Genomic DNA, 57,671 nt, shown 5'->3' with positions numbered 1-57,671 from the left:
ATTCGTAAGTAATTTGTACAAGCCTCTTGCCTAAAATTGATCCTGAGTTAACAATAAACATTCGACTTGTATCGCCAAAGTAACCGTCTTTTATGACTGTAATATCGATGTTTAGCGTGTCGTTATTTTTCAATTTTTTATCGCCAGGGATGCCGTGGCAAATTACATCATTAACAGAGATGCAGGTTGATTTTGGATATGGTGGATAGCCAAACGGTTGGTAGTTAAGCGGCGCAGGAACTGTATTCTGCTCATTAATCATGTACTCATGACAGAGTGTATCTAACTCACCAGTAGTGATGCCGGGTTTAATAAAAGGCGTAATGTAATCAAGCACCTCGCTTGCAAGACGGCATACAATACGCATTTTTGAGATATCGTGTTCGTTCTTAATTATAACAGTCATAAGTATATGCTAGGAAAAAGCACGCAGTAATTCCGCATTATCGCATCTATACTGTTCGGAAATAAATGCTTCTATATGTAATAATTATGCCGTGATCTAAAAATAATTTCAGATGTTAAGCAATTCCGCGACGCAAATATCATCCAATGAGATATCAAAGAGCAGTACAATAGATATATTAGATATAAGTAATAGTTTTTAGAAAAAATATTACTGCGGGTTACTAATTCCCCCATATTTTCTCATCTCCGTCCTCATATATACATAACCTCATAAGCTTTCTAGAAAATATTTATTTATATTTTAATCGCTGTCTTTAGTTTTGGTGATAGTGCATTTTTTATATATAGCGTAACTTAATAAGAGGTAAAAAGTTAATTTAGCAAGCTACTCGAATATATAATGTGAGCGTGATCTAGTACCTGGGATAATTATAATATTCGATCGCATACTATTTAGTAATAGTGCTATTGTAAATATACAACTAATACTCCCTGTTTTGAGAAAGAAAAGCAAGTGAGCTTTGTTAAAGGCGAACTAATTATGCTCATGACATGAAGGGACTAACGTCAGGATAATAAAATCTTAATAAATCTACATGCCCCCGACGTTCTGGAGTTAGTGAAGCAGATTGCCACACTCACTCTTAATATTCTAATAACCTCTTTCAAAAATGGGTATTATTTGCATAATTTTTAGAGGCTTCGGGCTGAATGCTCTATAAAAATTTTAAATAAACAATAATCTGTATCTAAAATGATTGGATATAGTTGAGAGTAAAAAACTTGTATTAACTAATATTATATAGTTTCCTATATATTTGCCAACTAAGCGCGTTTAATATGATAAAAATATTAAGTTCTCTAGGGTTACCTGTCTGCATGAGATGCGGTTGAATAAGCGGATTTGCTTAAAGATAGCTTGTTTATATATCAGATACGGCATGAAGTAACTGCAATATGCATACATATTGCAGTTACTTCACTATAAATAGATCCTCATTCTAATAATGATATAAAGTACGTCCTGCTAGGATAGAACTTTTAACCATTCCGGTTGTTTATTTGTGCTTAGCCCTCTTCTCAAGAAATTGGTAATAAGATAAAAGCTACTTCCCCATTTATTCGTCTATATTCTAATAGAAGAGAAAAAATATGAGTGATAGATATCTATTCTGCTATTTAAAATTTATTGCTAAATTAAATAAAATATATTACAAGCGCTACTTCCCTTAGATATAGGCAGTAGCACAGTTAATCACAGCGCTAAAAATAGAAAATCTATTGATTTAACTTTTTTATTTAGTAAAAATTAAAAATTAAGTGTTATTTGTTAAGTAATAATACTTGCGCTGTATTACTAAAATAGATACATAGTATCAGCAGGCGGAGCTGGCTGCTCAAACTCTAAATATACTAAATTATTATTCTTGTGAAACACCAATAGACTTGACTTAAAGCTTTAACACGTGTTAAAATCTCTGGAAATCGTTTTTAGTTGTACTAATTACAAACCGGAAAATATAAGGGTGTTTACGCAATACAAGCGTAGATGCGGAAACCGGTTTAAGACTTAACCCTTTCGGAGAATTTTATGGCAATAAAAATGTCTCAAATGTTAGAAGCGGGTGTTCACTTTGGTCACCAGACCCGTTTTTGGCATCCAAAGATGGCGCCATTCATTTTCGGTCATCGCAATAAAATTCATATTATTAATCTTGAAAAAACGTTGGTCATGTACAACGATGCGCTAAGGTACGCGCGTCAAGTCGCGGCTAATCGGGGAACGATTTTATTTGTCTGCACGAAGCGTCAAGCTCGTGACACGATCGAAAAAGAGGCGACACGTGCTGGCATGCCATATGTGAACAACCGGTGGCTCGGTGGAATGTTGACAAACTTTAAAACACTAAAAATATCAATTAAAAAGCTTAAAGATATGGAATCGGTGATTGAATCCGGTGAAATTGAAAAGATGAGTAAGAAGGAAGCGCTAATGTTTGAGCGCGAAATAGCAAAGTTGCAAAAATCAATTGACGGTGTTAAAGACATGGTAGGCATCCCAGATGCCATTTTTGTTGTTGATGTTGGTTATCATAAAATTGCTATTACAGAAGCCAAAAAGCTCGGTGTGCCAATTATTGCGGTTGTGGACACGAATCATGCGCCGGATAGCATCGATTATGTAATCCCAGGAAACGACGATTCAAGTAAAGCTGTTGCTTTATATGCGCAAGGTATTACTGATGCTATTCTCGAAGGTCGCTTAAACGCACTAAACGATGTTATGCAGGCAACCCGAAGCAGTGATGAATTCATCGAGCTTAACGAACAAGTATGATCCTGGGTAGGTAAAGAAGGCTAGTCAGGTAATGGGGCTTCATTAAGAGCCCCCTTTTTTTAGGGGCATGGTGCTTATACCCGGGTTTTTCGACAGCGCGAAACAGTACGGTGAAATAATATCTACATATTATATAAATAATTAGATAGTTGAATAGACTTATAAGGATAAACAATGGCGATAGTTACACCAACTATGGTTGCAAAACTTCGTGCAAAAACCGATGCGCCAATAATGGAATGCAAGAAGGCGTTGATTGAAGCTAATAGCGATATGACTCGCGCTGAGGAAGTTCTGCGCGTAAAACTTGGAAATAAGGCAAGTAGGACAGCAGAGCGTGTGACGGCGGAAGGTGTAATCGCATCATTTATCGGTGATAGCGGTGCCTTAGTTGAGTTGAACTGCGAAACAGATTTCGTTGCAAAGAACCAAGATTTCATCGCTTTTGCAAAAAAGGTTGCACAGCTAATTGCCACTCAGAATCCATCTAATATTTCCGAGCTGTCCTCGTTATCACTAAACGGTTCATCGGTAGATGAGTGTCGCACTGCGCTAGTTGGAAAAATTGGTGAAAACATAACGATTCGCCGATTTTCCTGCTTCAAGACTGTGTATAAACTTGCCTCATACTTACACGGAACGCGCATCGGTGTGCTAGTTGAATATGAGGGCACTAATGAGCAAGTTGGAAAGGATATTGCAATGCATATCGCAGCGATGCAGCCGGTATCTATCTCATCGGCCGATGTGCCAACTCAGTTAATTATGAAAGAACGTAGTATAGCTGAGCAGAAAGCTATTAAGTCTGGAAAACCGCCCCAGATTATTGAGAAAATAGTCGAGGGTAGCATTCAAAAATACTTGAAGGAGGTATCTCTGCTTAATCAAGGATTCGTTAAAAACGATAAGAAAACCATCGAACAAATTCTTAAGGAGATGAATACCATAGTATGGAGATTTTCATTGTTTGTAGTTGGAGAAGGCATTGAAAAGTGTCACAGTGACTTCGAGATTGAAGTGGCTACACAGATTGCTACAGCACAGCAAAATAAGCCATTATACTCAAGTAGTAGCACGTCTATGTAAACGTAGCGCTTTTTATATCGAAGCTTAATTGCTACTAATAATGCCCGCATCCTGGTTAAAAAATCTGTTGCTGTACTAGCATAGCGTCACTCCTAAGTGAGTGTTAAGTTCTGCGATGCTCGTGTTTGATCAGAACAAATTTTCCCCTATACAGCACCGAAATATTTTCGGTGCAAGCGAATACCTGCCATGTCAACTGTCTACAAACGCCTTCTGCTTAAACTCTCTGGCGAAGCCCTCATGGGCGATGATGCATTTGGCATTAAGCGTACGATAATCGAGAGAATCGTTGCGGATATTGTCAACGTTATTAGACTTGACTCTCAGCTTGCTCTCGTGATTGGCGGTGGTAATATCTTCCGTGGCGTAGCCGGAGGTTCGGCAGGTATGGATCGCGCAACGGCGGACTATATGGGGATGCTTGCAACAATGATGAATGCATTAGCGCTGCAGGATGCAATGCGCCATGCTGGAATTGAAGCGCGTGTTCAGTCTGCGTTGCGCATGGACCAAGTAGTCGAACCTTATATTCGGTGGCGTGCAATTCGTCAACTAGAAGCGGGGCGAGTCGTTATTTTTGCTGCTGGTACAGGTAATCCGTTTTTTACTACGGATACTGCTGCTGCGCTACGAGGTGCGGAGATCGACGCGGAAGTCATTCTTAAAGCCACTAAGGTCGATGGTGTCTATTCCGATGACCCACAAAAGAATCCGTTAGCTACTCGTTACACGACAATAAGCTTTGATGAGGCTATTAATCGTAATCTGCAGGTGATGGATGCAACCGCATTTGCATTATGCCGTGATCAGAATCTACCTATCCGGGTATTTTCGATTAATAAGCCCGGCGCCTTAAAGCGCATCGTGCAAGGTGATGACGAAGGAACACTAGTACACGTATAAGCTCCGTAGAGTGAAGGTGGCCTAGGGTGACTTATGCCTGCTTGATTTATTAGCATTAGGCTACATTTTTGGGGGTTTAAATGATTATTATAGACATCCAGAAAGACGCGGAGCAGAAAATGCGGCGCTCTTTAAAGGGATTTAAAAGCGATTATCTCGCGAAGATACGAACTGGTCGCGCTCATACAGGCCTACTTGATCATATCCAGGTTGATTACTATGGTTCGAATGTATCTATTTTGCAGGTCGCGAACCTAACACTCATCGATGCTAACACGATTAGTGTGCAGCCGTGGGATAAAAAAATGGTTGCAGTAGTTTCTAAGGCAATTCGTGAATCTAGTTTCGGTTTAGACCCAGCATCACAAGGAGACCTGATTCGCGTGCCAATGCCAGCCTTAACAGAAGAACGTCGACGAGAGTTAAGTAGGGCTGTGAAAGCAGAGGGCGAAAACGCAAAGGTAGTAGTACGTAATCTGCGACGAGACGCAAATGATCAGTTAAAAAAATTACTGAAAGATAAAGATATATCTGAAGATGATGAACGCCGGGCGCAAGACGAAGTTCAAAAGCTAACTGACAAGTTTGTCTCTGAGATCGAGAAGTTAGTTCAGATTAAAGAGTCAGAAATTATGACAGTGTAAAGCGCGTGGTACCTTAAGTGCTACTTGCCTGCTTTTTACCTGTTACTAGGCCGACACAGAACGACGATAAATGATACATACTAGTTCTACGATGTGCACGCCAACTGTTACAGAGGTTCCAAGGCATATTGCAATTATAATGGATGGCAATGGCCGATGGGCGGAAAGCAGACGCCTACCCCGTGTTTCAGGTCATGTTAAGGGACTCGAAACAGTGAAAATAATTACCAAGTCGTGTACGATGCGGAATATCAAATTTCTGACTTTGTTTGCATTTAGCCCTGAGAACTGGCGTCGCCCGATCGACGAAGTGTCATTCCTGATGCGTCTCTTTATTAGTGCGCTCGAGCGCGAAATTGCACATCTATATACTAATAACATCCGGCTACGAGTAGTTGGTGACTTATCAATGTTCGAGCCCAGAATTCAAGACCTTGTACAAAACGCAGAAGCTAAGACAGCAAGTAACACAGGTCTGATACTAACCATTGCGGCAAATTATGGCGGCCGCTGGGATATTCTCCAGGCCACACGCAAGATTGCGCAGCAATGCGTAGACGATAATTCTATTCAGAGTGTGAATGAATCGAATTTCTCTCAATACTTAGCCATGGCGTATGCGCCAGAGCCGGACTTGTTTATTCGTACAGGCGGCGAGCAGCGTGTTAGCAATTTTCTACTATGGCAGCTAGCTTACACTGAGTTTTACTTCACCGGCGTTTTCTGGCCAGAGTTTAATGATATGGAATTAGGTAAAGCGATCGCTTCATACTGCGGACGAGAGCGGCGTTTTGGGCGTACGGGAGAACAACTTACTAGAAAGTCTCAAAATATAGATGCGTTGCTATGCTAAAAATCCGAATGTTTACGGCGATTAGCCTGCTCGCTATTTTATTGCCGGCTACACTGTTTCTCCCGTTGAGTGGTTTCAGTGTACTAATCGCTTGTGTACTAGTATTTGCGGCCTGGGAATGGGGTAAACTATTACAGTTGTCCGGAGTTTGGCCATTTTATTATTCTATACTATCTGGTGTGATTTTAGTTTCCTATATGTTAGCTGGTGCACCGCTAGGTAATGCGCTGTTACGGGTGGCCGCCGCATTTTGGATTGTTATAGCGCCGTTCATACTATTACGAAAACCGATACTGGCTAGCGGCGTCTGGCGTATTTTTATGCTGGTGTCAGGCGTAGTACTGTTTATTGCTTGTTGGCATGCGCTGATAGCTGCACGTGTATGTGGCGTTATATTTGTACTATCTTTATTGTGTATTGTCTGTCTTGCTGATAGCGGCGCCTACTTTGTAGGTAAACTCTTTAGCCAGCATAAGCTAGCGCCAGCAATTAGTCCAAGTAAAACGTGGGAAGGCGCCGTTGGCGGATGGCTGTTAACTATCATGGGTGCGCTGCTTGCATTTTCTGCAAATCCAAGTCTATTAACTGTAACAGGCTTTCTAATTAAGCGTCTCGGAGCGCTGGGCGCAGTGCTAATACTCAGCCTACTAATCGTTTTTAGCATAGTTGGCGATTTGTTCGAGTCGCTGCTAAAGCGCCAGGCTGGCGTGAAAGATGCGAGTCAGTTATTGCCTGGTCATGGTGGTATGCTTGACCGGATTGATAGTCTTTTACCTGTTCTCCCATTAGCGATGCTGCTTTTGAGTTGAATTATTCATAATGCAACATTATGTAACTCTGCTTGGCTCAACAGGCTCAATCGGCGATAGCACGCTGAACGTGATCGCTCGATATCCGGATAGATTTTCAATACACGCGTTAACTGCACACCGGAACTGGGAAAAACTTGCTCAGCAATGTATGCAATTCACACCATACGTCGCCGTAGTTGATGACGCACAGACGGCAACACATCTGCAGGAACGCTTATATGCTGCGGGCTGCGTAACTCGCGTAGACTACGGCCGCGCTGCGATGGTCTCTGCTGCGGTGGATAATGCTTGTAATATAGTCGTAGCAGCTATTGTTGGTGCAGCGGGGCTAGAGCCAACGCTGGCGGCTGCGCATGCTGGAAAGCGGATTTTACTTGCGAATAAGGAAGCACTAGTAATGTCGGGCGCATTATTTATGGATGCGGTCCATGCAAGTGGTGCTTCGCTCTTGCCTATTGATAGCGAGCATAATGCAATTTTCCAATGCTTTCCTCGTGAACCTAATGTGCATGGCGAAGTGACAAGGATCCAGCTAACTGCGTCTGGTGGTCCATTTCGCCTGCGTGAGCCGATTACGTTAGTTAATGTAACGCCAGAAGAAGCATGCAAACATCCAAACTGGATTATGGGACGTAAGATCTCGGTTGATTCGGCTACAATGATGAACAAAGGCCTTGAGGTGATTGAGGCTAGTTGGCTATTTAATTTGCGGCCAGAGCAAATTCACATATTAATACATCCACAAAGCGTAATTCACTCCCTAGTGTCGTATGCGGATGGTTCAACACTTGCGCAGCTTGGTAATCCTGATATGCGCACGCCGATCGCTCATGCACTAGCGTTTCCAACTCGGATTGTATCGGGCGTCGAGCAGCTAGATCTAGCAAAGGTGGCGACTCTTACATTCGAGCCCCTCGACTACAAGCGTTTTCCATGTCTATCTCTCGCGTTACAGGCATTGCATGAGGGCGGTGCAGCAAGCACAGTATTAAACGCGGCGAATGAGGTTGCAGTTGAGGCATTTCTTGCACGACACATTGGATTTACTGCAATCGCAGCAGTAGTCAGTGACGTACTTGAACAAGTTCAGGCCAATGTTTCCACAACACTAGATGCGGTACTCGATATTGACGCGCAGGCTCGCCGTGCGGCTCAGGAGGCACTATCTCGATACTTATATAGCTAGGGTTTAACGAGTCAGCAAAAATGCTGAAGGTGTCTACTGCAGATCCGGTAAAACCGCATGGGTTTCATTAACAACAAAACATCATAAAGATGAGGCCATCAAATGAGATAATATGGTCCATGCTCCCTGCTTTACCGATTGATAATCGCCAACTATATGATCAAAATCTATAAACTAGGCCTTGTTTTTTTACATCCCTATAGATTTAGCTTGACTAGTTTTAATACGCGCGATCTATTACTACTTTCAGTATTATATACACTTAATTATCTGTTATGCTATTTATTTAGATAAAGCTATAACAAGCAAAACCATTTCGAAATGCTAGAAACTTATGCTAAAAATAGCAGATTTTATATGCATTGCTTTATGAGCTTTAGTTGCGTCGTTTAATTGCTTATCACATCAGATTTATTTCTAAGTGCGATGTTAAGTATCGCGCGCTAAGATCAATATGCCTCGCAATAAAAAAATATTAAGGAAAAAAGTTGTTCAAAAATTACCGCTTTATTCCTAAGATGGTCATTGCTGCAGTGTTATCACTATATTCGATCAATACGCATGCCATAGCACCGTTTGTTGTGAAGGATATTCGCCTTACAGGACTGCAGCAGATAGAGCCCAATACCGTGCTTGCTTACTTACCAATAAAGCAAGGTGATATGTTCGATGATGAAAAAGGATCGAAGGTCATTCATAAATTATATTCGACTGGTTTTTTCAGTGATGTTAAGGTACTAATGAAGCAAGATATCTTAATAGTCAACGTGCGGGAGCGACCAGTCATTAGCTCAATCGACTTTATCGGTGTCCATGAGTTTAATAAAGAAAACCTAACCGGGGTACTGCAATCGGTCGGCTTATCCAGCGGACGCCAATATGATAAGGCGCAACTTGAAAAAGCTACGCAGGAAGTGAAACGTCAATACCTAACACATGGGTATTACGCATCAGAGGTTAAAACAACGGCGAAGCTAATTAACATTGGCCTCAATCGCGTATCAATCTTATTCTCAATTGTAGAAGGGCCGAGCGCAAAGATTCAACAGATTAATTTCATTGGCAATAAAACATTCTCAACTAGAACATTGTACGACGAAATGAGGTCGTCCACACTCAACTGGTTCTCTTGGTATACAAAAAACGACTTATATTTAAAGGAAAAATTTATCGGTGATTTAGAGAATATTCGCTCATATTATCTAAACAGAGGTTATCTTGAATTTAATATTGACTCGACTCAGGTATCAATCTCGCCGAATAAAAAAGATATATATTTAACAGTAACGCTGTATGAAGGCCAGCCATACAAAATATCTTGCATTAACTTCGCTGGGAACTTCCTTAATAAGGAAGCCGAGCTCTCAAAGCTGATTCAGTTAAAGAGAGGGGACTACTGCTCTGAGGAAAAACTGAGGGCATCGATCACGGCGATTATCGAGAAGCTTGGTGAGTATGGCTATGCTTTCGCTAGTGTACACGCGCAGTCGGATATTGATCGGGAGCATGACACAGTGAAAGTAACTCTTCATGTTGATCCAAGTCATCGTGTCTACGTACGCCGGGTGAATATCATTGGGAATAGCAAAACACGCGATGAGGTAATCCGTCGAGAGATGCGACAGCTTGAAAGTTCGTGGTTTGATATCCGCAGGCTCATGCTATCAAAAGATAGGATCAACCGACTTGGCTATTTCACTGATGTGAATTTAACGACAATTCCAGTAGAGGGCACGAGAGATCAAGTTGATATTGACCTAAAAGTGATTGAGAAACCGACTGGCGCAATTTTACTCAGCGCAGGCCTATCATCTACAAATAAGATTATGTTATCAGGCGCCGTATCACAAGATAACTTCTGCGGCTCTGGCAAAAGCTTATCACTGAGCATTAACACTGCTTCTGCGTATCGCACGCTAGCTTTCACACAGATTGATCCAAGCATCACAATCGATGGAATCAAAAGAATTATCAATATTTACTATCGCACGTCTCAGCCAATATATTACCAGACTGATTCAAGCTTTAAGATCATTACTGCAGGGGGCGACCTCAAGTTCGGCATTCCATTTTCAGAATCTAGCACAATATATTTTGGTGCTGGCGTCGAGCAGAATCGTCTAGGCACTAAATACTCGCTTCCGCAAAGCTATATCGATTACATAAACAGATCTGGTAGAGTCTCAAACAGCGTCCCAATCACTGTGGGTTGGTCAAGTGATACCCGCGATAACATAATAGTACCAAGCTGTGGATATTATGCGCAGGCTAACATAGAATGTGGTTCGCCAATCGGTAAGTCACAGTACTACAAGGCCGATTTACAGATGCAATACTATTACTCATTCACCCGAGGTTTTGTATTGGGCCTAAACTTGCGGGGGGGCTATGGTAATGGACTTAGCGGAAAACCCTACCCAATCTTTAAAAACTATTTTGCTGGCGGTATTGGATCAGTGCGTGGTTATAAGCCAATTTCTCTAGGTCCTCGGGACAAGTTAACAAACGATCCTATTGGTGGATCTAAGATGATCGTAGGTAGTATCGAGTTAATGTTTCCCCTGCCTCAGACTGACTACGATCGCACATTACGCGTGTTCACTTTCCTTGACGGCGGAAATGTATGGGGTACAGGGGGTAATAGTCTCAGCAAGAATAGCTTACGCTACAGCTATGGCTTGGGCTTAGCATGGATCTCACCGATTGGACCGTTGAAACTGGGCCTAGGTTTTCCTCTTATCAAGCATAAGGGCGATCAATACCAGAGGTTCCAGTTCCAGATCGGTACTGCATTCTGATGAATGACTATCTATCAGTGCAAGAAGTAACTTTTCTAACCTTATACTTTTGTCACTATATCGCAATGAACTTACTCGTAATTAACAATGCTAGGCAGGGGGTATCTAGGCAACCCTTTATATTAGTCTACCTAGACTGCGTCTTTCACAAGTGAGCACTGATAAAGTTAGCGACTTTAATCTTAAAAACTTTTTACAAATTACGGCTTGTAACAGATGGAATGGAGTTTAGGGGATATTTAATCAGTTAGATAAAGTCTGCAAGGATCATGGTTTATATCCTTATTTGCATAGCAGTTTGTCTGCATAAAGCTAGGATACGATGATTTGGCAATACGGAGATTAGTCCGCTCAAGTCCTCCTATTAATATGTAGACTAAATACTACATTTATTTGATAAAGGCATAACGAAGTGACTGCAGCATCATCGTGCATATCTATAACATTAACTCAGATGACGAAGCTCTATGGTGGCATAGTAGTTGGTGATGCTAGTGCTATAGTTGTAGGCTGCGCACCGCTAGAGAGCGCAAAGTCCGGACAGATTACTTTTGTTACTCATTCAAAGTATTTGTCATATGTAGGCTTAACGCACGCAACTGCAGTATTAATCAGCCAATCAGATCTAGATAAGCTGCGGTTACAGTATAAGATCACTATCGATTCGCCTGATCGGGCTTTCATCGTGACACAAAACCCGTATGTTTATTTTGCACGCGTTGCGCAACAGTTTTCAGAGGCTGCCGCGCTACCATTACCAGTACGAGGTATTCATCCTAGCGCGGTAGTAGACCCTGCTGCAAAAATAGGATCCAACTCAATTATCGGCCCACACGTCACAATCGAAACAGGTGCAGTGGTAGGCGAGTCTGTGCGTATTGACGCTTATACTTTTATTGGTCACGATTCGGTAATTGGTAATAATTCGCATCTATATCCTAATGTGACCGTGTACCACGGCTGTCAACTCGGCGAGCGCGTAATTGTACATTCAGGCGTAGTGATCGGCGCTGATGGCTTCGGCTTTGCACCGAACTTCGTTAAAAAAGGCGATGAACAGACTGGAGAATGGGTAAAAATACCACAGGTCGGCATAGTAAGAATTAGCTCGGATGTAGAAATCGGAGCGAATACGACAATTGATCGTGGCACGATGACCGATACGGTTATAGAACAGGGGGTAAAAATAGACAACTTAGTACAAATTGGGCATAACTGCCAGATTGGAGCTTACACGGTAGTTGCCGGTTGTACGGGTATCGCTGGCAGTACTACGATTGGTCAACACTGTATGATTGGGGGCGCAGTTGGCATTGCTGACCACCTTACGCTCGCCGACCATATAATCGTGACTGCAAAATCCGGGGTGTCTAAATCTCTGATTAAGCCTGGTGTCTATACCAGTGCTTGGCCTGCTATTCTACACAGGGACTGGAATAAGAGTGTAGCGTTGCTGCGTAATATCAGTAAGCTATCTGCGCGGATTAAAAGAGTAGAGGCTGCGCTTGCAGCAGGCTATGCGTTGCTCGCTAACGCGAGTAAATAGTCATAACATTCATGCAATGCGCGACCTAGTCGTGCTTAGAACGCGATGAGCACTGAGATAATAAATCTAGACATCCACAAGATTCTCAGGATGCTACCGCATCGCTATCCGATTCTTCTTGTTGACCGTGTGCTAGAACTTGAACCGCATAAGCGTATTAAAGCATTAAAGAATGTAACTATTAATGAACCATATTTCACCGGTCATTTTCCAGCGCGGCCCGTCATGCCAGGAGTGCTTATCCTAGAGGCGCTTGCGCAGACCGCTGGTTTACTTACGTTTTCCGATGGACAGCACGATCTAGAAAAAACATTGTATTACTTTGTTGGCATTGATCATGCCCGGTTCAAACGCGTCGTTGAACCGGGCGATCAATTAATTCTACATATTTCATACGAGCGCTGCATGCGCGGTATCTGGAAATTTAAGGGGCGCGCAGAAGTGGATGGGATGGTAGCAGTCAAAGCTGACTTAATGTGTACGGTTCAGCAGATGCGTTTTGCCTTCTGAGTACAGGCGTTTTGTAGCGTAAATGAAGCAAGGGCGCGAGATATGACTCGTATTCATTCCGCTGCGATTATCGAAGCAGGCGCGAGTTTGGACGATACTGTTCAGATAGGTCCCTACTCGGTTATTGGAGCGCATGTGCGCATTGGTGCGTACACAACAGTCGGTTCTCACACAATTATAGAGGGGCATACCACGATCGGAGATAATAATCGTATCGGCCATTTTGCGGCGCTTGGCGGTCCCCCACAAGATATGAAATACGCCGGAGAATCAACGAGGCTTAAGATAGGAAACCGCAATACAATTCGTGAATTCACGACAATTAATACTGGTACTACGCAAGACAACGGCCTTACCTATATTGGGGACGATAATTGGATTATGGCATACGTACATATTGCGCACGATTGCCAGATTGGTAACCACATAGTCTTCTCGAGTAATTCACAGATTGCCGGGCATGTCAATGTTGGTGACTGGGCGATTCTTGGTGGGATGTCTGGAGTTCACCAGTTTGTACGAATCGGGGAACATGCATTTCTCGGTGGCGCATCAGCATTAGTCCAGGACTTGCCCCCATATATGGTTGCAGCAAGTGAAAAAGCACAGCCGCGCGGCGTTAATATTGAGGGGCTGCGCCGTCGCGGCTTTACCGCCGATGCGATCTCTGCGCTGCGGGCTGCGTACCGCACCCTCTATAAAAATAGCTTATCGCTAGACGAAGCGAAAGCACAGTTACATGAGCTGGCTAGGCGGGGTGGTGATGGTGAGGTGCCAGTAACGATATTATTACGTTTCATTGAAACTGCTACGCGTAGCATTATTCGATAATGCATCCATTATGATACATTCGATTCCACTGAAACTGGCAATGGTAGCAGGTGAAGCATCTGGCGATCTCTTAGCGGCATCATTGCTTACTGGGCTCGCTAGTCGTCTACCAATAGATACGGAATACTATGGTATTGGCGGCCCAAGAATGATCTCGCATAGATTTAACGCGCACTGGTCAATAGATAAGTTATCGGTGCGCGGGTATGTTGAGGCATTACGCCATATTGCAGAAATCCTGCATATCCGTAATAAGTTGAAGCGGCAGCTGTTAACTGAACCGCCAAGCGTATTTATCGGAGTTGATGCTCCAGATTTTAATCTTTCTCTTGAAAGAGAACTACGATACGCAGGAATTCCTACAATACACTATGTTTGTCCATCAATCTGGGCATGGCGAGGCAAGCGTATTAAAAAGATTGTTACGGCAGTAGATCACATGCTCTGTATATTTCCGTTTGAAACAGAAATTTTGAATAAGGCTGGAGTTGAGTCTACATATGTGGGACACCCGCTAGCTGATTTAATTCCAATGAAGCCAGACCGCCTAGACGCGCGCCGTAAGAGTGGCTTTCCAGAAGAAAAACCTCTTGTCGCAGTGCTACCGGGAAGCCGATATTCTGAGATCCAGTTAATTGGCCCAACGTTCTTTGCAACGATGGACCTAATGCATAAGCGTGAGCCGTCATTACACTTTGTTGTACCTGCGCCGAATGCGTTTATCCGTTCGATACTACAGCCGCTCGCAGACCGCTACTCGAACTTGCCTCTAACATTGACTGAAGGCAATGCGCAGTTAGTAATGACAGCAGCTGACGTAGTGCTAGTTAAGAGTGGCACTGTGACATTAGAAGCCGCCCTACTAAAAAAGCCGATGGTGATCTCTTACAAAGTTCCGTGGCTAACTAAAAAAGTAATGCTACGACAAAGCTATTTGCCTTACATCGGTTTACCGAATATTCTTGCTGGCCGGTTTGTTGTACCAGAGATTCTGCAGCATTTCGCCACTCCAGAGGCACTCGCTAATGCTACACTACTTCAACTAAATAATGAATCCAACCGACGTACGCTAGTTAATATGTTTACTGAGATACATGAACGATTACGCCGAAACGCAGCAGCACGTGCTTCGGAGGTAATCATTGACATTATTAACGCCAGAATATCAAAAAAGAGGATTCTATAATCGGTATAGTATCTACTATTATTCAGCGTAGACTTGACCCTGATAATTTAGCTAATTGAAGATTAATGGGTAGGGCGCGAACATTAGCTAGTTAATAAGTTAATGCGAGAGTTATATGGAAAATGCATATTTTAGAGTTAACTTATATTGAATATTTAGGGCTCTCTATACACCTGTAGTTAGTATATGCATCATTATCATCAGCATTTATTTATTCGCTAGTATTCCAGCAAAGCTTATCTTATTTAAACCTTTGATTTTTTTTAGATAATTTTCAGAAAATTTAACATGACATTATCGTATGATAACCTATACTTAGGCATATAGTATAAGAAGTACTAACTAAGCTTGTTTTAGCAAAGATGAGAATTCTTAAAATAACTTTATATTATATCTCGAAAATATCTTATATGATAATTTCTTAAACATAGCAGAAGTGCAATACTCATTGCAGCATCTATCTTTTATAAAAAGATGTAATAACCTTATCAAACTTTTTTATTGACATAACTAATACTAGTTAGTAACATGCAACCACCAGGAGAGGTGGATGAGTGGTTTAAGTCGCACGCCTGGAAAGCGTGTATAGGTTCATACCTATCAAGGGTTCGAATCCCTTCCTCTCCACCAAAAAACATATCTAATAAATTTTCTGATTAAATATTACTAGAGCTTTTTAGTAAGAATTAAAAATATAATATTTGCTGTTTTTGTGCAGATATTAATCTAGCACCCATATATTATAAACTTATGTTTTATATTGAGTGTAACTTATGAAAAGCACAATGCTTTTAGCAGCGTCATGCTTTTCAAATTAAAGTAGTTTATTTAGATTGAGATAAAAGTTAGAAGCTATTTTCCTGGCGTCTTTCGATAATATTAATTATATTCACTCTACTACCTTAACACTACATTATTCCCACTCAATTGTTGCTGGTGGCTTACCAGAAATATCATATACAACACGATTAATACCCTGTACTTCATTAATAATGCGGTTCGATGCGCACATAAGCAATTTATGGGGTAAATGTACCCAATGTGCGCTCATAAAATCAAGCGTCTGCACTGCCCGAAGTGCTATGACATAGTCATACGTTCGACGATCACCCATTACTCCTACGCTGCGTACTGGTATAAAAACAGCAAATGCTTGACTAGTCAACTCATACCAAGATTTTCCACTATCCAGATCAATCGTCGTACGTAACGTTTCGGTGAAGATTGCATCTGCTTTGCGTAATAGATCTATAAACTCGCGCTTGACTTCTCCAATAATCCGAACGCCTAGTCCCGGTCCGGGAAATGGGTGTCGATATACAATCGACGGCGGTAAATTAAGCCTAATGCCGAGCGCACGCACCTCATCTTTAAATAACTTACGTAGTGGTTCGAGTAGCTTTAGGTTTAGTGTATCTGGTAATCCACCGACGTTATGGTGGCTTTTAATTGTATGGGCGCCTTTATTATCTTTTCCAGCTGATTCAATCACATCTGGGTAGATTGTGCCTTGAGCGAACCATTGTGTATTCCTCAATTTGAGAGCCTCTCTTTGGAATACATTGATGAATTCCGAGCCAATAATCTTTCGCTTATGTTCCGGGTCAGTGATACCAGTTAGTTTGCGAATAAATAAATCACTAGCGTCGACGTGAATTACGTTTAGCCCGAGATGCTCACTGAATGTTTTTATAACTTGATCAGTCTCGTTAAGCCGTAGCAAACCATGATCTACGAATACGCAGGTTAATTGGTCGCCGATTGCACGGTGCAGCAGTACTGCCGCAACTGATGAATCAACGCCACCAGACAATCCAAGAATCACTTGCTCATTACCAACCTGGGCTCGGATCTGCTCTACTGCCTTGGCGATATAGTGTTGCCCCATTTCCCAATCCGGTTTTGCTCCGCATAACTCGAGCACGAACCGGTTGAGTATATCTCGCCCTTTAGTCGTATGCGTGACTTCCGGATGCCACTGCAACCCATAAAACTGGCGATCCTCATCGGCTATCGCTGCGATCAAGCATGACTCGCTTGATGCTATGAGCTTAAAGCCAGGTGGTATCACAACTACCTTATCACCATGGCTCATCCATACCTTCTGTATACTTCGACCTTGCGGCGTCCTAAAATCTTCTAGCCCCTCTAGTAGCTTCGTATGGTCGCACACATATGCCTCCGCATATCCAAACTCACGCACATGACAGCGTTCAACTTTGCCGCCAAGCTGCATAGCCATTGCCTGCATACCGTAACAAATGCCCAGTACTGGTACACCTAGATGGAAAACAGCTTGAGGCACAAGTGGCATATCTACGTTAGTAACTGAACTTGGCCCACCGGACAAGATCACGCCATTTGCTTTAAAGTCGCGCACAAATTTATCATCTACATCGTAAGGATAAACCTCGGCGTATACATGCGCTTCGCGCACACGGCGGGCAATTAATTGTGTACACTGAGAACCAAAGTCGAGAATCAGGATCTTGTCATGCATGGTAACAGGTAAATCTCAGTAGAATAAAGCCAGATTTTTAGTAATCTATATAGTAGATGTCACATAATGCTTGTTAGCATTACTAGAAGCCGGACACAATGGAGGTTTCAGACAGTGATGAGCGTGTAAACAGTAAAAAATTATATAAGTACATATAATAGCTATTCGAAATAAGACTTTTTATAAGTCACTGTTAATCAACATGATAGTTCGGTGCCTCCTTTGTAATTTGAACGTGATGTACGTGAGATTCTCGAACGCCAGCTGCCGTAATCTCTACGAACTCAGCTTTCTCATGTAACTCTTGAATAGTTCGACAACCACAATAGCCCATGCTTGCGCGTACCCCACCGATTAATTGGAATAGAATCGCACTCACACTGCCCTTGTATGCGACCCGGCCTTCAATCCCCTCTGGTACTAATTTATCAATATTAGTTAAATTGCTTTCCTGAAAGTAGCGGTCTGCAGCGCCATCTTTCATAGCACCAACTGACCCCATACCTCGATACAATTTGTATTGTCGTCCCTGGAACAGAAATACGTCACCGGGTGATTCTTCAGTACCAGCTAGCATACTGCCCATCATTACGGCGTCAGCACCCGCTGCTAATACCTTTGATACATCTCCGGAGTAACGTACGCCACCATCGGCAATCACAGGCACGCCACTGCCACGCAGTGCATCGGCGACGTTTGCGATTGCGGTAATCTGCGGCACGCCGACACCTGAAATAATCCGTGTTGTGCAGATTGAACCTGGACCAATGCCAACTTTTACAGCATCGGCACCGTGCTCGATCAAGGCTTTAGCTGCTGCGTCAGTTGCAATATTACCGCCGATTACATCGATATGAGGAAAATTCTTTTTAACCCATCGCACCTGCTCTAGGACGCCCTGGCTATGCCCATGAGCGGTGTCAACGACGATCACGTCTACACCTGCTGCCACCAGTGCTTCGACACGCTCCACATTTTTTAGACCAACACTAACAGCCGCGCCAACCCTCAATTTTCCCTGCTCATCCTTGCAGGCATCTGGGTGTTCTGTTGCTTTTGTGATGTCTTTGACTGTTATTAATCCGCGCAGCTCAAACGCCTTATTAACAACTAGGACACGCTCCAGGCGATGGCGGTGCATGAGCGCTTTAGCTTGCGCGAGCGCTGTTCCTTCTATTACGGTAACTAGCCTCTCACGCGGAGTCATGATTATCCGAACTGACTCATCTAGTCTCTCCTCAAATCGTAGATCACGGTTTGTCACAATCCCAATGAGTTTGGTGCCATCAACGACTGGAAAGCCAGAAATGCCGTGCTGCTGTGACAACGTAATTACGTTATGTACCTTCATATCGGGTGGTACAGTAATTGGATCACGTAATACGCCGGATTCAAAGCGCTTAACTTTTGCTACTTCACGCGCCTGATCGGCTGGCGTTAAATTCTTGTGAACAATTCCTATCCCCCCCTGCTGTGCCATAGCAATCGCTAGCCGCCCTTCTGATACTGTGTCCATTGCCGCCGAAATTAGAGGTATATTCAGCGAGATATTTCGAGTCAGGCTAGTTTTAAGGGTAGTGTCGCGTGGCAGTACACTCGAGTACGCCGGCACAAGGAGTACGTCATCGAATGTGAGTGCTTTTTGAATCAAACGCATGAAAAATCCTATAGATGCAAAAGCGGATTATACCGATAGTTTCCTGTATCCCCCCCGGAAAGCACGGCTAGTTACGAGAGATCAGCTATCATTTTTAAGCTAACTTTAACGCTGACATTATGCTAGCAATCAATCTTCCGATTCATCACCAGGCCAGAGTAGTGCGTGCCTGTAACTGGTTTATCTAGCTCTGCTTAATTCTGGTCGACGCCTAAAGGGCGTAGCAGTCTCGAGCATTATTAAAAATCATAGATAGTTGCGCGATCATAGCTAAGTATGGATTAATTATTATTAATAGCCTGGTATTGTATGTAATAAAAAATAGATGTTTTAAATTACTTTTTATTAGCGCATAGTATTTTTTAGTAGTTGTGCCTTTTCTCTGGCCCAGTCTCGTTTTTTTTCAGTTTCACGCTTATCATGAAGCTTCTTACCCCGAGCTAAACCAATCTCGCACTTCACTCGCGCATTTTTATAGTGGAAATTGAGTGGAACTAGCGTGTATCCTCGCTGCTCAACCTTGCCTATTAATTTACGAATTTCATTAGTCTTGAGGAGCAACTTTCGAGTCCGTGTAGGATCTGCATGTAAGTGAGTCGAAGTGGTATGTAACGGATTAATATGTGTGCCGATAAGAAATAATTCGCTATTTCGTATGACAACATAACCCCCTTTGAGGTGACCGCGACGCGCCCGTAATGCCTTAACTTCCCAACCCTCAAGCACAAGCCCCGCCTCATAGCGTTCTTCTATAAAATAATCGAAAAATGTTTTTTTGTTGTCGATAATGCTCATAAATAGGTTTAACTAATTTAGATGAAATTATAATTTCAGCAAAGCAACCTAGCACTGGACTTTGAGTTACGCTTATCATCTGCTTTTGCAGTGTATCAAAATGCTAATAGCGCACTAGCCTCCCCTTAATTCCTTGTTATGGCAGAAGTCCAAAAAACCGTTTGTATTCATTATTCACCCGAACTCATGTTTGAACTTGTCACTGATATTGACGACTATCCAAACTTTTTACCTTGGTGTAGCAGTGTTGAGATCAAAAAACAGGATGAGACAAGTGTGGAAGCGCGGATTAATATTCGTTTTAAGGGTATTCAGCAGAATTTCACTACATATAATAGGCAAAAACGTCCAGAACGGATCGATATAGAGTTTAAAGAGGGACCTTTTAAACGGTTTACTGGCTATTGGAATTTTATACAGCTAAAGGATAATGCATGTAAGGTTGAGTTTGCATTACGATATATGTTTTCCAATATTATTTTGGAGAAATTAATCGGACCGATATTTCATCATATCGCCAATACATTTGTCGAGTCGTTCGTTAGACGCGCAGAGGAAAGATATGGAAAGCGTTAATTTAGAATCGACCAGCTACAAAGCTGGGGCTATACTTAACATACAAGTTTGTTACGCACTTCCCAATGTCCAAACGCTTGTTTATCTACAACTGCCGGTCGGCACAGTGCTATACGATGCTATACTAGCTAGTAAGATATCTTCGATACACCCACAAATCCATTTAGCTCAGCAGCGTGTTGGTGTATTCGGACAAGCACGCTCACTATATTCGGTGCTCGAAAATGGTGACCGCGTTGAGATCTATCGGCCATTGATAGTCGATCCGAAACTTGCGCGCTCGCTAGTAGTGCAAAAACGGCGAACGAAGCGTGTGATATTTTACCGATCACTGTAGCCCCACATCCGAAACCAGTGTGTATGGTACATCTATAAGTAAATAGCGCGCCACTAATCTGGTTTTTGCCTACTTAATTGTATCGAACCTCAGTCCTACCCTCTTAGGGTAGCAGCCGTTTTTATAAGGCCCAGATTTAGAATAAGTTAAAATATGATGAACTAAAATCAAGTACTATGTCTTTATTTGCACTACTTCTTCTTAATAAGAACTACTGTTATATAGCTCAATATTATTTTTTGAGTGCTTTTATATGCATCAGAGCTGCTTTAAAAAAGAATCTACTATTATTAATAGTACGTAATTTATTACTTTGCTAAAACTTATCCCCAAAAAAACACTATTAATTTTTAATACCCAGATCTAATAAGTAGCCGCTTTATATAGTAGCGATATAAACTATTAACATTAGTATTAATTTTTATTTGGTATTAAAAGTTATTTCTATTTTTATATACGTATTTATTGTATATATACATATATAAATAGCTTAAGAAGCATCGAATTAGTTTTATATAGTGTACTTAAATAAAACTGGAATAAAGCGATATTTTAAATATCGCTTTATTCTTATCAGCTAGCTAGTTAAATGGTTAAAACAAAATTTTTGCTTTGCATATGTAATTTATGTTCTTTGTTCGAATATATTTAAACAAAGAACACATACTTATAGTGGCTTAATGTTTGCGGCTTGCAATCCTTTAGGGCCGCGCTTAACTTGATAGCTGACACGCTGGTTCTCAACTAGCGTCTTAAATCCTTCTTCGGTGATTTCGGAAAAATGTGCGAAGAGATCCTCACCACCTGAATCTGGTGTGATGAAACCAAAACCTTTGCTGTCGTTGAACCACTTAACTATACCAGTATCCATAAACAAATCCGTCAAAAAAATATTTTCCGCTTAGTGCGGTAGTAGAGAAGCAATCAAGAGGGAGAGGACAACAAGCGTACTGCGTGGGTCGCGGACAGATGATGAACAGCAATCAGGCATCTTGAAAACTCCATTTCCTTACTATAAGCGATATAGCGAATAAGGTCAAATGTTTTTGTTTATAATTTCGATTAACGTAAACTATTCTAGCAATAGAGACAAGCAGAATAACAAGGATGCTAGCTTTTCCTAAACAGCACTAGAAAAATACTAGCTAGTGCTAATCTGATATTTTTTAAGAAATAGTAAATCTAAATTTTTTAGCAATTATGTCAACATAATATTATTAATCAAATATAAACGCTAGCAAATAGTTTTTTAGTTATCCGTAAAATTATATATTTTAATAAAGACGCTTTAAAAAAGCATATAGCCTAATATATAGCTGTATCAGAATGTTTTCTGGTATGGCCAAGCGCGTTTATATTTTATGTTAATAACTCCCAAGACCTTAATAAGAGAGTACGTTTACTACCATAGTTTGACAGGATTAGTTAAAACTTTTTATTTATAAAGAAGATATAACGGCTTTCATGCATTTATTAGCACATCTAATAAATCAAGGGAAAGTTACGTTATTTTATAAAGACTTAATAATGTTTTATAAGCTAATATAAAAAAGCATCTAAATTTATATGTGGTGAAACGTTAGGTATTCATAATTCGATAATGATAAATTATCATACGCACACATTCTTAGATTACAACATTATTATTTATTAATAAACTAGGAGTTATTAAATTAGAATTGTTACTCTACTTGATAAAATAGCTTTTCGCTTTTAATCAAGTATCCCGCCACTACAAATGATCGCATAGCTAGTTAAGAACTATAAAAATATTTAAAATATAAAAAGTTATACTAGCTAAAATCTACTGCATGATGATATATAGCAATATAGAGCCCGTGGGATAGAACTATGTTGACAAACACCCTTAAATAATTTAAGGGTGTATTTATTTAAGATGGTTACATGCAGATAAAAAATTTTAACCTTAAACAGTTTTTTGATATACAAACGAATCGTACTGATTAAGTTTACACGTGTATAATTAATCTAGAGATAGCAAGCAATTTATCTCTATTTAGATAGCAGTATCGGTATTTATTATGTAAGATCTGCTACCATTAATCGTCTCTAATTATTATTTATACTAAATAGCATGTTTACTTAATGACTCACCTTTAGCTTTTAATCTATATGTCAATACAGATTTTGTATTTCTGTCCTCCTTAATAATTATCGTATTATATTTGTATTGCAAAATTCATTAATATTCGAAAAAGTCCCTGAATAAATCTATAACATAATTGTTTTTTATAATGAAGCCCGAACATGCTATGCCTCTTGGAGGAAGATCTTATTCACTGAGAAGCATAGCAAGAGTCTATATATATAATATCTAGAGCTACTATGTTGTCTATTGACCGTATTATTCGAGCTTGGCTTTTTGTTGGGTATTAGTACAGCTACATATCTAAAAATTCGGGAACCGCATGTAAGTGAAGTATTATTAGAAATTATTGCTGTGACTTAGCAACCCATTGAATAGGGGATGACTCCTGGCCTGTAGCACCTAACCTGTTAATCAGTTCACGGTCTATATTTGGAGCGGGATTAGATGCAGTCAACAATTTTTCACCGATGAACACCGAACCAGCGCCAGCGAATAGGCATAGTGCCTGAAGTTCATCACTCATATGCTCGCGCCCTGCTGAAAGCCGTATTACAGATATAGGCATTATAATTCGAGCCACTGATATCGTACGAACGAACTCCAATACATCTACATCGCGCTCATGTGCTAGACGCGCACCCTCGACCCGAATTAAGGAATTAACTGGTACAGATTCTGGGTGTTCTGGCAAATTAGCTAATGTTTGCAACATGCCGACCCGATCTTCTCGAGATTCCCCCATACCGACGATACCACCACAGCAAACTTTTAGGCCTGCATTACGCACGTGCTCAAGCGTATCAAGCCGCTCCTGTAAAGTCCGAGTTGTAGTTAAAGATGGATAGTACTCGGGGCTAGTATCTATATTATGATTGTAATAATCTAAGCCTGAATTAGCCAGGCGCTGTGCTTGTGTAGCGGTTAACATACCAAGTGTTACACAGGTCTCTAGACCAAGCGCTTTTACGCCTTCCACCATTGTGCAAACGCGATCTAGGTCGCGCTCTCGCGGACTGCGCCATGCAGCGCCCATGCAAAAGCGCTGTACGCCAGTAGCTTTTGCCTGGGCAGCAGCTTGTAGCACAGCATCAACGCTCATCAATGCACTTGCTTTAAGATCGGTCTCAGCATGGACTGATTGGCTGCAGTAGCCGCAGTCTTCTGGACATCCACCTGTCTTGATAGCTAATAATTGTGAAATTTGTAATCCACGACCGGCATGGTAGCGGCGCTGTATGCTATGTGCGCGATATAGCAGGTCATCAAATGGCAAATCGAACAGCAGAGCAATTTGCTCGCGAGTCCAGTCATGCCGGACCGGCGCTGTGTCGTCGCCAGACGGACTGGAGGAATAAGCCGACAATTCTATTGTCCCAATCGACATATTAGATACTCCTATTCGGATGTGAGGGGAGGCGTAAACGGTCTAACAGCTACGATAATGGACGGGCCCCGCTGGCTAACAGAGGCCGAGGTGGAATCGACTACATAGCTTATTTATAGCTAATTTATTGACTTCCAAAGTCAGACCTAAATATTTTTTTCATTATAACAGAAATATTATTCGCCTATCTACTCTTGAAAAGAGAGAATGCGCAGATAGCATACTTGCTTACCCAAGAATCTTGGGGGGCTTTATTCTTATAAGGCTGAGTAACAAGATATTTAAATTTATGCACAAAAAATTGCAGAATAAAATTCTGGTTTACATACATTTTACTATCCCAGTACTGGCCCATAATATGCCAGAACAAATCTATATAAGCTTTATATACAACTTAGGTATATTACTTAAATATTAATTTATCACATTAGACAAGCTCGCACTTAATGTCTAGCTAGCTATATATCAAAATCGCGAAAGCGAGCATCATATTTTATTGAAATACTAATTTATATAAGTTATCTAACTCGTTATAAAAAGAAATTACTAAAGACATAAAAAACCTAAATTGGAAAGCGCTGGTATAACGCACTTTAGGTGATTTAGTATGTTAGTTAAAAAGTAACCAGCGAAATAGTGGTATTTATATACGCATAAGCTAATAACTAGATAGTGCGCTCAGTAATCTTAAGATGCTGGCTAGCGGGGTATAAGCGTAGCGGTTATTATCACGATGATTTTCTATAACCACCGACCCCCGACTCTCTGCACCAGCACTCAGTTAGAGTAACCAGCAATGATGATCACTAGTAGCTATAGTTATTTACAGAAATGTTATTTAAAGAATTTAGCTGCGCACACTAATAAAAATTCTAGTAGGAAATATAGTATTGCATAATAAATATTATTCTCTTTAAATATTCATAATGACTAGTAATAAGTGTAATTCAGAATTACAGCATACATAGCATTTTTATATATGTCATTTACGATATTGTACGTGTATTAAGATAATAATTGCCTAGTTAGTACCTATATGTAGGCAAAAAGGTTGAGCCTTACGTTTAGAAAACTAAATTTTACTCTATGTCAATAAGTTATTCCTGCGATAAAAATATATTCGCCTGAGATATTTAGCTTAGAGTTTTTTCATATTTCAAATAATATATACCGCTAAGATTCAGGAATCTTGTTACAACTTCACATTATAGTGCTGACTATAAACACTATGATTAATAATCAAGCTAACAGGCGTGCTACACTATATTTTTAAAGATTTTTTAAAAATTAATCCATCTAATTTAGATAGACCTTCCAAGTCGGATTTATTGTCCTATTAGAGACAATATCAAAATATAACCACATTATAGATTAGCAGTTTTTTCTGTATTAGCTGAGTCTATTATTGCTGCATACAGCCTTAGTTCCTGATAAAACTTATTGCAACTATTTTTTTTAATTAGTTTATTGCTAGCTTATTTTTAAATAAGGTGCATATGCCTAACGGCATAGCTTTCTCGGCGGAATGTAAGAATTTTTTCTTGTTACTTTTGGCTAATCTAGTTTTTTAGACCTTTTGTAGGAGAGGAGGTAGCGGGCAATGAGTCTTATCAGACCAATAATAACGCCGGGTCTTGAGGCTGGGCACTCCTTATGACCTTTATACTCAAAATTCCGTTGCTTAACTTATTAGCTCCGCTAGTTAATAGATCGTATAACTAGACCCTGACAAACGATAGGATCCATCAGAAAATCGAGCTAACTTTTTATAAATAAAAAATATCCTTGATCTAACCCATCTGTATTTAAAATAAAATTTTAAACACTTGAGTTGCAAAACAACCTAAAAAAATTATCTGACGTCACTGATCCAAGTTGTGCAGCGTCTATATTACGCAATAACGCAATAAAATGTCCAATATGGCTAACGTATGCAGGTTCATTTAGCCTACCACGGTAAGGTTCGGGTGTAAGATAGGGTGAATCTGTTTCAATTAATAAGCGTTCTAGCGGTACTTTTCGAGCAACCTCCTGAATTTGTATAGCGTTTTTAAACGTTACAATACCTGATATTGAAATAAAAAAATTTTGCTCTAGCGCTATCTTTGCAACATCCCATGTTTCTGTAAAACAGTGAATCACGCCGCCGACTGTATCAGCGCCTTCTTCCCGCATAATTTGCAGCGTCTCTTGTGCTGCAGAGCGTGTGTGGATAATTAATGGCTTTCCGGAAGCAACTGCGGCCTGGATATGCGTGCGAAACCGCTTCCTCTGCCATGCTAGAGAGTCTAGCGTGCGTCCTTGAAGCGAGTGGTAATCTAGCCCGGTTTCGCCGATCGCAATAACCTTCGCGTCTTGTGCTAGAGAGACTAATTCAGCGACATCCGGGTCACGAGCAAGCTCGCGACCCGGATGTACGCCCACTGACGCGAAGATATGTGGATGCGCATGAGCAATTGCTAAAATAGATGGGAATGTCTCGAGATCAACGCTAGCGCATAACGCATGAGTCACCGCATTGGCACGCATCTGTTGAAGCACGCTTGGCAGGCGCTTGATCATGCAGTGAGAATTAATATGGCAATGTGAATCAATAAACAATAGATACCTCTCAGCAGCTGCGCACTTTTTATAAAATATTTGCTATAAATCACAGAAGCTATGTGACTAATTTCCCGTATACAGTAAAACGATAGAGTGCTGATGTCATAGTTTATTTCTAAAAATGCTTTTGTAATAAATATACAGCTCCTCAAAGACTAGGCGACTATTCAAAGAATGTTGCTCCACAGCTCGTTGTTGCGTAATCCTCTTAAGACACTGAGCAACCCGAAAAGGCTCGGAGTGTTTTGCGATGTGCTGAAGCGTGTTTAGATGCGCTGGGAAGTAGCGTGGCTTATCACTCATTTGCATGGCAAGCAAATCATAGACCCAGCGCTGTAACCAACCGAGAGCTAATGGCATAGGCGCCTTCTGCAAAGCTTCGCATAAGGCAAATGGCTCGCAGTTTGGGCCATATGCAAGTTGCTTGAGTATGCACTGCTTAAGCAATGCATACTCATCTCTGGCGACGGTTAGTGCAGCCAATGGCGCGCCGCCGGCTTCTGCGAGAGCTGAGGCCGGATCACTAATACCCTGACTATGAAGCCAAGCTAAAGCACTCGCCGTATTTGGCATTGCGAGCGGCCATTGTCTGCAGCGACTCACAATAGTCGGCAGCAAACGCTTCAGGTCTACACTCACAAGCAGGAATAATACCCCGGGTGGAGGCTCTTCAAGAGTTTTGAGTAGTGCATTGGCCGCCGACAAGCTTAGTGCTTCAGTTGGAGATAGTACAACTACGCGTCGCCCCCCTCGGTGAGAGGTAATACCACAGAAATCGAGCAACCCCCTAACCTGATCGATTTTAATTTCCTTACTCGGTGATTTGCATTTCTTGATACTGGCGCTTGTGGCAGAATCGCTTGCCACATCATTATGTGAGCTTTTATAAACATCGATGCTCATTTGTATTGGTATCGCTTCGGGGCAGACAAATCTGAAATCAGGGTGGTTTCCTTGCAGGAACCAGATACATGCGACGCACTTGCCGCAGGCGTATGCCTTATCATGAGGCCGCTCGCATAATAGACTCTGCGCTAGCTCATAAGCAAAATTCATTTTGCCGATGCCAGTTTGTCCATATAGCAATAACGCATGCATCCAATTATCACTCAGCATTTGGATACGCAGCCAGTCGTCGTATTGCCATGGATACAGCATTTTATTAATTAAAGAGTTAGCAGGATAGCTTCAAGCTGTTCGCGCACTGTAGAAATTGGACCTACCGCATTAATAATTGCAAACCTCTCTGGTGCCTGTGCAGTGCGGCGTAGGTATTCAGCACGGGTACGAGTAAAAAAATCGTCTGATTGACTCTCAAACTTATCGGGTATGCGAGCTCTACTACGCCTTGTATGAGCAGCATCGATTGGTAGATCGAATAGTACTGTGCAATCTGGTTGTAGCTCGCCTTGCACCCATTGCTCTAGTACCCGTAACTTATCTATAGACAGTCCGAGGCCACCGCCCTGGTAGGCGAATGTCGCGTCCGTAAAGCGATCAGATAGTACCCAATCACCACGAGTAAGCGCAGGTTCAATCAGCGTAGCAATATGTTCGCGCCGTGCCGCAAACATCAGTAATGCCTCCGTTTCACTATGCATTTCTTGACGCAGGAGAATTTCTCGCAGCGTCTCGCCTAGCGGCGTTCCACCCGGCTCGAAGGTGACAATAACACGTGCGGCTTGCAGAGCTGCACGCTCGGACAGTCTATCGCAAAACCATTGTAGATGAGTTGTCTTTCCTGCTCCATCAATTCCCTCGAGCGTAATAAACTTACCGCGCGGACGGGACTCGTTCTGGCCGCTACTCACAATATTAGCCATATCATCGACCCCTAATGTATTTGTCTACAGCTTTATTATGATCAACGAGGTTATTTGAAAAATGAGTGCTGCCATCGCCGCGCGATACAAAGTACAATGCCTCGCTGGAAGCCCCATGTAAAGCGGCTTTTAGCGAGGCATTACCTGGTAGAGAAATTGGTGTAGGCGGAAGCCCTCCGCGTATATAGGTATTGTATGGGGTATCAGTTTGTAAGTCCTTCTTACATAATTGACCAGTATATAATGTACCGAGCCCGTAGATCACGGTTGAATCGGTCTGTAATGGCATGGATAGACGCAGTCGGTTGATAAATACTGAGGCCACTAGCGGCTTATCTTTAGCACGTCCGGTCTCCTTTTCGATAATAGAAGCCATTTTTAGGGCATCGTAAGGCCCTAAATAGGGTAGTCCGGGCGAGCGACCCTCCCATTCCCGCTGAATACGCAGATGCATTAAGTGATATGAGCGCCGGTAAATGTCTAAGTCGCTAGTATTTTCTTCAAATAAGTATGTATCAGGGAAAAAAAGGCCTTCAGGCTTCTGCACAGGCACGCCTTTCATTGAAAGCATATGTAACGCGTTTTGCGTGCTTGTTTTGTGTTGATCAGTAGGCGAGATATTGGCCATAATTTTACGCATTAATTGGGAATCACTAAGCATGACAGAATCATGACGTAATGCTGGATGCGTATTGATTTCATCACGCATACGTCGAAAAGTCCAACCCTCGATGATTGTGACAAGGCATTGACGTACATTACCTTTTGCTAGCTTCTGCAACAAATCATATGGCGTAACCTCAGTTGAGAACACGTAATGACCGGGCTTCAATTGTAAAGACATACCTAGAATACGGGCCATTAGAACGAATAAGTGCCGTTCAATTGGTACGCCGCTACAGCGTAATTGAAAGGCGATGCTGCGTAGACCGCTGCGCGGCTGTATCGTGACATTGAGTGGCAATGTCATGTGAATAGGCGCGCGAGCCCAATACCAGACCGAGCTACACGCTATAAAGATACCGAATGCTGCGATTGCCACCGTAGAGAAAAGCACTCTCTTAAACACAAACATATGAAACGTGGTTAATCAGAACTTTGAATATAATACCCACTTACCTTAACTAAAGTTAATATTGATAATGTAACATTCTTATGAATATATCCCCTGAATCCATCGGGTCAAACCATGGTAATGCTAGACATGACGACGATGCCTTTGCTGCGCATTGCGCTAAACAGGGCGTTTACATGATGCTCAATAAATTCGGCGTGATAGATGTACATGGAAACGACGCAGCGAATTTTTTGCATAGTCAATTGACTAATAATATTCAAACACTCGATGAAGATAGTGCACGGCTAGCTGGATTCTGCTCGCCCAAGGGGCGGCTACTTGCTACTTTGCTAGTTTGGCGTATCGGCAATGCAGCGCGGATACTAGTTTCCGCAGATTTGGTCGAACCTATTCAAAAACGATTGTCAATGTTTGTGCTACGCGCAAAAGCGAGGTTGATAAACTCGACCAATAATCTTACCGTAGTCGGTTTCGCTGGCAATATCTCTGAATCTCTGCTGCGATGTTTTAAGTTGCTGCCCAACGGCGTGCACGGTAAGATTAATACCCCCTTCTCAGAATTGATCCGCGTGATAGATTCAGATAGATTGCCACGTTTTTTATGGATCGGTCCGCATGGAATAATTCAAGAAACGCTATCTATACTAGACTCAACATATCAAGTTAAGCAGGCTGATCCTACACTATGGGACTGGCTTGATATCCGAGCGGGCATACCACATGTGAGCGCCGTGACAAGCAATTTATTTATACCACAGATGATTAATTTTGAACTCATCGGCGGCATCGACTTTCGAAAGGGCTGTTATCCAGGGCAAGAAGTTATCGCCCGCTCTCAGTATCGCGGCACGATTAAACGTCGAACAGTATTAGCGCACACCGAGCATGCGCATGCCGGAGTCGAAGTATTTCATTCGGAAGACCCAAGTCAACCCTGCGGGGTAGTGGTCAATAGCGCCGCGGCCCCAGAGGGGGGATTTGATTGCTTAGTCCAGATTAAGCTAAGTGCACTCGAGCACGGGTCGATCCATGTTGGATCACCATGCGGCCTCACGCTGTATTGTTCTGCTACTAACACACCTATTTGAGATGTAAAAATGCTTGCGCAGCCGCGTTCGTTTGACTAAATTTAACAGTTGTCTTTAAAATTTGTCTTGATTGTAATAGCGAAAGCTTAGCGCACTTTTAATTTACTAGTCGACTACACTGTAGATCGTGCTGCTCGCTGGGCTAATTGCTACTGTATTATCGAGAGAAGCCATGCTGAAACGATCTAGCTACAGCAATGTAAAGATTTAACGACTGACTAGAATTCTAGTGGGTTGATATAGTGAGATAGAGCGCATGTTTTACCTACCTTTTAGGTAATTTAATTCTTAATATAATTCGTCTGTTATTTTTAATATATATAGGTGTAATCTAAGTTGTACATAGTCGACATATCTACCTGCGGACTTAAACTACTTGAAATTGCATAAGCTGTGTCATACAAGCTAGAACCATCAAAATATAGCACTTAAGATAAACTATTATTGCAGGGCAGTGCAGTACTCGCGCCATGTCTAACCAAAGACTTATTACATAAATACAGCCTTATCGATCTGAGATCGATGTTATGCAAATATTTTCTTGCACAGCCGCTCCGTAGAAAACGATTTAAATATCTTGCGGATTGCTATTCGACATCAAACCCGAATTAGGTCAATTCAATGATATCACAATTCAGTGGACATGTAGCTTGCGGCAAGTGTTGTTCTAAGTAGTGGCTTAGTATTAAGCTATTAATGCCCGCTAATATCAATTGATAAAGTCTAGGCATATATAAAATAAGCTATTCACATGTATGTGATTTGCTGAAGATATATTCTCTATCTCATTGCTAGCGCACTCCGACGTTCTAAGATTACTAGAAAATGTAACATAGGCTACAGCCGGCTGCCTATTATCTGCTATACCTAAGCTAAGGTATAATAAGACTTTTATCAAGAAGATTGACTTGTGCGCTTAACAATAGCTATAGGGTGACTGGCTTATACTACTACATTAATTCTGCTACGTTATAATTTAACTTAAACTACACTACTTTCTTAGGCTAGAGCCCCCGATACCTATGAAGCTTCTGTTTCATCTTCTAACAATTTCGCTTTTTTTTATTTCATTCAAAGTCTGGAGCGTGTATACCGCCACTAGTATAGCGATAGCTACTGTGTTAATACAAGTTATGTGGTCGGTGTTTCGCTATCGGCATGTGAATATGATGCTATGGGTAAGCCTGGTGCTTATTATTGTATTTGGCGGTGCAACTCTGGTACTACATGACGATAGGTTCATTAAGTGGAAGACAACCTTATTGTATTGGGTATTCTCACTAGCTATTTTGTTCTCACAATTTATTCTTCGTAAGAATCTAATTCAAAAAGCCCTAAATGCGCATATTCAGCTACCCCCTTTAATTTGGGTCAAACTTAACGTTATCTGGGGCCTTTTCTTTGCAGCGCTGGGTATTGCTAACCTCTGGGTTGCGTACCGATTTTCTAACAATACCTGGGTCGATTTTAAGCTATTCGGCACGACTGGGGCGACGCTTATGTTTATTGTTATACAAAGTCTATGGCTAGCTAGATATAAAAAGGAGGGGTAAGCTAATGAATAATATCTTCTTAAATTCCTCGACAGATCAGAGAATCTCGCTAATCCGTGATCGTCTTTGCGCAGCCCTATCACCATTTACGCTGGAAATACGCGATAATAGCTCAGAACATGCTAAACATATAGGCTCCGCTACCGGTAGTCACTATATACTAACTATTGTTTCGGCTGCGTTTGAGGGCTATACGCGGGTAGATCGTCACCGGTTAGTGTATTCTGCACTCGGTGATGCGATGCAGGATGGTGGTATCCACGCGCTCTCAATTAGCGCATATACGCCCAAAGAATTTAAAGCACGCTGATAATGTGCGATCGCAGGATACATGATGTGCACTGTATTTGCCTAAACTATTATTATTTAACTTGCTAAAAAATATTTTCTGCAACTGCGGGCGCTTATCCATGGGGAATTATTAGTCGTAAGTTATAACAAAGCATTTGGTCTCAGCATCGTCAGGCGTTTAGAAGTCAAAGATATATACTTTGCTCGCTAGCCAGGGCGTTAAGATCCAAACACCTATTAAAATCTTATAAAAAATAATAAGTTAATCTGTCTTTGACAGAAATCTGTAAAGAGCTGAATTTTATTGTATTTTATTACTGCACGCGCAGCAAGCAACAACCCTCACCTCCGAGATTAGAGCTAGTTCAATCCTTAAGGAGTTTTTGGGGCAATAATTCAAAATTATAACTTGGTTAAAAATTATGCAGATTTAGACTGGGATAATTCTAAAATCTTTATTTATTCGTTCGTGAATATAGTGATGGCCAACTATAGGCAGCATAATCCTACTGCTATTCCCATATGTAGTTTGTTTAATATGTTACTGGCTTAATAATAATTACTTGATCTGACCATCATCGCTCAATTAATATAAGTAACAGTTTAACCAATCCAGCGGCGCGCGTTACGGTATAGCCGTAGCCATGGGCTTGGTTCGCCCCACCCCTGGGGGTGCCAGCTCATTTGTACTGTTCTATGCACGCGTTCAGTATGCGGCATGAGAATAGTAAAGCGGCCATCTGGTGTGGTTACTGATGTAATACCCTGTGGCGAGCCGTTCGGATTAAATGGGTAGCGCTCGGTTACTACACCATAATGATCAATATAACGCATAACAATCTCTGCGCTCGATAGGTCTCCTTGTTCTGAGAAGTCTGCATAGCCTTCGCTATGTGCTACAGCAACAGGCAGTCGAGAGTTCTCTAGCCCAGCGAAGAAAATCGACGGCGATTTTTCTATTTGTACAAACGAAAAACGAGCCTCAAAGCTTTCAGAGCGGTTTCGCACGAAACGGGGCCATGCTTGTGCCCCTGGAATCATCGATGCAAGGCTACTCATCATCTGGCAACCATTGCAAATACCAAGCGCAAATGTATCGGGACGCCCAAAGAATGAGCTAAACATATCCGACAAACGTGTATTAAAACGAATCGTTTTTGCCCAACCTTCTCCGGCACCTAGTACGTCGCCATACGAAAACCCCCCGCATGCTACCGCACCGGAGAATTGCGCAAGATCTGCGCGTCCCTCGATTAGATCAGTCATGTGTACATCGTAAGGATCAAAGCCGGCTAGAGCGAACGCATACGCAGTTTCTAGATGTGAGTTCACACCTTGTTCGCGTAGAATGGCTAGGCGTGGCCGCTGCTTTCTGCTTAAGATAAAAGGCGCTGCTACATCCTCCTGCGGATCAAACGTCAGATGCGGCACGATACCAGGATCTAGTGCATCACTTAATGATGCATACTCTGCATCCGCACACTCGGGATTATCTCGTAGCCGAGAAATGCGCCAACCGACTTCGCTCCAGACCTGCAGAAGCTCAGTACGGGGCATATTATAGATTTTCTTTGCATCGCGATAAATCTCAATCACATCACGCTCGTTAGGCTTTCCAATAACGTGGCTCGCGCCTGATAGTCCGAATTCGCGTAACGTTGCTAGAACCTTATCTCGCTCAACAGAACGAACCTGCAACACTGCGCCTAGCTCTTCACAGAATAAAGAACGTAGAGTTTGATCATCTCGACGGGCGGCTATTTGCTGGGTCCAGTCTTTAACGTCACCATAGTCAAACTCATACCCCTGCTCGAGGGCAAGTATATCTATGTTCAATGAGACGCCAAGATGACCAGCAAAGGCCATTTCCACTACCGTCACAAATAAACCGCCATCAGAGCGATCATGATACGCAAGCAGTTGGCCATCTTGGTTAAGGCGTTGAATTGCAGAAAAGAAAGACTTTAGGTCTTGCGCATCTTGTACATCTGGCACACTGTCGCCGATCTGTTGTGTGACTTGTGCAAGGATACTGCCGCCGAGACGGTTTCGTCCATGGCCTAAATCAATTAAAATTAATACCGAATCCCCGACGTCGGCTACGCAGCGCAACTGGGGGGTGAGATGGGTACGTACATCTACCACCGGTGCGAATGCAGAAATAATTAGCGATACTGGTGCAATAACCTCCTTATCAATACCATCTTGATGCCACTTCGTGCACATCGACAACGAGTCTTTTCCTACTGGAATATCGATACCTAATGCCGGGCATAAGTCTAGACTAATAGTCTTAACAGTGTCGAATAATGCGGCATCTTCACCTACACTGCCACATGCAGCCATCCAGTTAGCCGACAGCTTCACTTGATTTAACGACTTGATTGGGGCGGAAGCAATGTTTGTAATTGCTTCACCAACAGCCATACGTCCAGAGGCTGGAGAATCGATCACTGCGAGAGGTGTTCGCTCAGCTATTGTCATTGCTTCGCCACGGAAGCTATCGTAATCGAGCGCGGTGATAGCGCAATCAGCTACCGGTACCTGCCACGGGCCGACCATCTGATCACGGACTGAGAGGCCGCCAACCGTTCGATCGCTAATTACAATCAAGAATGACTTATTAGAAACAGTCGGATGTCTGAGTATCCGAGTAGATATATCTGATAGGGGTAAGCCCGTAAGCTCTACCGGAGAGAACTTTCGATATATACGTGTGATGTCGAAATGCATCCGTGTGGCTTTTCGAAGCAGAACGTCTACCGGCATATTGACAGGCATACGCGAATAATGAGTAGTATCAGTTATAGAACTGTCTATTAATTGTAATTGGCGTTTGTCCGTAGCAATACCAAGCACCGCCATTGGGCAGCGTTCTCTGAGGCATATCGCTTTAAACTCAGGTAGATCATGAGGTGCAATTGCAAGAACGTACCGCTCTTGTGCTTCATTCGACCATATCTCACGTGGCGACAACCCACTCTCCTCAAGCGGCACTCGTCGTAATGCAAATCGCCCACCTCTACTAGAACCCTCGATAATCTCCGGAAGTGCATTAGATAAGCCACCAGCACCAACATCGTGAATAGACAAAATTGGATTGTCCTTCCCACGTTGCCAGCACGCGTTAATAACCTCCTGTGTACGGCGCTGTATTTCAGGATTGCCTCTTTGCACTGAAGCAAAATCAAGCTGAATAGTATTAGCCCCCGTAGTCATCGAGCTAGCTGAGCCGCCGCCAACACCAATGCGCATACCTGAACCGCCGATTTGCACTAGCAGAGAGCCAACTGGGATAGCATTCTTATGCGTATGCGAATGAGAAATATTACCCATTCCCGCTGTTATCATAATTGGTTTATGATAACCGTATATGCGTCCACCAACGTTCTGCTGATAAACACGGAAATAGCCACCTAGATTTGGTCGACCAAACTCATTGTTAAAGGAGGCGGCGCCGAGAGGACCGTCGACGATAATCTGCAGCGGCGAAGCAATGCGCTCAGGTCGGCCATAGCGGCCGGTACTTTTATTAGAAGGACGCCCGGAAAGGGGCACCGTGGCATCGAGAGTAGTTTCCCAGGATTCAATGGCATTTGGCAGCTCTAGATTAGATACCGAGAAGCCAGTCAGACTAGCTTTAGGACGTGCTCCACGTCCGGTAGCGCTTTCATCACGGATCTCGCCGCCAGCGCCTGTTGCTGCGCCAGAGAACGGTGAAATCGCTGTCGGGTGGTTATGTGTTTCAACTTTTATCAGAAGGTGCTGCATATCATAAACCGACGTATAGCGATATGTGCTACCGCCAGCAAACCAGCGATGTGCGAGAGCACCCTCTATTACCGCTGAATTATCTGAATACGCAACAATCGTTTGTTGACCGCTCAGCTGGTTCGTGTTCTTAATCATCTGAAAAAGTGATAGCTTTTGGAGCTGGCCGTCAATCGTCCACTGCGCATTAAAAATCTTATGCCGGCAATGCTCACTATTAACCTGCGCGAACATCATTATCTCTACATCTGTAGGGTTACGATTAAGCTTAGTAAACTCCTCAACTAAATAATCGACCTCCTCGTTACTAAGGGCAAGTCCGAGTTCAGTGTTAGCGGCTATTAGTGGAGCTCGTCCTTGGTTAATAACGTCCACTAATTGCAACGGTTTGCTTGGCAATGCATCAAATAACTGATGAGCTTCCTCTCGGGTAGAAATCACGCTTTCAGTCATCCAATCGTGCAGCACTAAAGCAATCCTGGCTCGAGCCGGGCTATCTAATCTTTTGTTCGTACTAGGCTTCCCGGATAGGCCGTTTTTAATTAGCACTGTATACTCAATGCCGCGCTCAATACGCAGCACGCTCGCTAGCCCACAGTTACGAGCGATGTTTGTAGCTTTTGACGCCCATGGCGAAATTGTGCCGATCCTTGGAATGACCAGAAAAATTTCGCCACTGTGATCGGCTGTTGATGGCTTACCATATTCGAGTAATTCTATAAGCCGTAATATATCCGCATTACTAAGCACAGTATTGGAATAAACGAAATGGACATAACGTGCACACAAATTGGCCACGGTTGGTTCAATTGTTTCTAGAGTTTTTAAGTAGCGGTTCTTGCGAAACTCAGATAGCGCTAGAGCGCCAGGAAAGCACGAGAAATAGGCCATTTGGATTGAATGGATTGCATCGAAGGTTGCTAATTGACTTATCGACTGAAGCACATTGCACAAGTGTACCTAAAATTAATGTGCCAACACGTGTCAGATAAAACAGGGACAAGCAGTGAGAGAAAGTTATATTGTACTGCGTCGCATTTATTAACTACATAGATGTGGATATCATATGTCACCACATTGCTTAACGTCTAGAGGAGCTAGCAATCGATGCCTTATGCAAGCCAACACTTTCTCACGGCGAATGATGCTTAATACTTATGCTATTACGAAAATTAAGACTTATAGCAGTTTTCTGGCGAAGAATAACGCATAAACCTCTATATCAGCTAGCGCCTATTAGCCTAGAAACGCTGCGGGGTATGCATCTATTATTTAGGTTCTAAACCCACCTGATACTTATCTATATATTAAGCACAGCTTAACAGGCAATCGAAGATATTGCGGCTTATTGTTATAATTAGTGCAAATAAATCATATATCTAGTATAGACGTAAGCCGTTCGTGCCGACATGTCTATCTCTGGCTGCTTTTTTCATTATAAAAATAAGTAATAGCTATGATTTTACACTCTCTTTCCACTTGGTCTGCTTTAGCTGCCCACTATAAATTAATTCGAAATTCTCATATGAGAGACTGGTTCGACCCTATAAGCGATCTGGCGCCTACACGGGCAGATCGCTTTACTGTTACTGGTGGTGGATTAACACTAGATTTTTCGAAGAACCGCGTAACTGACCAAACAATTTCTTTGCTCATCCAGCTCGCCCAAGAAACTCATGTGCAAGCGCGACGCGACGCGATGTTTATCGGTGAGATCGTGAATCCAACCGAGCGCCGTGCTGCATTACATACCGCTTTGCGGGCTTCTGATGCGAGTGCGCCATACGCAGCACAGATTAAGGCAGAACGCATAAAAATGGCAATTCTTGCTGAGCGAGTTCGAAATAGGCAATGGCTTGGCTACACTGGTCAGCCAATTGAGCATATCGTCAATATTGGTATTGGAGGATCGGATTTAGGTCCGAAAATGGTTACGCACGCATTGCGTCATTTTGCGAAATCAAGGATTCGAATACACTACGTATCTAATATTGACGGCGTCGATCTTCAGGGCGTGTTAGAGCAGATTAATCCAGAGAAAACACTAGTTATTATTGTGTCAAAGACATTTACAACGTCAGAGACGATGACAAACGCTTGTTCACTGCGTGACTGGTTTAGGCGAAGCGGTTGTACATCAGATCAATTAGTTTCGCATTTTGTTGCTGTATCAGCCAATCTCCAAGAAGTAGTGCGTTTTGGCATTTCGCCAGATAATATATTCGAGATGTGGGACTGGGTCGGTGGACGCTATTCACTATGGTCAGCCGTTGGATTGTCAGTAATGATCGCGATCGGACCAAAAAATTTTGATCAATTGCTTAAAGGCGCTCATCTAATAGATGAGCATTTTCGCTACGCACCATTAGAGCATAATATGCCAGTTCTACTCGGGATGCTTGGCGTTTGGTATCGAAATTTTTTCGGTTCACAAAGTTATGTGGTTGCGCCCTATTCTCAAGCGCTGTATTTTCTGCCAGCTTACTTACAGCAACTGGAGATGGAAAGTAACGGAAAATCTGTAACGTTAGATGGACATATTGTTGATTATCCAACTGCAGCAGTGGTCTGGGGAGAACCGGGTACAAATAGCCAACATGCATTTTTTCAAATGCTACACCAGGGACCAACAATTGTACCTATTGACTTTATTATATCGTTGACGCCCGAGCATTCCCTGCCTGGCCATCATGAAAAATTACTAGCGAATTGTTTTGCACAAAGCGAGGCTTTAATGTTAGGGCGTACAGAGGCTGAAGCAAAAAATATTGTAGGATGTAAGCAAGCGTCACTTGTACCACATATCGTTTTCCCGGGGAATCGACCAACAAACACAATACTACTTGATGAGTTAAATCCCCAATCTCTTGGGGCCCTAATTGCGCTATATGAACATAAAACATTTGTACAAGCTGCTGTATGGAACATTAATCCATTCGACCAATGGGGCGTCGAACTAGGAAAAATTCTCGGTAAAGTTGTTGAGTCAGAGTTGATATCTACATCATCAGTTGATTTACGCAATCACGACTCATCTACTCGCGCATTAATTACCCGCGCTCGTGAATCTGCAACTTTAAAAAGCGGTATTGTATGCTAGTGTGCTAATAGATAATACTTTCTATATAATAGAGTAAGAGTATTTCTACAGATAGCATATTTAGAGCACTACTAATCCTAGTTTAGGACATAAATTGTCCATGCTTAGCTATAGAAAAAAAGATTAATACTTACTCTAACTAGTAAGTAGTTAATTATACTATGGTTAATAGTATAACCCAATAAATTAAAATTTTTGGTAAACTAAGAGCGCTATTCTTTATCCAAAATTAGGCATTTTTATTTAGAATATTTTAAATAACCTAGAACGGAACGTGTGCTACTACAAAATATTTAGAATTATTGCACAAGAATTTAACTTTGCCTATAATAAGAATTATAGTAAAAAAGATTTATTCCAAGAATCAATAAAATAATACTTTAAGTATTAAATAAAAAATTTTATGTAATGATTGACTGAATACTATTCATAGTTTTAGTAGCATACTGCATTAAATGAATGCGATTCTACTATTTATATAAACATTTATATTAACTACTAAATATTTTATATTTTTGAAGAGCTTAACACTTTATTATCGGCAGAGCTGGTATTATCCCCAATTATATAGATTGTTATGTATCTAAATACGAATACCGAGAAGCAAGTACTAACGTGATTCCAGCTGCCGCAAGAGGAATAAACGAAAACCAGAGTACTATTTTCCATCCGAATATCGTGAGTAAACTTCCTGATAGGAAAGAACCAAAAACCATTGTTCCAAATATAATAAAGTCATTAAGCGATTGAACCCGAATACTTTCTTCTGGCTGATGGCATTCAAGAACAACAGAAGATGCGCCTACAAAACCAAAATTCCAACCAATACCAAGTAGAATAAGTGTCAGCCAGAAATGACCTACATCTGCGCCAAGTAAACCCGTTATAGCTGAAAGCCCAATCAGAATAAGTCCGGTTGTTACAACTCGTTGTGCACCGAATCGCGCAACGAGAGTACCGGTAAAGAAGCTTGGCGCGTACATTGCAATTACATGCCACTGAATACCAAGATTAGAGGAGGCCTGAGATAGACCGCACATTTGCATAGCAAATGGGGCGGCTGTCATAAGGAAGTTCATCAATAAATAAGATACAACCGCACAGATGACGGCTGTAATAAATCGGGGCTGGCGGAGTATAAGAGTAATTGAACGCCCCCCTGAGGGCTTTTGTATAGGCGATTTAGGGAGACGCACTCCTCTCAAAAGGAGTGCGGAAAATACCCCAACTACTGCTTGCGCTAGAAAAGTCGCTGCAAATGGGTACGGTGCCCATAAGCCCATAGTCCAGGTGACGAGCTGAGGACCGATAATCCCCGCGAAAACTCCACCTGCCATAACAAATGATAGTGCACGCGAGCGGTGCTCATTAGGAACACAATCTGCAGCAGCAAATCGGAAAGACAGCACAACTGCCGCATAAACGCCACCAAAAAAGGTTGCAAGGCAAAATAGGCAGAATGAGTTTAACTTAATAGCCCAGGCGGCAAGTAAGCCAGAAAGCACACCACATCCAGCTCCAATCATAAAAACGGCACGGCGGCCCCAATGCTGAACAATAGCCCCAGCTGGCAGCGATGATACGGCCATTCCGACAACAAAAATCGAAACCGGAAAAGTTGCTAAAGCATGACTAGGTGCGAGCATATTTCCAATAATCGCCCCTGTTGCATATATCACAGTAGAATTTGCACCAGCGAGTGCTTGCGCTATAGTGAGTCTAGCTACATTGCCTTTTGCATGTAAGTAAAGGCTTGTCGCTGACATATCAGTTATAGTTCCATTATTGACGTTTGGCATGAAATTTATCTTGGAAATTACGGTCTTTCATATCCTAATTATTTAGGAACTTCACTCTTGATTCAATGGAAGTGTTTAGTCTCTAATACTAAAGATATTAGCTGTAATATGCAGTATTAACTCATTAATTATCTAAATTTCGTTACTTGCAATATTTTTATAAATGAGTTATTAGTTTTATTGCGAGGTAGCACTGTGGGTGCTGAGGGATTTGAACCCCCGACCTACGCCTTGTAAGGGCGTCGCTCTACCACCTGAGCTAAGCACCCATTTACTATTTTATCATATACAGAATCTAATTCTGTCATATCTTCCGGAACTTTACCAGCAGTTTTCGCTATGTTAAAGTATTATGCTTAGTTATTTTAAAATACTTATGCGATAAGATCGCATAAGTATTCTTATAAATTAGAAACTTACAGAATAGAAAGAAAAAGTAATTTTTATTGCTATGATCATTGTTTTTTACTAAACATTATGAATTAGACAACTATCTTAGTTTTGTTATGAACGTATGTATGGTACTTGATTACTTTTTAGAATTGTTAGTAGGTGAAACAATTCTGATTGGCATATTTAAAGGTGCGACGCTGCTAAATTTTATATTTTAGAGTGCTAGCTCCAAGCTGCTTTATACAAACTTATAAAATTTTATAAATAATTATATATTTTAGTTTGAGGTCAAAAAAATTTTTGCAAATTTTTTGTTGTACTATATCATAGTATATATTAATAAATAAAACCCAAATAAATTTTAGTGCTTAACAACTTCACTAATTATATCACTCGGCTGAGTATCAGCTACTGGAGTGGTCTGCGAATGTTCTGCTGGTAACGCATCTGGCATGCGCACAAGTGCCCACTTTAATACTTGATCAATCCACCGGACTGGGACAATCTCTATTGTATTTTTCACGGCATCTGGAATTTCAGCAAGATCTTTCACGTTTTCTTCTGGAATTAATACAAGCTTTATGCCACCGCGAAGCGCAGCTAGTAACTTCTCTTTTAGTCCGCCAATTGGCAGTACTTCGCCACGTAGCGTGATTTCACCAGTCATCGCAACATCAGCTCGTACTGGAATACTAGTTAGTACTGAGATTAGAGCGATTGTCATTGCAATACCCGCAGAAGGACCGTCTTTAGGTGTAGCACCTTCTGGTACGTGTATGTGAATATCCCTTTTTTTAAATGTTTCATCTATAATACCCAGCCGACGGGAGCGCGAACGTACGACTGAGCGAGCAGCCTCAACGGATTCCTTCATCACATCGCCGAGTGAGCCAGTACGAAGAACATTTCCCTTGCCGGGCATTTGCGCCGCTTCAATTGTTAATAAATCTCCACCAACTTCTGTCCATGCTAGGCCAGTTACTTGACCGATTTGGTTTTCTTTTGCAGCTAGTCCAAAGTCGTACTTTCGTACGCCAAGGAACATATCTAGGTTACTTGTATCAACCTTAATTGAACTATTTATTTGCTTTAAGAGAAGCATTTTCACAATTTTTCGGCAGATCTTTGATACCTCACGCTCGAGTGAGCGCACACCTGCTTCACGGGTGTAATACCGTACAATATCTTGAATTGCAGCTTCTGTTACTTCTATTTCGCTTTCTTTTAGACCATTGTTATGCTTTTGCTTGGGTATTAAGTAACGCTGTGTAATATTAACTTTTTCGTCTTCAGTGTAGCCGGATAGCCTAATCACTTCCATCCGATCTAGTAATGGCGCTGGAATATTTAGAGAATTCGATGTTGCTACGAACATTACATCAGATAAATCAACCTCAACCTCGACGTAGTGATCTGAAAATGTATGATTTTGTTCCGGATCAAGCACCTCAAGCAATGCAGATGATGGGTCCCCTCGGTAGTCTCTCCCCATTTTATCGACCTCGTCGAGCAGAAAAAGCGGATTGCGTACTCCCGATTTTGTTAAATTTTGCACTATCTTCCCGGGCATTGATCCAATATAAGTACGACGATGACCGCGTATCTCACTCTCATCATGTACACCGCCGAGAGCCATGCGCACAAACTTTCGGTTTGTTGCGCGTGCGATTGACTGTCCAAGTGAGGTCTTTCCAACACCGGGAGGACCAACTAAGCATAAAATAGGTGCTTTTACTTTTTCTACACGTTGCTGAACTGCTAGATACTCGAGAATACGTTCTTTGACTTTTTCAAGACCAAAATGGTCTTCATCTAGTACACTTTCGGCATTCGCTAGATTATTATTAACTTTGCTCTTTTTCCTCCACGGCAAGCTAATTAATATCTCAAGATAATTACGCACTACAGTAGCTTCAGCAGACATAGGCGACATTAACTTAAGTTTCTTTAGTTCGGCATCCGCTTTTTTCTTTGCTTCTTTCGGCATACGTGCGGCTGTAATGCGCTTTTCAAGCTCTTCAATATCAACACCATCTTCTCCCTCGCCAAGCTCTTTCTGTATTGCTTTAACCTGCTCGTTAAGATAGTACTCTCGCTGGCTTTTTTCCATCTGGCGCTTTACACGCCCACGAATACGCTTCTCGGCCTGTGAAATATCGATTTCAGACTCAAGTTGCGCGAGCAAATGCTCTAATCGGGCAATAACAGGAAATATTTCTAGAATGCTTTGCTTCTGGTGCAGCTTCAATGGAAGATGCGCAGCGATTGTATCGACAAGACGCCCTACTTCGTCGATTCCAGATAGTGATGTGAGGATCTCGGGAGGGATTTTTTTGTTAAGCTTTATATACTGGTCAAATTGCGAAATAATTGCACGCCTCAATGCCTCTGTCTCAGCACCGTTAGCACAGTCTAGTTCTACCGGCATTAATTCACACAAAAATATAGTATCATGCTCTGTAATAGATAGTGTCTTTGCGCGCCGTAACCCCTCGACTAATACCTTTACAGTACCATCTGGTAGTTTAAGCATTTGAAGTATATTCGCGACACATCCGACTTCATAAAGATCTGTTACAGTCGGCTCATCTTTCGAGGCAGCTTTTTGAGCGACAAGCATAATATGTTTGCCATCTTCCATAGCCACTTCAAGTGCTTTAATAGATTTTGGGCGGCCAACAAATAGCGGTATTACCATGTGGGGGAACACGACTACATCCCGCAGCGGAAGCAGCGGGAAAGTATTGCATTCAGTCGGAAGAAGTTGGCTTCCTGACATTTTTATCCTCAGTATGAAATCAAGTGCGTTCTAAAATTAAGATAATAATTTCTTATTACAATATTCTGGTGTAAATAAATATAAAAAACTTTTATTAAGGTCTGGTGGTTAAAAAATTTTTAATCACTTTTCTTTAAACAAAAAAATTTATTTATCTTATTGTAAGAGTCCGCGAGAAATAAGTGCGTCACTGATTAATTGCTTCCAGATACTTTTGGCATATCTTCATAGATTATGAATGGCTTGCTATTACCCTCAATAACATTCTCATCGATGACAATTTTTTTAACGCCCTTAAAAGTTGGTAGCTCATACATAATATCTAGTAATGCTTGTTCTAGGATCGAACGTAATCCGCGTGCGCCGGCTTTGCGAAGGATTGCTTTTTTTGTGATCATCCGTAGTGCCGCCGGCTGAATTTCAAGCTCTACTTGCTCCATATTAAATATTTTTTTGTATTGCTTAACTAATGCGTTTTTCGGCTCAACAAGAATTTTGATTAATGCATCCTCATCTAGGTTGTTTAGAGTTGCGACAACTGGTAGGCGACCAATAAGTTCAGGAATAAGTCCGAATTTAATTAGGTCTTCGGGCTCGACATCTCGCAAAACTTCGCCTGCGTCGCGATCCTGCTGACTTTTTACGCTAGCCCCAAAACCAATACCGCTTTTTTCTGTACGGTTTGTAATCACTTTTTCAAGACCATCAAACGCTCCCCCACAGATAAATAGGATATTAGTTGTATCGATCTGGATAAAGTCTTGATTTGGATGCTTTCGGCCGCCTTGTGGCGGTACTGATGCTATCGTTCCTTCAATTAGTTTAAGTAGCGCTTGTTGTACACCTTCGCCCGATACGTCACGAGTAATCGACGGATTATCCGATTTTCGGCTAATTTTGTCGATCTCATCGATGTAAACAATGCCATTCTGCGCTTTCTCAACCTCGCAATTACAATTCTGGAGCAACTTTTGAATAATGTTCTCAACGTCTTCGCCAACATAGCCGGCCTCTGTTAGAGTAGTTGCATCCGCGATTACAAACGGAACATTCAGCACTCTTGCAAGAGTTTGTGCAAGTAAAGTTTTACCTGATCCAGTTGGTCCAATTAATAAAACGTTACTCTTAGATAACTCGACGTCATCTTTTTTGTCGAGATACTTTAGGCGCTTGTAGTGATTGTACACTGCTACCGCAAGAATTTTTTTCGCATGTTCTTGCCCAATTACATACTGATCAAGGATCGCGCGTATTTCTGGAGGGCTGGGTAAGCCGGATGGCAAAGATTTTTTATCTTGGGCTGCACTAGCGGCTTCATCAAGGATAATTTCGTTACATAAATTAATGCACTCATCGCAAATAAAAACCAACGGTCCTGCGATGAGTTTCATGACATCATGCTGACTTTTTCCGCAGAACGAGCAGCAAGGATTCTTCTCGCTATTCGCAGATTTATTGTCCGCCATAAATATATAAGCCTCTGGACATTTCTTGCATATCATACGCCGATTGATTACCCCGGCACCACTAAGCCAGCTATAAGCCCTCTATTACTATATTTATTAAATCTAATAGACAAATTTTGCCTCGCGCAATAGCAGGACCTCTTTATTATGGACGCTTATGCAGAACACGGTCGATTAAACCATAGGTCTGCGCATCCTCGCCTGACATAAAATTATCACGATCTGTATCCCTCAGAATCTGCTCGACTGATTGCCCGGTATGCTGCGATAGAAGATGGTTTAGGCGATCTTTTAGGAACATAATTTCGCGAGCCTGAATTTCGATATCAGATGCTTGGCCTCGAGCACCGCCTAGGGGCTGGTGAATCATAATGCGAACATTTGGTAAAACAATACGCTTACCTCTTGCGCCGGCAGCAAGCAAAAAGGCGCCCATACTGGCCGCAAGTCCCACGCATAGCGTAGATACGTCCGGTTTAATAAATTGCATCGTATCGTAGATAGCCATGCCGGCCGATACTGAACCACCTGGACTGTTAATATATAGACTAATGTCTTTATCTGGGTTCTCACTTTCGAGAAATAGCAATTGAGCAACTACTAAATTAGCGGTCTGGTCGTTTACTTCACCCACTAGGAAAACTAGACGCTCTTTAAGTAGGCGTGAATAGATGTCGTAGGCTCGCTCACCCCGTCCGCTTGTCTCAACGACCATGGGAACTAATCCCAGAGCCTGGGTTTCGGAATCTCTAGTAGTATGTGTAGCTATTTGATTCATTAAATCTGCATGGAACGTCATCAGTTTGTCCTTATATCTGGAGACATTGGATGCTTTAGTAATGCATACGTTAACCAGAGTAAAAACGCGAGAATGATATGCGGTGTTATGCTTCAGCTTCCTGAGAGGCTTTCATTAATTCCTCGAAGCTAACCTCTTTATCGGTCACATTCGCCTTGCCCAGTACAAAGTCTACGACATTATTTTCGACTACGTATGCTTCTATCTCAGCCAGGCGCTGCTGGTCTGAATAATACCAGTGCGCAACTTTTTCTGGGTCCTCATGGCTTTTCGAAAATTCGTTCACTACGGCTTGGATTTGTTTTGGTTTAGCCTCTAACTTATGATTCTTTACTAGATCAGACAGAATCAAACTGAGTTTTACTCGACGTTCGGCCCGCTGTTTAAATATTTCGGTCGAGATCGCAGTCTTTTCTGAAGCTAGCACACCGCGGCGTGCTAGCTCTTGACGTGAAATTTCGATAAGCCTCTGCTGGTCTTGTTCGATCAGCGAATTTGGTATATCGAAGTCGGAAAGTCTTAATAGCGCATTCATTACCTGATTTTTCAGAATAGCCTGCGTTCGTCGCTTTACCTCGCGCTCTAGATTATCTTTTATTTCTGAACGCATCTTTGTTAAGTCTCCATCTACGATGCCGAGTGATTTCGCAAATTCAGAATCAATTTCAAGCTGATTCGGCCATTCAATCTTTTTAATGATGATCGTAAAACACGCGGTTTTGCTGGCTATATCTTGAGAATAATAATCATCTGGAAACTTAAGGTCGAACTTTTTAGACTCCCCTACTTTTAGGCCTAGCGTCGCTCGCTCGAATTCTGGAAGAATTTGGCCTTCGCCGAGTATAAATGTAAGGTTTTCCGAACTACCCCCGGGAAATACTTTGCCGTCAATCTTACTAACTAAGTCGATTGTTATACGATCTCCGCTCTGCGCACTGATATCTTTACTATTCCTCCCGGGCTCGCTTAAGTCATTGTGGGAGCAAAAGCGTATCCGCTGTTTATGTAGTATTTTGATAGTACGGTCAATCTCAGAATCACCGATTCTTGTTATTTTCCTCTGAATTTCCGCACCAGAGATGTTACTAAGCTTTACTTCCGGATAGACCTCAAAGGTCGCATCAAATACATATGCATCGCCCTCCGTAGATTCTTTATTTATAGAGATGCTTGGTTGCTCTACCACGCGCAGGCTTTTAGCCCCGCTGATGTAGAGAAATTCCTTGTTAATACTTTCCCTTAGTACCTCTATCTCGAGCTGGCTCGCGTACCGCTGTGTAACCGTCTTGAGTGGTACTTTTCCGGGGCGAAAACCAGATATTCGGACATTCTTCGCTAACTTTCGGATACGTTCATCAATTTCTTTTTGGATAACCTTCTTCGGTAATGTAATTGTTACGCGCCGTTGAAGTTTTCCAAGATTTTCTACAACGTTAGCCATGAATTCAATCTATCCTAAAGTATTTGAGTATCTGGCTCTCCAGACTCCAAGAAAGCGGTAGCCTATATAGCAAGGTTTATTCCGTCAAATTTTCTAGCAGATGCTAGTACGAAAGCGCGTTTTATTTATATATCTTTTGCCTTATTATCGAACTGATAACTAGTATAAAGCGCTTAGGAGGCTGATTTGAGCTAATGGTTTGTATATAAACCTCCTAAAGATATAGTACTTGTATCGGGCAACGTTGCTTATCGCTATATTCGATCCCACTGCTCGGCTATTAAATGTAAGGACTGCTTAATAGGGGCAACACAATATAATTTCTTCCGATTAATCTAACGCGACCTCCATTTTTATGGTCCATATACGTATATTCTAAAACTATCTAAGCAAGATATCAGTCTTGCTTAGATAGTGAAAAATTAATACATCGATTATCAAGGAGCGAATAAGGGCACCGCCCCCACCCTAATCTAGGTAGACTTCTCTTGTTATGACACTAGCTTAGAGAGCCTTGATTGAGAGATGCTCGCTATATTTTAGAACCTCCAATCGCGCACTGCTGAAATAACGATCCTTGAGGTTAGGTATAATGTTATCCATAAAACGTGCGGGTGTTAAGAGCATAGAAACAACTAGACTGCGTACGAAAAACAGATACGTCGAAAATACCAACCGACATTTGTACTTAATGTCAAACGTATACTTGGCGGGGTATTGTACTTTTTTAAAAGTGTGTTGAGTGTTTTCTGCACGACTTGCCACTTTCGTGTGGTTTCCTATCAAACCTAGAAATAAAGCTAGAAAAGCTCCATGTATCTTCTGAAATATTAAACGCCACACTGTATGAACGATAAAATTTCTGATTATTTTTTAGCCATCAAATTACCTACCCTTTAAGGGAGGATGGGAATGTTCACGACAACAGCAATCTGCGTAGAGCAAGCCCAAGCTTTCTTATAGGCCTATGGAGTTTATAATAGCCTGCTAGAGGCAAAGCCGTGGTACGAGGAAGGGGACTCGAACCCCTACACCCTTGCGGGCGTCAGGACCTAAACCTGGTGCGTCTACCAATTTCGCCATCCTCGCATCTAGGAGATGTATTACGCATTGCCCAGTTGCGCTATTTTTTTGCCAGCTAAAGTACAGTTAGCTGCGACTCGCAAGCTACCACTACAAAACTTAGATTTTAATATATTTACTACGCTTTGTCTGCCTAGTATTTATGCCTAAATACTAGGATGCTAGGCTTTTGTTTTTTGCATGACGCACTACAGATGCTTTCTACCTTTTGTTTCACGTGAATATCAAAAATTATTGCCAGCAAAAAGCTGCGCCAGTTGGATCTAGTACATATTACGCGCTTCAGCGTGCGCCATCGAAGGCGAGGCCTTTATTGACAGCGTTATACGCATTGCATCAAAAGCTTTCCGAAAGCGTTCGAGAGGTAAGTGATCCGACTATCGGTCATGTTAAGCTCACCTGGTGGAAAAGCGAATTCGGTGCCCTGGCGCAGGATAAGCCGACCCATCCAGTGACGCAAGCTATAGCGCGTTATTACACTAGCTTTCCGCCTATTCAGACATTTATGACGTGGCTATCAGGTTACCAGATGGACTTGGATCAAACACGCTATCTTAACTTTTTAGAATTATACCGTTACCTAGAGCGTGTAGGGGCTACACTAGCAGATACATTAGCCAGAGTCACTACGAGTGAGCCATCCACTCTAGCGTTGTGGGCACCGAAGCTAGGTCGAGCATTGCTATTGGCAGATATAGTTGAGCGTACTGGCGTGCACGCGAGATGCGGCCGTATTTACATCCCACTCGACGAAATGAGACAATTTAGTGTGACGTCTAATGACATCCTGCATTCTCGTTATAGTCAAGGCTTTACACAGTTAATGTCCTTCCAGGTTGAGCGTGCGCGCCGCTCCCTTATTGAGGCTCTCAATGCGATGCCGGAAACCGAGCGAAAAGCGCAGCGAGTGCTCCGCGCGCAAGCCTCTATATTGCTAGCGCTGCTTCACGAAGTAGAGGTAGAGAACTATCGCGTACTGCATCAGCGTATTGCGCTAACTCCACTACGAAAGTTATGGATTGCCTGGTGCACTCGTTAATGGATTAACGTCCATAACACCTCCCTTGTCCTAGGGGGGGGCTTATTATCTCTCTTTATGAGCCTGTTCAACTACAATAACCCCTAAGACGTATCGAACGTATACTAAGTAAGAAGAAGTGCCTAAATACACCCCACCCTATTGTAGGGTGGAGCATATAAGGCCAATAGCAATTAATGACGCGTAAGCAAATAGCGATTTATGGCTACATGCTAATACTCTAGAATCCCTTATATATGTGTTTGTTTGAAACAAATCGCGTGACAACCAAAGCATGTTCAGTGCTGTTATTGAATATTCATCAAGCACACCATGCCATTTAGTTCACTACATGATTAATACAGAATGCTGGGCCATAATGTTTATGAATATTGACGACAGTATGGTCTCTGTATAAGACGCTAGATTGCTCACACAAACGTGTTTTGGTATAGACCCGAATAAATAACCACTCTATATTTTGGTGGGTTCCAGTGTTAATAAAACCTCTCTTGTCAACGGTAATCTTTATTTATAAACCTTAAAAAGGCATAAGCTCATCCTAGAAGCAAACCCACCTTATACTGGAGTAAGTAATTCTTTATCTGAACTATAGTGTAGTTACCTATAAATATAAGCCAGTTTATTAACCCGACTAACCGGAATTACTCATTCATACATAATTATTAGGCCCCAGTGGCTATCAAGAGTGCTATGGCTTGTGCCTCAATGGCCTTACCACGGCCGAGATAGCCTAAATTCTCATTAGTTTTGGCTTTAATGTTAACAGCGTCGTCGTTAACATTAAGATCTATCGCAATATTCTCTCGCATTGATGGAATATACTGAGACATCTTAGGATGCTGAGCGATTATAGTGCTGTCTACGTTGACAATACGATATCCCGCTTGCGCTACACGTCTCGCTGCTTCACGCAATAGAATGCGACTGTTAGAGCCTAAAAATTTCGGATCAGTATCGGGAAAGTGACGACCAATATCACCTAGAGCCGCACCGCCAAGCAGCGCGTCTATGATCGCATGTAGCAGTACATCGGCATCCGAATATCCAAGCAGCCCGTATTTATAAGGCACCATCACCCCGCCAAGTACCAGCGGTCGCCTTAGTATTAGTCTATGCACATCATAGCCCTGGCCAATTCTTAAATTCATTCGTCGTTCTCTTACTGAATTCAGTAAATTTTAAGTACGGAATATCGCGCATGATGGCGTTCAACTCGCCGCTCTATACGTGAGAAATGCCTCAGCTAGCTCAAAGTCTTCCGGATATGTTACTTTAAAGTTGCGCGCACTTCCCCGCACAATTAAAGGTTTATAACCAAGAGATTCGAGTATGCAAGCCTCGTCAGTTAGTGGATAGCTACGCACTGGCGCCTGCGCAAGCGCCTCTCGCAATATGCCGATACGAAACATTTGTGGAGTCTGTGCTTGCCATAAATAGTCACGAGGCTCAGTCGAGCTAATACGCAATGCCGTTACCTTATTGCTAATTTCAGAACCCTGCTGTGCATTGACACGTTTAAGCGTATCAATTACTGGTATCGCTACAATGCCACCAACAGGGTCGTCTTGTACGGCAGCTATCAGCGTTCGAATTAATCTTGGCGTAATACCTGGTCGGGCTGCGTCGTGAACCAAAACCCAGTCAGAAGCACGTGCGCCGAATTCGGCTAGCTTAATTAGCCCGTTGTACACTGATTTTCTCCTGATTTCACCGCCGCAGCGCTTGACTGCATAGCGTAATGCACCCAAGTGGCTCGGATCGAAGTGGATGTCGTCAGGCGAAAGTACTAGGAGTATTTGGGTAAACTCCGGGCATGCATCAAATGCGATTAGTGAGTAGTACAACAAGTTGCGTCCCGCAATCGTTCGATACTGCTTCGGAATTAAGGAACCGGCGCGCGAACCGGTTCCAGCGCAGGGAATTATGGCAAAGAGGCGGGGAATCACAAAGGTCGAGTAATTTATGCGGAGTTAAGATGAAAGACGGATTTTATAATAGGTCCTTCAAGTGTCCGTCAGCAACTCTTATTATCTGCTCATGATACATTACCCTTCTGTGTCACCCGCTCAATTGTCCATTTGCCCCCTGCCCTTTCTCAAGGCAGGGCAGCGTTATGCTTTTGATGGCGCATTAAAATCGGCTGATGCGCTAGCAATTTCGCGCTATTACCTATCAAATCGCCACCGCATACCGATGCTTGCGCTTATCTGCGCGACCGCAGCTGATGCACAGCGCTTACAGCAGGAAATTAGTTATTTCTCACCTGGAGTTCAGGTGCGGCTTTTGCCAGACTGGGAAACCCTGCCGTACGATAGGTTTTCCCCGCACCAAGACCTAATTTCAGAGCGGCTCGCTACGCTGTTTGATTTAGGTGAGGGGCGATGTGACATACTCGTTATCTCTGCTATAACCGCGCTGTATCGGATGCCGCCGACTACGTTTATATCCTCGTATACGTTCAAGTATAAGCAAGGACAGTGTCTAGAGGAAGCCGATCTAAAGTCATGGTTATCATGGTCGGGCTACAAACACGTAATCCAAGTTAAGTATCCGGGTGAATACTGTGTACGCGGCTCATTAATAGATTTATTTCCGATGGGCTCATCGCTTCCCTATCGAATCAACCTTCTTAAAGAGCAAATTGATTCTATTCGAACATTCAGTCCCGATACACAGCGTAGTCTTTATCCTGTATGCGATGTACTCTTACTCCCAGGACGGGAGTTTTCGTTTGATGAAACCGCTCGCGCCTCGTTTCGTAGTCGATGGTGCGCTGAATTTGAAGGTAATCCATCCTGCTCACCTATTTATCAGGACATTAGTAATGGCATAGCATCGGCGGGTATCGAATACTACCTACCGCTGTTCTTCGATGACACCTCAACCCTCTTCCATTATCTGCCCAAGCACGCGCATTTAGTACTAGTTGGCAATGTCGGGGAGTCGATACGGCAATTTAGCATTGAAACAAAGCAGCGGTACGAATCTTTGTCACATGACCCTGAGCGTCCAATCCTAGCGCCCGTGCGCCTATTTTTATCTGAGCAGGATTTCTTCACTTTAGTCAAGCCGTTTGCGCGTTTCTTGCTAGCCCAGAAAATATCCGAAAATGATATCTCACGCTGGTCAATGCCCCTTCCATTACTAGCAATCGATCGCCGCGCGGATGATTCGCTCAACGCACTGCGCTGCTATCTCAGTACGACAGATCATCGAGTTTTGCTTTTAGCTGAGTCAGCTGGGCGCCGAGAAACTATCGCTCAATTGCTTGCTGATCACCTTCTTCAGACATCTACATTCGATTCATTCGATGAGTTTATACAGGGAGACGTACTATTCGGTCTAGCTGTGGCACCTATTACATCTGGTTTTATACTACCAATCGAGCATATTACAATAGTTACTGAAACTGAGTTATATGGTCCGCTTTTGGGCCGAGGCGGATCTCGTCGTCGCCAAGAGCAGACCGCTAGTAATATCGACTCCATAGTGCGCGATCTATCTGAATTAACGGTTGGTGACCCTATTGTTCATAGTCAATACGGAATCGGACGGTACATGGGATTAGTGCTGATGGATATAGGTGAAGGCGACACTGAATTTTTACATTTAACGTATAAGGATAGCGGTATCCTATATGTCCCGGTGTCGCAGTTACACGTGGTTTCTCGATATAATGCCGCCGATCCAGAGAGGGCTCCACTCCAGGCACTTGGCTCTGGACAGTGGGAAAAAGCCAGACGGCGCGCCGCTCAAAATATCCGAGATACAGCGGCGGAGTTATTAAACTTATATGCACGCCGATCAGCCCGCCAGGGTCATGCATGTGCTCTAAATCCAGTAGACTACATGCGTTTTTCGAAAAGCTTTGGATTCGATGAGACACCGGACCAGGCTGCCGCTATTTCGGCCGTTATTAAGGATATGACCAGTAACTATCCAATGGATCGGTTGGTGTGCGGTGATGTTGGATTCGGTAAGACAGAAGTGGCGCTGCGCGCAGCTTTTATCGCGGCGCTTGACGGTAAGCAAGTCGCTTTTTTATCGCCGACAACATTATTAGCCGAGCAACATATGCAGACCTTCACCGACCGTTTTGCTAATTGGCCAGTGCGTATCGCCGAGTTATCACGGTTCCAGTCTACCAAGGAGGTCAGCGCCACGATTCAGGCGATTAATAATGGTAATGTTGATATTGTAATCGGTACTCATAAGCTGCTATCTGCAAACGCGCGTTTTAAGCGCCTAGCACTTGTTATCATCGACGAAGAGCACCGCTTTGGCGTACAGCAAAAAGAGGCTCTTAAATCACTACGCGAGGAAGTGGACGTGCTGACATTAACAGCTACACCAATCCCTCGTACGCTGAGCATGGCCCTAGAAGGGTTGCGAGACTTTTCAATAATTGCTACGGCACCGCAAAAGCGATTGGCGATTAAAACCTTTGTGCGCCGTGAGGAAGATAGCATAATACTAGAGGCTATATTACGCGAGCTTAAGCGTGGCGGCCAAGTCTACTTTCTACATAACGAAGTTGAGTCGATCGACCGACGACGAACAGCGCTCGAAATACTAGCTCCAGGAGCTCGAATTGCGGTAGCACATGGCCAGATGAACGAACGTACTCTCGAGGGTGTAATGCGCGACTTCGTGGCGCAGCGTGTGAACATATTATTATGCACGACGATTATAGAAACCGGGATTGACGTTCCAAACGCAAACACGATCCTGATTCATCGCGCTGATACATTTGGTCTGGCTCAACTTCATCAGTTGCGGGGCCGAGTCGGTCGCTCTTATCACCAAGCGTATGCCTACCTCCTGCTTGACGATCCAGAATCATTGACCTGGCAGGCCCAGCAGCGCCTCGAAGCTATCCAAAAAATGGAGGAATTAGGTGGCGGATTTCATATCGCAATGCATGATTTAGAGATCCGAGGTACCGGGGAGGTTTTAGGCGAGAAACAATCTGGCGCCATCCAGGAAATTGGGTTCCAACTTTATACAAATATGCTTAATGACGCTGTACGTGCGTTAAAGGATGGCCGTGAACCGGATTTAAGCGCACCTCTAGCCGCCACTACCGAAATTAACTTACATATGCCAGCGATACTACCAGCTGCATATTGCAGTGACGTACCGCAGCGCCTATCGTTATATAAGCGTCTAGCTAATTGTGAGACAGCCGACGCTATCGATAGCATTCATGCGGAGCTGATCGATCGCTTTGGAAAGCTGCCAATACAGGCGCAGACACTAATTGCAACTCATCGACTGCGGCTAACAGCTAAGTCACTTGATATTATTAAGATCAATGCAGCGGAAGATGTTATCTGGCTGCAATTCACTCCTAACCCTGCAATCGACCCAGGACATATTATCAAGATAATGCAGAAATATAGCTATATCAAACCCGTAGGGCAGAGTAAATTGCGTATAGAACTATATAGTCCTGATCTAGAGAGCCGCGTCAAAACGATTATAGAAATACTACAGGTCCTTGGTGCACCAAGCTAACACCATTCGAATAGGTAAATATTATTTATATACTATGTTGGATAGGTTAATAACCCGTAGCTTTATCGTAGATAAAAAAGATAATTGGCTTCAATACCATAAGCTACCTACTAAATCTTGGATTAATTTAATTAATACACGATTACACGTGCTTAATTGCGCTAGACACAACACCATATACGTAAAATCAGGTGTATAGACTAGTTTGATGGTGCCAGTCAGCTGTTGCCGTACTGCAACACGAGGCAGTATTTTGCTCTATACAGTTACACTGGCGTAGTACCAGCTGATAGATAGCAGTTGGGAAGTACTCTTTTTGTTGCGCAACATCATGATAATAACCGTCAAGCGTCTATAGGCGCGGCAGCTGTAATATAGAGGGATTTATAAGTCGTGAGCTAGCTAACTATACTGCCTAGAACAATGTCGCGCAGCGCTATCGCCCGTAAAAGGCTATTCAATATGTTTATATAACTATAAATTTTATAGTCTTTTTGCAGACTAGCGAGTGTATGGTAGCGGTACCATTAACATAGCCTCGGCCTACTATAAATTCCAGTGTGCATTCTGGAACCTGCTGAAGGTAGATCTGCAAACTATCTTGGTGAGATTAAAATATATGTGTGTGATGCGCCGATATCGCAGATGCGCCTTGAGCACCTGTACGAGCGGCTACAGAGATCTACAGATTACCGTAGCACATAGGCTAGACGGTAAGTAGCTAGCTAGGGTCAATTACGAAACCAGTACAGGCGCCCTAACTAGGAGAAATACAGGGTTTTTGTATAAAGCCAGTTTAATCTAGTCTTCTAGAATCTTAACTGTCGTCTGCAGTTCAGGCAGCAGCGAGGGCTTCTTATGAGCCCAATGTGTTTCCCTTGAGAAACTTAAGGCGATTAAACTCTTTATTTATTAACTAATTACTAAGCTGGATTAGTACCCAGATACTATATACTAGTGCTCGAATTATAGTAGTGCTTGAATTATAGTACAGGGCAGAACCGGCTCTAGAGCATAGTCTAATATAGACAAGTATTGATGATAAATATACTTTCGTATGTTATTCCCTTTATTAAGGTTTTTAGAAGTTATGCAGGAGTCATTGCGCATGCTATAACCCTCTCTACTAAATTAGAAAATCAGAGAGCCCCGTTTAGTGCGTTTATCCATTGATACTGAGTATTACTTAGTACGGATCATAATAATGCTTGGATGTAAGTGCGTGCTAAAAACACCAGCACTGGATCTGGTGCCAGTAATTTCGCTTGTTAATAAAGCGTAGCGCTGGTTTACTAGCCTAGTATGCTAAGTCAACTAGTGCTTTATGCTAATCACCTTGACTCGCACGCACCTATTCCATATATATGTCCGTGCACCTCAATTAAGATTAAAAATCTTCCAATATTCATGAAATTTTGTGTTTGTGATAGGCATGCGAAATAGTGGCTTCGCACAAAGTGCATAGCTTATATTTATATTATGTTAAAGCTAAAATTAAAGTTTTATATCTCAAGCTATATAAATCTTGTAAATATTTATTAATAAGAATATCTAAAATAGATTATTAACTATAACAACTAATTA

General features: G+C 42.4%; 40 protein-coding genes and 3 tRNA genes (1 of these 43 only partly in view). 23 read left to right on the top strand and 20 right to left on the bottom strand.

What is annotated here, in order from left to right; translation table 11 throughout:
- A protein-coding gene (gene map, locus KW136_RS02955; RefSeq protein WP_216797038.1) for a type I methionyl aminopeptidase crosses the window boundary here: on the bottom strand, positions 1-406 show its 5' portion. It extends 401 nt beyond the left edge of the window; only the first 406 of its 807 coding nucleotides appear in the window; the start codon lies at positions 404-406; the stop codon falls past the left edge of the window.
- Between the two features lie 1,593 nt (positions 407-1,999).
- On the opposite strand from map, the gene rpsB reads away from it, so the two are divergent.
- The 13 genes from rpsB to KW136_RS02890 all read left to right on the top strand — a co-directional run bounded on the left by rpsB (position 2,000) and on the right by KW136_RS02890 (position 15,731).
- A complete protein-coding gene (gene rpsB, locus KW136_RS02950) occupies positions 2,000-2,746 on the top strand; it encodes a 30S ribosomal protein S2 (protein WP_216797036.1) in 747 nt (248 codons plus the stop codon).
- 174 nt (positions 2,747-2,920) lie between these two features.
- Positions 2,921-3,832, top strand: coding sequence for a translation elongation factor Ts (tsf, locus tag KW136_RS02945; RefSeq protein ID WP_216797034.1), 912 nt, complete (start codon positions 2,921-2,923; stop codon positions 3,830-3,832).
- 189 nt (positions 3,833-4,021) lie between these two features.
- On the top strand, positions 4,022-4,735 hold the full coding sequence (gene pyrH / locus KW136_RS02940) for a UMP kinase (RefSeq protein ID WP_216797032.1): 714 nt from the start codon (positions 4,022-4,024) through the stop codon (positions 4,733-4,735).
- An 80-nt stretch (positions 4,736-4,815) separates the two neighbouring features.
- Positions 4,816-5,379, top strand: coding sequence for a ribosome recycling factor (frr, locus tag KW136_RS02935; RefSeq protein ID WP_216797030.1), 564 nt, complete (start codon positions 4,816-4,818; stop codon positions 5,377-5,379).
- A 70-nt stretch (positions 5,380-5,449) separates the two neighbouring features.
- Entirely contained in the window at positions 5,450-6,232 is a 783-nt protein-coding gene (gene uppS, locus KW136_RS02930; RefSeq protein WP_216797028.1) for a polyprenyl diphosphate synthase, read from the top strand.
- A complete protein-coding gene (locus KW136_RS02925) occupies positions 6,226-7,041 on the top strand; it encodes a phosphatidate cytidylyltransferase (RefSeq protein WP_216797026.1) in 816 nt (271 codons plus the stop codon). Before uppS ends, KW136_RS02925 begins: the two co-directional genes overlap by 7 nt.
- Before the next feature lie 10 nt (positions 7,042-7,051).
- Complete coding sequence (locus KW136_RS02920) at positions 7,052-8,230, top strand: 1-deoxy-D-xylulose-5-phosphate reductoisomerase (protein WP_216797024.1); 1,179 nt, start codon at positions 7,052-7,054, stop codon at positions 8,228-8,230.
- A gap of 488 nt (positions 8,231-8,718) precedes the next feature.
- A complete protein-coding gene (gene bamA / locus KW136_RS02915) occupies positions 8,719-11,028 on the top strand; it encodes an outer membrane protein assembly factor BamA (RefSeq protein WP_216797022.1) in 2,310 nt (769 codons plus the stop codon).
- Positions 11,029-11,461: 433 nt separating this feature from the next.
- Positions 11,462-12,574, top strand: coding sequence for a UDP-3-O-(3-hydroxymyristoyl)glucosamine N-acyltransferase (lpxD, locus tag KW136_RS02910; RefSeq protein ID WP_216797458.1), 1,113 nt, complete (start codon positions 11,462-11,464; stop codon positions 12,572-12,574).
- A gap of 45 nt (positions 12,575-12,619) precedes the next feature.
- Positions 12,620-13,084, top strand: a complete 465-nt coding sequence (fabZ, locus tag KW136_RS02905; RefSeq protein WP_216797020.1) for a 3-hydroxyacyl-ACP dehydratase FabZ — start codon at positions 12,620-12,622, stop codon at positions 13,082-13,084.
- Positions 13,085-13,126: 42 nt separating this feature from the next.
- Entirely contained in the window at positions 13,127-13,915 is a 789-nt protein-coding gene (lpxA, locus tag KW136_RS02900) for an acyl-ACP--UDP-N-acetylglucosamine O-acyltransferase (RefSeq protein ID WP_216797018.1), read from the top strand.
- A gap of 7 nt (positions 13,916-13,922) precedes the next feature.
- Entirely contained in the window at positions 13,923-15,101 is a 1,179-nt protein-coding gene (lpxB, locus tag KW136_RS02895) for a lipid-A-disaccharide synthase (RefSeq protein ID WP_420885635.1), read from the top strand.
- Between the two features lie 540 nt (positions 15,102-15,641).
- Positions 15,642-15,731 (top strand) — tRNA-Ser (locus KW136_RS02890).
- Between the two features lie 283 nt (positions 15,732-16,014).
- Here the strand turns inward: KW136_RS02890 and guaA are convergent.
- The 3 genes from guaA to smpB all read right to left on the bottom strand — a co-directional run bounded on the left by guaA (position 16,015) and on the right by smpB (position 20,053).
- Positions 16,015-17,601, bottom strand: coding sequence for a glutamine-hydrolyzing GMP synthase (guaA, locus tag KW136_RS02885; protein ID WP_216797016.1), 1,587 nt, complete (start codon positions 17,599-17,601; stop codon positions 16,015-16,017).
- 193 nt (positions 17,602-17,794) lie between these two features.
- Positions 17,795-19,258: an IMP dehydrogenase gene (gene guaB / locus KW136_RS02880; RefSeq protein ID WP_216797015.1), complete on the bottom strand. Its 1,464-nt coding sequence runs from the start codon at positions 19,256-19,258 to the stop codon at positions 17,795-17,797.
- A 345-nt stretch (positions 19,259-19,603) separates the two neighbouring features.
- A complete protein-coding gene (gene smpB / locus KW136_RS02875) occupies positions 19,604-20,053 on the bottom strand; it encodes an SsrA-binding protein SmpB (RefSeq protein ID WP_216797013.1) in 450 nt (149 codons plus the stop codon).
- Positions 20,054-20,191: 138 nt separating this feature from the next.
- Here smpB and KW136_RS02870 point away from each other — a divergent pair, with 138 nt between their 5' ends.
- Together KW136_RS02870 and KW136_RS02865 are read left to right on the top strand one after the other, a co-directional pair.
- Complete coding sequence (locus KW136_RS02870) at positions 20,192-20,629, top strand: type II toxin-antitoxin system RatA family toxin (protein ID WP_216797011.1); 438 nt, start codon at positions 20,192-20,194, stop codon at positions 20,627-20,629.
- A gap of 31 nt (positions 20,630-20,660) precedes the next feature.
- On the top strand, positions 20,661-20,966 hold the full coding sequence (locus tag KW136_RS02865) for an RnfH family protein (RefSeq protein ID WP_216797455.1): 306 nt from the start codon (positions 20,661-20,663) through the stop codon (positions 20,964-20,966).
- A gap of 667 nt (positions 20,967-21,633) precedes the next feature.
- Here the strand turns inward: KW136_RS02865 and KW136_RS02860 are convergent.
- From KW136_RS02860 to mltG, 6 genes are all read right to left on the bottom strand, one after another.
- A complete protein-coding gene (locus tag KW136_RS02860; protein ID WP_216797009.1) occupies positions 21,634-21,837 on the bottom strand; it encodes a cold-shock protein in 204 nt (67 codons plus the stop codon).
- A 1,582-nt stretch (positions 21,838-23,419) separates the two neighbouring features.
- Positions 23,420-24,460, bottom strand: coding sequence for a biotin synthase BioB (gene bioB / locus KW136_RS02855; RefSeq protein ID WP_216797007.1), 1,041 nt, complete (start codon positions 24,458-24,460; stop codon positions 23,420-23,422).
- A 1,818-nt stretch (positions 24,461-26,278) separates the two neighbouring features.
- Positions 26,279-27,061 carry a TatD family hydrolase gene (locus tag KW136_RS02850; protein ID WP_216797006.1) on the bottom strand — a complete coding sequence of 261 codons (783 nt, stop codon included), beginning with the start codon at positions 27,059-27,061 and terminating at the stop codon, positions 26,279-26,281.
- A gap of 105 nt (positions 27,062-27,166) precedes the next feature.
- A complete protein-coding gene (gene holB / locus KW136_RS02845; RefSeq protein WP_216797004.1) occupies positions 27,167-28,222 on the bottom strand; it encodes a DNA polymerase III subunit delta' in 1,056 nt (351 codons plus the stop codon).
- 8 nt (positions 28,223-28,230) lie between these two features.
- Positions 28,231-28,887, bottom strand: a complete 657-nt coding sequence (tmk, locus tag KW136_RS02840) for a dTMP kinase (RefSeq protein ID WP_216797002.1) — start codon at positions 28,885-28,887, stop codon at positions 28,231-28,233.
- 1 nt (position 28,888) lies between these two features.
- Positions 28,889-29,962 carry an endolytic transglycosylase MltG gene (mltG, locus tag KW136_RS02835; protein ID WP_216797000.1) on the bottom strand — a complete coding sequence of 358 codons (1,074 nt, stop codon included), beginning with the start codon at positions 29,960-29,962 and terminating at the stop codon, positions 28,889-28,891.
- Positions 29,963-30,042: 80 nt separating this feature from the next.
- Between mltG and ygfZ the strand changes: the two genes are divergently transcribed.
- From ygfZ to KW136_RS02820, 3 genes are all read left to right on the top strand, one after another.
- The gene (ygfZ, locus tag KW136_RS02830) at positions 30,043-31,053 is read left to right on the top strand and encodes a CAF17-like 4Fe-4S cluster assembly/insertion protein YgfZ (protein ID WP_478210269.1); all 1,011 of its coding nucleotides are present in this window, start codon (positions 30,043-30,045) and stop codon (positions 31,051-31,053) included.
- A 1,022-nt stretch (positions 31,054-32,075) separates the two neighbouring features.
- Positions 32,076-32,606 carry a septation protein A gene (locus tag KW136_RS02825; RefSeq protein ID WP_216796998.1) on the top strand — a complete coding sequence of 177 codons (531 nt, stop codon included), beginning with the start codon at positions 32,076-32,078 and terminating at the stop codon, positions 32,604-32,606.
- A 4-nt stretch (positions 32,607-32,610) separates the two neighbouring features.
- The gene (locus KW136_RS02820; protein WP_216796996.1) at positions 32,611-32,916 is read left to right on the top strand and encodes a BolA family protein; all 306 of its coding nucleotides are present in this window, start codon (positions 32,611-32,613) and stop codon (positions 32,914-32,916) included.
- A gap of 584 nt (positions 32,917-33,500) precedes the next feature.
- Here KW136_RS02820 and purL read toward each other — a convergent pair.
- On the bottom strand, positions 33,501-37,559 hold the full coding sequence (gene purL / locus KW136_RS02815) for a phosphoribosylformylglycinamidine synthase (protein WP_216797453.1): 4,059 nt from the start codon (positions 37,557-37,559) through the stop codon (positions 33,501-33,503).
- Between the two features lie 565 nt (positions 37,560-38,124).
- Between purL and pgi the strand changes: the two genes are divergently transcribed.
- A complete protein-coding gene (pgi, locus tag KW136_RS02810) occupies positions 38,125-39,768 on the top strand; it encodes a glucose-6-phosphate isomerase (RefSeq protein ID WP_216796994.1) in 1,644 nt (547 codons plus the stop codon).
- A 575-nt stretch (positions 39,769-40,343) separates the two neighbouring features.
- On the opposite strand, the gene KW136_RS02805 is transcribed toward pgi, so the two are convergent.
- From KW136_RS02805 to KW136_RS02775, 7 genes are all read right to left on the bottom strand, one after another.
- Positions 40,344-41,534, bottom strand: a complete 1,191-nt coding sequence (locus KW136_RS02805; RefSeq protein ID WP_246583205.1) for an MFS transporter — start codon at positions 41,532-41,534, stop codon at positions 40,344-40,346.
- Between the two features lie 229 nt (positions 41,535-41,763).
- Positions 41,764-41,836: transfer RNA gene (locus KW136_RS02800), tRNA-Val, on the bottom strand.
- A 485-nt stretch (positions 41,837-42,321) separates the two neighbouring features.
- The gene (gene lon / locus KW136_RS02795) at positions 42,322-44,739 is read right to left on the bottom strand and encodes an endopeptidase La (protein WP_216796992.1); all 2,418 of its coding nucleotides are present in this window, start codon (positions 44,737-44,739) and stop codon (positions 42,322-42,324) included.
- A gap of 194 nt (positions 44,740-44,933) precedes the next feature.
- Positions 44,934-46,205: an ATP-dependent Clp protease ATP-binding subunit ClpX gene (gene clpX / locus KW136_RS02790; RefSeq protein WP_216796991.1), complete on the bottom strand. Its 1,272-nt coding sequence runs from the start codon at positions 46,203-46,205 to the stop codon at positions 44,934-44,936.
- Between the two features lie 145 nt (positions 46,206-46,350).
- Positions 46,351-47,004 (bottom strand): ATP-dependent Clp endopeptidase proteolytic subunit ClpP, encoded by a 654-nt coding sequence (clpP, locus tag KW136_RS02785; protein ID WP_216796990.1) that lies wholly within the window; start codon positions 47,002-47,004, stop codon positions 46,351-46,353.
- Positions 47,005-47,089: 85 nt separating this feature from the next.
- A complete protein-coding gene (gene tig / locus KW136_RS02780) occupies positions 47,090-48,445 on the bottom strand; it encodes a trigger factor (protein WP_216796989.1) in 1,356 nt (451 codons plus the stop codon).
- A gap of 1,002 nt (positions 48,446-49,447) precedes the next feature.
- Positions 49,448-49,534: transfer RNA gene (locus KW136_RS02775), tRNA-Leu, on the bottom strand.
- A 211-nt stretch (positions 49,535-49,745) separates the two neighbouring features.
- On the opposite strand from KW136_RS02775, the gene KW136_RS02770 reads away from it, so the two are divergent.
- Complete coding sequence (locus tag KW136_RS02770) at positions 49,746-50,567, top strand: squalene/phytoene synthase family protein (RefSeq protein WP_216796988.1); 822 nt, start codon at positions 49,746-49,748, stop codon at positions 50,565-50,567.
- 665 nt (positions 50,568-51,232) lie between these two features.
- Here KW136_RS02770 and ispF read toward each other — a convergent pair.
- Together ispF and ispD are read right to left on the bottom strand one after the other, a co-directional pair.
- Entirely contained in the window at positions 51,233-51,718 is a 486-nt protein-coding gene (gene ispF / locus KW136_RS02765; protein ID WP_216796986.1) for a 2-C-methyl-D-erythritol 2,4-cyclodiphosphate synthase, read from the bottom strand.
- A gap of 60 nt (positions 51,719-51,778) precedes the next feature.
- Entirely contained in the window at positions 51,779-52,516 is a 738-nt protein-coding gene (gene ispD / locus KW136_RS02760; protein WP_216796984.1) for a 2-C-methyl-D-erythritol 4-phosphate cytidylyltransferase, read from the bottom strand.
- A gap of 91 nt (positions 52,517-52,607) precedes the next feature.
- Between ispD and mfd the strand changes: the two genes are divergently transcribed.
- The 3 genes from mfd to KW136_RS04190 all read left to right on the top strand — a co-directional run bounded on the left by mfd (position 52,608) and on the right by KW136_RS04190 (position 57,369).
- The gene (mfd, locus tag KW136_RS02755; protein WP_216796982.1) at positions 52,608-56,087 is read left to right on the top strand and encodes a transcription-repair coupling factor; all 3,480 of its coding nucleotides are present in this window, start codon (positions 52,608-52,610) and stop codon (positions 56,085-56,087) included.
- A 558-nt stretch (positions 56,088-56,645) separates the two neighbouring features.
- Positions 56,646-56,792: a hypothetical protein gene (locus KW136_RS02750; protein WP_216796981.1), complete on the top strand. Its 147-nt coding sequence runs from the start codon at positions 56,646-56,648 to the stop codon at positions 56,790-56,792.
- Positions 56,793-57,243: 451 nt separating this feature from the next.
- Positions 57,244-57,369 carry a hypothetical protein gene (locus KW136_RS04190; RefSeq protein WP_281421776.1) on the top strand — a complete coding sequence of 42 codons (126 nt, stop codon included), beginning with the start codon at positions 57,244-57,246 and terminating at the stop codon, positions 57,367-57,369.
- The last annotated feature ends 302 nt before the right edge of the window (positions 57,370-57,671 follow it).

The sequence above is a fragment of the Candidatus Vallotiella hemipterorum genome (genome assembly GCF_910593725.1).
GTDB classification, from domain to species: domain Bacteria; phylum Pseudomonadota; class Gammaproteobacteria; order Burkholderiales; family Burkholderiaceae; genus Mycetohabitans; species Mycetohabitans hemipterorum.
This window is presented reverse-complemented; position numbering and strand designations above follow the sequence as displayed.

Coding starts and splice junctions, on each gene's coding strand:
- mltG (WP_216797000.1), bottom strand. CDS start 29,962: ATGTTTGTGTTTAAGAGAGTGCTTTTCTCTACGGTGGCAATCGCAGCA.
- purL (WP_216797453.1), bottom strand. CDS start 37,559: ATGGCCTATTTCTCGTGCTTTCCTGGCGCTCTAGCGCTATCTGAGTTT.
- KW136_RS02920 (WP_216797024.1), top strand. CDS start 7,052: ATGCAACATTATGTAACTCTGCTTGGCTCAACAGGCTCAATCGGCGAT.
- tsf (WP_216797034.1), top strand. CDS start 2,921: ATGGCGATAGTTACACCAACTATGGTTGCAAAACTTCGTGCAAAAACC.
- KW136_RS02925 (WP_216797026.1), top strand. CDS start 6,226: ATGCTAAAAATCCGAATGTTTACGGCGATTAGCCTGCTCGCTATTTTA.
- clpX (WP_216796991.1), bottom strand. CDS start 46,205: ATGGCGGACAATAAATCTGCGAATAGCGAGAAGAATCCTTGCTGCTCG.
- clpP (WP_216796990.1), bottom strand. CDS start 47,004: ATGACGTTCCATGCAGATTTAATGAATCAAATAGCTACACATACTACT.
- rpsB (WP_216797036.1), top strand. CDS start 2,000: ATGGCAATAAAAATGTCTCAAATGTTAGAAGCGGGTGTTCACTTTGGT.
- lon (WP_216796992.1), bottom strand. CDS start 44,739: ATGTCAGGAAGCCAACTTCTTCCGACTGAATGCAATACTTTCCCGCTG.
- uppS (WP_216797028.1), top strand. CDS start 5,450: ATGATACATACTAGTTCTACGATGTGCACGCCAACTGTTACAGAGGTT.
- tig (WP_216796989.1), bottom strand. CDS start 48,445: ATGGCTAACGTTGTAGAAAATCTTGGAAAACTTCAACGGCGCGTAACA.
- pgi (WP_216796994.1), top strand. CDS start 38,125: ATGATTTTACACTCTCTTTCCACTTGGTCTGCTTTAGCTGCCCACTAT.
- fabZ (WP_216797020.1), top strand. CDS start 12,620: ATGAGCACTGAGATAATAAATCTAGACATCCACAAGATTCTCAGGATG.
- pyrH (WP_216797032.1), top strand. CDS start 4,022: ATGTCAACTGTCTACAAACGCCTTCTGCTTAAACTCTCTGGCGAAGCC.
- KW136_RS02805 (WP_246583205.1), bottom strand. CDS start 41,534: ATGTCAGCGACAAGCCTTTACTTACATGCAAAAGGCAATGTAGCTAGA.
- tmk (WP_216797002.1), bottom strand. CDS start 28,887: ATGGCTAATATTGTGAGTAGCGGCCAGAACGAGTCCCGTCCGCGCGGT.
- ygfZ (WP_478210269.1), top strand. CDS start 30,043: ATGAATATATCCCCTGAATCCATCGGGTCAAACCATGGTAATGCTAGA.
- KW136_RS02825 (WP_216796998.1), top strand. CDS start 32,076: ATGAAGCTTCTGTTTCATCTTCTAACAATTTCGCTTTTTTTTATTTCA.
- guaB (WP_216797015.1), bottom strand. CDS start 19,258: ATGCGTTTGATTCAAAAAGCACTCACATTCGATGACGTACTCCTTGTG.
- lpxA (WP_216797018.1), top strand. CDS start 13,127: ATGACTCGTATTCATTCCGCTGCGATTATCGAAGCAGGCGCGAGTTTG.
- mfd (WP_216796982.1), top strand. CDS start 52,608: ATGATACATTACCCTTCTGTGTCACCCGCTCAATTGTCCATTTGCCCC.
- bioB (WP_216797007.1), bottom strand. CDS start 24,460: ATGTCGATTGGGACAATAGAATTGTCGGCTTATTCCTCCAGTCCGTCT.
- guaA (WP_216797016.1), bottom strand. CDS start 17,601: ATGCATGACAAGATCCTGATTCTCGACTTTGGTTCTCAGTGTACACAA.
- KW136_RS02860 (WP_216797009.1), bottom strand. CDS start 21,837: ATGGATACTGGTATAGTTAAGTGGTTCAACGACAGCAAAGGTTTTGGT.
- frr (WP_216797030.1), top strand. CDS start 4,816: ATGATTATTATAGACATCCAGAAAGACGCGGAGCAGAAAATGCGGCGC.
- smpB (WP_216797013.1), bottom strand. CDS start 20,053: ATGAGCATTATCGACAACAAAAAAACATTTTTCGATTATTTTATAGAA.
- KW136_RS02870 (WP_216797011.1), top strand. CDS start 20,192: ATGGCAGAAGTCCAAAAAACCGTTTGTATTCATTATTCACCCGAACTC.
- KW136_RS02820 (WP_216796996.1), top strand. CDS start 32,611: ATGAATAATATCTTCTTAAATTCCTCGACAGATCAGAGAATCTCGCTA.
- ispF (WP_216796986.1), bottom strand. CDS start 51,718: ATGAATTTAAGAATTGGCCAGGGCTATGATGTGCATAGACTAATACTA.
- holB (WP_216797004.1), bottom strand. CDS start 28,222: ATGCTGTATCCATGGCAATACGACGACTGGCTGCGTATCCAAATGCTG.